Genomic DNA, 57,671 nt, shown 5'->3' with positions numbered 1-57,671 from the left:
ATCCACCTCAACTATCAAATTATGGGTAAGGCATACAAAATCTGCAATGAACTTACCAATGATATGTTGCCTGCGAAATTTGACATCAAGCCCTTCTTTTCTTAAATACTGCCACAACATATCTTCTGCTTCGGTAGGGTTGTTCTTTAGCTCTTTCTTGAACTGTTTCAGATCGTTATAAACCTTATGATCTGCGGTCTGCCACCCCTCTTTTTCACGAAGGAGAACATCTCCCTCCCCCTCGGGGAGGGCCGGGGTGGGGCTTTCTATAAACTCTGTTTCAGCCCCTCCCGACCTCCCCAAAGGGGAGGAGGTGAACTGCGAATGCTCATGATCTTGCAGCCCACCACCCTCTCCTTTGGAGAGGGACGGGGAGAGGTCGAACCTCACCTCTGCCCCACTGCTCTTTCCTATCCAGTTGCGCTGCATCTCCTTCATGGCCTCGGTCCAGTCCAGGTCGTCCAGCCCGGTCAGCAGGCGGTCGGCATACTCGGTTATCCGCAGGAACCACTGGCGCATGTTCTTTCGCTCTACAGGATGCCCGCCACGCTCCGATACCCCGTTCACCACCTCGTCATTGGCCAGTACAGTACCTAAAGCTTCGCACCACCAGACCTGTGCATATCCCTGATAAGCAATACGATAGTTCATCAGTGCATCACGCCGTTCTTTCTCACCGAAAGCGGTCCATTCTGCAGCGTTAAATACAAGTTTACCATCGCCGGGGCAGGGTTGGTTCACATTTCCCTCCTGCTCAAAGATGGCTGTGAGCGCCTCTATAGGCTGTGCCTTTTGCTCCTTCCTGTTATACCAGCTATGGAAGAGCTGCAGGAATATCCATTGCGTCCATTTATAATATTGAGGGTCGCTGGTGCGTACCTCGCGGCTCCAGTCGTAGCAGAAACCTATATTATCCAGTTGCTCGCGGTAGCGGTCTATGTTCTTCTTAGTGGTATCGGCAGGGTGCTGGCCTGTTTCTATTGCATACTGCTCGGCAGGCAGGCCAAAGGCATCGTACCCCATAGGGTGCAGCACATTGTAACCCCTCAGCCGCTTGTATCGCGCATATATATCAGATGCTATATAGCCCAGCGGGTGGCCCACATGCAGCCCGGCTCCGCTTGGGTACGGGAACATATCCAGCACATAGCACTTCGGCTTATCGCTATCGTTCGATACCTTGTATATCTGTTCATCGTTCCAGTACTGTTTCCAGTGTCTTTCTATCTTGGAGAAATCGTATTCCATATTATTTGAAGGCAAAATACAGCAGGCGATCGGCCCCTGCATGAGTGTACCGGCAAAAATACAAAACTAAAGCAGGTGTAGTATGCCATATCCTTAGGGGTGTATCCAATGCATGTTCCCTACCCTGCCGGTGCGGCTGATAATGGTCATACTATCGTTTTTTTAACAAATACCCGGTGCCCCGTACCGGATCTTTGCTTAATTTTAGCATTGTACCAGCCATAATTAATGCATTGCCCAGTACATATCGGCACGATATGTGCAGTGCAGCATTACATAGTTCAAGCATTATGAAAAAGAAACTTTTATTTATCGCCGCTGCGTTATTGATCACAGCTACCTCTTTCGGGCAGGCCAAGTTCAACGACTGGCCCGAGATGAGAACATTCAACTCTATACTGGCAGAGACCTTTCACCCTGCCGAGGAGGGCGATCTGAAACCGATAAAGAGCCGTTCGCACGAGCTGTTCCAGAACGCCAAGCTGATAAACATATCGCCCATGCCCGAGAAATACGACAACGAGGCGGTACGCAAAATGGTGAAAAAGCTAGTAAAAGAGACCGACAAGCTGAACGCCCTGATAGTGCGCGATGAGCAAAGCACCGCAGTAATGAAACAACTGAACGTGGTACACGATACCTACCACGAGATAGCAGGCATGTGCAAGAAAGAAGAAAAATAAACAGACGAACAAAAGACACATAGCATGAAAAGAACAGACATTACACTGGCCATAGCTACCGCCATAGCGCTGATAGTAGTGGCCCTATGGAAAGATGTGGCCGCTAACGGCACCACAGCCCCCATCTGGAAAATGCTGCCTGCCGTGGCCATACTGATGGTGGCCGGCCTGTCGGCGAGGCTGTATACGCTGGCCGAAAAATTCAAACAAGGACAAAAGAACTAAGCCATACAGAGATGAAAGGAGCTATACGCACAATGATACTGGCGGCCATGGCCAGCCTGGCACTTGCCTCTTGCGAGAAGAAAGACCCGCCACAGCCCGACCCCGACCCTACCGGCACCGGGAAGGTAGTGATGGAATTCTTCAACAAGGTGGGTACCGCCGACCTGGTGCTGAACGACAAAGCATATGTGAACGAGCATGGCGATACTTTCAAGGTGAGCCTGTTCAAATACTACATCAGCAATGTGAAGCTCAATGGCGCTAAAGGCACCTATACCGAGACCGAAAGCTATCACCTGCTGGACCAGGCCGATAAGCCAAATATGAACTTTACGATGTCCAACGTACCATACGACACCTATACCAGCGTAACGCTGACGATAGGTGTGGACAGCACCCGCAATGTATCGGGCGCGCAGACAGGTGCGCTGGACCCCGTGAAGGACATGTTCTGGACATGGAGCACAGGCTACATAATGCTGAAGCTGGAAGGCAGCTCGCCAAAGTCGCCGGCCACCGGGGGCACCATATCGTTCCATGCGGGGGGCTATGCCGGGCAATATGCCACACAGCGCACGATGACCCTCTCCCTGCCCACCGCTATAACGGTAAATGACAATGGCGAGAACCATGTGCATGTAGATGCCGATGTGCTAAGGCTGTTCAAGGCCCCAACGGTGTTCGACTTCTCTGCCCTGTATGCCATCAACTCTGCCGGGCAAAAGGCCAAGGACCTTGCGGACAATTATGCGAATATGCTATCTGTATCTTACGCAGGACTATAAGTATATCTGTTGATAGCCTAACTTTGTATACATAAGTTACAGCATGAGAAAAGCGATAGCCATATGCATATGTGCCCTGGTAATGGCCAGTGTGTGGATAGCAGGATGCAAAAAAGAGACCATAGACCCCGGCACATGGCAACTGGTATCATTCACCGTTCCCAAGGGGTGGCCACAGCCTGCATATACCTTTGATGGCAACAAGCTCACCTACGACGGCTTTGTGCTGGGCCGCAAGCTATTCTACGATGTGCGGCTGTCGCGCGATAGCAGTATCTCCTGCGGGAGTTGCCACCAGCAGTTCGCCTCTTTCGCCAACCTGGGGCACGATGTGAGCCATGGCGTAGCCAATAAGGTAGGCATCCGCAACTCGCCCGGCCTGGCCAATATGGCGTGGCATACCTCCTTCTTCTGGGACGGCGGCGTGAACCACCTGGAGAACCAGCCGATAAACCCCATACAGAACCCCGTAGAGATGGATCTGCCTATGGCCGATGTGGTGACGAGGGTAAAGATGGCCGCAGACTATAAAGAAATGTTCATAAGGGCATTTGGCGATGAGCTGGTGAACTCGCAGCGCATATTCAAGGCCATGGCACAGTTCATGGGCACTATGGTATCGGACGATTCGAAGTATGACAAATATTCGCGCGGGGAAGCAGGCGGTACCTTTACCGAACAAGAACTGCGCGGACTGGAACTGGTACGCCGCAATTGCGCTACCTGCCACAAAGAGCCCCTTTTCTCCGACTTCTCCTTCCGCAACAATGGCCTGAGCCCCGTGATAGGCGTGAACGATAGCGGCCGTGCACACATAACCCACGATGCTGCCGACCTGTACAAATTCAAAGTACCATCGCTGCGCGATGTGGCCGTTACCGCGCCCTATATGCACGATGGCCGCATAAAGACACTGGAAGATGTAGTGGAGCACTACCGCACAGGCGTAGCGGCATCGCCCACCACCGATGCCGCCGTGGCAGGTGGTATAAATATGACCGACCAGGACAAAAAAGATATTGTGAGCTTCCTGAAGACACTCACAGACAGTACATTCATCAGCAGCAAACTTTTTGCCGAACCCGCCAAATAAGGACCATCTATGAAACCACGCCATCTGCTATCTATAGCCATACCTGTACTGCTGGCCGCTACCGGCTGCCAGCACGAACCCTTTCGCCCTATAGGCGGCAAGGGGGGCAATGCCACCCTGATGATATACCCTCAGCATCATGGCAATGCGGTGAACCTGGACAGCATGATGGTATTCATAAAATATGATGCCCTTGATGCACCTGCCAATGGTAGATATGACGACTCTGCCACCTGTACCCGTACCGGATCTATAGTTTCCTGTTCCTTTAGCGGCCTGTGGAACGGCAACTACTACCTATATGCCCGCGGGTACGACCATAATGTGAGCCAGGCAGTGCAGGGAGGTATAAAATATACGGTCGTTGTTCAGCAGACCATAAACCTGATGCTGCCCGTAAGCGAGCGCCACTAGTACATCTTTTTAGTTCTATTCCTATAGCAACGGCCTAAAGGGCCGCTACGCTCCTTTTATGCTGCAACTTTCCGTTTTATCGCTATCTTTCGGAGAAATGATGACAGCATGAGCGAAATGCAGCAAAAAGCGCCCGGCAAGGCCAGTTCGGGTGCGTTGTCGGTACTGGTAACGGTGTTCTTCTTCTGGGGTTTCATAGCGGCAGGCAATGGGGTGTTCATACCCTTTTGCAAGCACTATTTCCACCTCGATCAGTTCCAGTCGCAGTTGATAGACTTCGCATTCTATCTCGCATACTACTTCGGTGCGCTGGCGCTTTATTTCATAGCATCGGTACTGGGTAAAGACCTCATAGCCCGCTGGGGATATAAGAACAGCATAGTGTTCGGCCTGCTGTTCTCGGCCATCGGCGCCCTCATCATGATACTGGCCGTGAATGCCAATACCTTTTCGGGCATGCTGGCAGGCCTGTTCGCCGTGGCGCTGGGCTTTTCCCTGCAGCAAACAGCGGCCAATCCCTTTGCGGCCCTGCTGGGCCCACCCGAGACAGGCGCACACCGCATCACCCTCGGTGGCGGCATCAACTCCTTCGGTACGGCCATAGGGCCCATCATAGTGGCGCTGGCCCTCTTTGGCACCACCATAGCCAAAGATGACCAGATAAACTCGCTGGGGCTGGACAAAGTGACCATACTCTATGCATGCGTAGGCGCCCTCTTCGTTATAGCTGCCGGGCTGTTCTTCTTCTCCAAAAAACTGCCATCGGGCCAGTACCAGACCGATAACGAACGGTCGCCAATGGCAGTAAGAGCCTTGCTGATAATGACCATACTGCTGGTGGCCGTGTTCGTACCGGTGTTCAGCAGCTACCGCATAGAGACCACCGATACTACTGTGCTGGCCTCTTTGCAGACAGAACGCTTTATGTGGCTGCTGGCCGGGCTGGGCGTTATCATAGCTACCCTGCTGCTGTCGCTGGGCATGGCCCGCAGCAAGCCCACCGGCTGGGGCGCCATGCAGTACCCCCAGCTGGTGCTGGGCATGCTGGCCATATTCACCTATGTGGGCGTAGAGGTGACCATACAAAGCAACCTGGGCGAGCTGCTGAAACAGCCCTCATTTGGCGGGTACGAGTCCTCTCAGGTGGCCCCCTTCATATCGGTATACTGGGGCAGCCTTATGATAGGCCGCTGGACGGGGTCTATAAAGATATTCGAGCCATCGGGCATGATGCGCACGGTGCTGCTGGTGTTCGTACCGCTGGCGGCGTTTGGCGTGGTACTGGCCGTGAATGCCGTAGCCAACAATGACATCACTCCGTTCTATGCCTACCTGTCGTGCGTGGCCATACAGGTGGTGGCCTTCTACCTTACGCAAGACAAGCCCGCCACCACCCTCATGGTATTCTCGTTGCTGGGCATGGCGTTCATGCTGGCAGGCATATTCGCCACGGGGCGCATAGCCACCTATGCGTTCCTCAGCGGTGGTCTGTTCTGCTCCATCATGTGGCCCTGCATCTTCGTGCTGGCCATAGCGGGCCTGGGCAAATACACATCGCAGGGCTCGGCCTTCCTCATCATGATGATACTGGGCGGCGCCATCATTCCCCCCATACAGGGCAAGCTGGCCGATATACCCTCTATAGGCATACACCGCTCTTACTGGGTACCGGCCATAGGGTTCGGCTACCTGGCGTGGTTCGGCTATGCGGTGCGCCGCATACTGCAAAAGCAGGGCATAGACTATGATGCTACCATAGGCGGGGGACATTAAAAAGCTATCATCAACAACACTACGATCACCATTTCCATTTCCTCTACTGAAAAGAGGGACCCGAACAAAACAACTCTTATGACACGACCACTGGCACTAGGCATAGATATAGGAGGTACCAATACCAAATACGGTATCGTGAACAGGCGGGGCGAGATAGTGACCAAAGGCAGCATGCCTACCACAGGTCATGCCACCGCGCACGAGTATGTGAACGCCCTGCGCGATCAGTTGCAACCCCTGATAGACGAGGCCGGGCATGGCAATATAACAGGCGTAGGTATAGGCGCTCCCAACGGCAATTTCTTTACCGGTGAAATAGCATTTGCCCCCAACCTGCCATGGCGCGGCGTGATACCGCTGGCCAAAATGCTGAACGAGGCCCTGCACCTGCCCTGCACCCTTACCAACGATGCCAATGCCGCCACCATAGGCGAAATGATGTATGGCGCGGCCAAAGGGATGAACGACTTTGTACTGGTGACACTGGGCACAGGTCTGGGCAGCGGCTTTGTGGCCAATGGCAAACTCATATATGGCCATGATGGCTTTGCGGGCGAGCTGGGTCACCTCATAGCCGTGCGCGATGGCCGTATGTGCGGCTGTGGCCGCAGGGGCTGCCTGGAGACCTACTGCTCTGCCACGGGTATAGTGCTCACAGCCAAGGAATGGCTGGCACAACGCAACGATGCCACCGTACTGCGCGAGCATGCAGGTCACCTCACATCGCATATGATACACGAGGCTGCCGAGCAGGGCGATGCCTTTGCGCTAGAGCTGTTCGAGTTCACGGGCAAGATACTGGGGCAGACACTGGCCGATGTGATGGTCATCACCTCGCCGGAGGCCTTTATCTTCTTTGGCGGGCTGGCACGAGCCGGCGAGCTGCTGCTGGCCCCTACCCGAAGGCATATGGAGAACAATATGCTGAACGTTTTTAAGAACAAAGTAGCCTTTATACTCTCTGCCCTGCCCGATGCCGATGCCGCCATACTGGGGGCCAGTGCGCTGGTATGGTAAACCTCTCCCCGTCCCTCTCCAAAGGAGAGGGAGGTACATAGCAAATGGAACACAATAAGAACATATACTGCATAAGCGGACTGGGAGCCGACCAGCGCCTTTTTGCCAACCTGGAGATAGAGGGGCATACCCTCGTACCCCTGCCGTGGGTACCCTATGACGAGGACGATACCATGGCCGGCTATGCTACAAAGATGTTCCATACCATACCCGAGGCCGACCCTATCGTTATGGGGCTTTCCTTTGGCGGCATGCTGACGGTGGAGATGTGCAAGGCGCATAAGGTACGGCATGGCATACTGGTATCGAGCGCGAAGACGCGAAAGGAACTGGGTTATAATATATCGGTACTACTGGCGCAGAGCGCCATGGACATATTGCCCGACAGCGCCTTCAATACCCCTTTCTGGTTCGAGCTCTTCAGCCTCGGATCGCATACCGACGAGGAAAGAAAACTACTGCGGCAGATCATATCGGACTACGACCCGAAGTTCGTGCAATGGTGCATAAAAGCACTGTTATCGTGGGAAAACACCGAGGCACCTGCCAACATATGGCACATACATGGTACCGCAGACCGGGTCATAACGCCCTCCTCTGTAAAGCCCGACCATTGGGTAAAAGGTGGTAGCCACATAATGGTCTACAACCGTGCGGCCGAAGTAAGCGCATGGATAGCCGAACAGCTTAAAGGCCTATAGACACCTCTTAGAAAGGACTCTTGAGATCGGCCAGTGTACCGAAAGAAAGGTCGCGGGCAGATATGATGGGCTCCTTTACCCCCCAGTCGAAACCGATACTGTCGTACCGTATACCTGTATCATGATCTCGGCTATACTCTGTAGATACCAGGTAATAAGTCATAGCGCCATCGGTAAGGGCTTTGAAGCCATGCGCAAAACCCTCGGGTATGAAGTAGGCCATATGGTTGTCCTCGCTCAACTCGTGCGCATAGTACTGCCCATAAGTGGCAGAGCCGGCCCGCAGGTCCACTATCACATCCAGTATGGCGCCCCTGGGGCAGAACACCACCTTACTGTGGTGGTGCGGTGGCAACTGAAAGTGCATGCCGCGTATCACATCCTTGTGCGAGAAGGAAAAATAGCTTTCGCGCAGGGTGAAGGATATACCTGCTGCCGCCAGTGAGGTATCATGAAAGGTCTTCACAAAAGTGCCTCTCACATCCTGCGAGGACGGAAGTGTGATGAGGTATGCGCCCTCTAGTGGCAGTGGTAGCAGTTGCATTTGCAAGGAATGGTTATGAGAAATAGGCTTTTATCTGCTGCATACATTTTTCATATGCGGATGTCTGTTTGTCGGCATACCACTCGGCCGTCCAGCGTATGGCGGTACGGGCATCCATCAGCGACCGCCAGCCCAGGTCGTTCAGCGCCTTCTCACTGTTCAGCAGCAGCAGCTTTGCCTCGTGCGGTGCATTGGCATCGGGAGTAGCTTCGTATGCGCCCTGTCCGTAGTGGGCTATGAATTCTTTCGTTAGTTCCTCTACCGTCAGCATATCATCGGGGTCGGGGCCAAAGTTGTAGGCCGTACTGTAGCGTACAGGGTCTGCGGCCATATGTGCGCCCAGCGCCAGGTAGGCCACCACGGGCTCCAGCACATGCTGCCACGGCCGCACCGATGCAGGATTGCGCAGGGTCACCGTATCGCCAAATGATATGGCGCGTACTATATCGGCCACTATACGGTCGTCAGAATAGTCGCCGCCGCCTATCACATTGCCTGCCCTTGCCGATGCTATGGACTTTTTATGCGTATCGTATTTGGCGGGGTTGAAGAACGACCGCCTGTAAGAATCTATCACTATCTCTGCCGATGCTTTGCTGGCCGAATACGGGTCGTAACCGCCCAGCTTATCGTCCTCGGCAAAGGGTATGCCCCGCTCGGGATTATCATACACCTTGTCGGTGGTTATCATCACCCCTACAGCGGGTGCGGTAAGGCAGCGCATGGCATCCAGCACATGGGCCGTGCCCTGTGCATTCACCATAAAGGTATAGGATGGCATATCGTACCCACGGCGCACCAGTGGCTGCGCTGCCAGGTGAAAAACAAAGTCGGGCTCGAAGCGGGCCATCTCTGTCTGCAGCTTCTGCTTGTCGCATACGTCGGCTATCACCGAGCTGTAGCATAGCTTATCGCCCTGCACCTGGTGGTACAGGTCATTGGGCTTTTCGGGCGCCAGCGAATAGCCCTTCACATTGGCGCCCAGCCAGTGCAGTATCTGCAGCATCCACGAGCCCTTGAAGCCCGTATGCCCCGTCAGGAACACGCGTTTGCCGCTATATGCCTTGCGCAGGTATGCTTCCGTTACCACTTTTTCCATAAAGGCTCGTTTTGCCACATTTGTTCCAGTTCTTCCTTGTCGCGCAGGGTGTCCATGCATTTCCAGAAGGCATGGTGCTTGTAGGCCGCTATCTGCTTATCGCGGGCCAGGTCGTTCATGGGCTGGCGTTCCCACATTATATCATCGGCATCATCGTGCAGGTATTCTGCTATGCGCGGGTCTATCACAAAGAAGCCGCCATTTATCCATGTGCCGGAGTCCTCGGGTTTCTCTTCAAAGCTGTCTATGGTGCCGTCATCCTCCATTTTTATGATCCCGAAGCGGCTGGTAGCCTGTATGGCCGTCATGGTACATATCTTGCCGCTCTCGCGGTGAAAACGCAGCAGCTCATCTATGTTCACATCGCTCACGCCATCGCCATAGGTAAGCATGAAAGGCTCATTTCCCACATAGGGCAGCACCCTCTTGAGCCTGCCTGCCGTCATGGTGTCCAGCCCGGTATCTATGAGCGATATCCTGAACGGCTCTGCCGAGTTGCGGTGTACCTCGTAAGTGTTCTTGGACAGGTCTACAGTTATATCGGCATTGTGCAGGAAGTAGTTCACGAAGTATTCCTTTATCATATGCCCCTTATAACCCAGGCACACTATGAAATCGGTATGGCCATAAGCGGCATATATCTTCATTATATGCCATAATATGGGCTTGCCGCCTATCTCTATCATGGGCTTGGGGCGCAGCGCCGACTCTTCGGAGATGCGGGTACCGCGGCCGCCAGCGAAAATGACCACTTTCATGGGTATGTATGTCTGATCTTTTCTACCACCGGGCAGGATGCCCGGCGAACAGGATCATGGCAACAAATATAACAGATATTGTGTAAAGGCATTATGGCAAAACAGCGATGGCATCACATGATGGAAATGCCTGTAAATGCCTGCGATCCAATATGGACGAATGTTCCGTATATGCTAAATTTATTTGGATACTTCATCTGTTTAATTAAATTTGTGACATATTCATCACTCAAAAACAGAATTTGTGTCGTACGAAAACAAAAACTTTGACGAAAACAGGGGCGATAGCCGTAATGAGAGCCTATACAGCAAACGTATAAAAGCCGGAAAAAGAAGGACCTACTTTTTTGACGTACGCGCCACACGCGGCAATGACTACTTCATAACCATCACCGAGAGCAAGAAGCGCTTTGATGACAATGGATATGACCGCCACAAGATGTTCCTGTACAAAGAAGACTTCAACAAATTCCTTGCGGGCCTCACAGATACCATCAACTATGTGAAGACCGACCTGATGCCCGATTTCGACTTCGACGCGTTCAACCACGACCAGGAGAATGAGGAAGGCGGCATAGTGACAGCATCTGCCGACACTCCCCATGTATCTGCCATAGCCGCTACCGACGACAGCAGCAGCGTGGACGACTGGAAAATGTAACAGGCACCATACACTACAAAGATATATACGGCCTCTGCCCCTGTGGCAGAGGTTTTTTTGTGCGATAACATATTGCCCACATCCCATAATATCGCTGCATATAATTTTGACTTAAAACATACTAGCTATCGTTTAGCAGGGTAATTTTATACTAACGAAAAACGGTCTTATGATAACAGGCACACACAACGGACATACCTGGCATTTCTCTACCATAGGGGGTGTGAAAAGGGTGAACATAGATACCGCGAACGACCTGGTACACCTTAAGGATCTGGACCCAAAGCTATGGACGGCCCTGAGCTGCCCCATAAACGGCCTGGAGATAGACCCCAAGACACTGGCCCTGATAGACACCGACAATGACGGGCAGATAAAAGTACCCGAGGTGATAGATGCCGTGAACTGGATGGTAAGTGTACTGAAAGACCCCGGCGACCTGCTGTTGCAGAACGAGCACTTCCCCATATCGGCCATAAATGATGCGACAGAAGAAGGCAGGACACTGCTGGAATCGGCAAAGGTGATACTAAGGACCCTGGGCAAGACACACGAGCAGACCCTGACCGTAGAAGAGACCGGCGATACGAAAAAGATATTCGCCACTACCCTCTTCAACGGCGATGGCATCATTTCAGAGGATGCAACCACCGATGCCACGCTGGTGCAACTGATGAAGGAGATAATGCAACATGCAGGATCTGTAACGGACAGGGGTGGCAAAGAGGGCATATCTACAGACATACTGAACGCTTTCTTCGAGCAGTGCCAGCAATATGTGGCATGGCAGGCCAAAAGAGAGAATGCCCCCGATACCATAACCCCGCTGGGCGCGCATACCGATGCGGCATACAACAACTACCTGGCCATAAAGGCCAAGGTCGATGACCTGTTCATACGGTGCAGGCTGGCGGCATTCGACCCGGCATCGGCCGCGGTGCTGAACCTGCAGACCGAACGCGTGGCGCAGATAACCACCCGCGACCTTTCGGCAGCTATGGACGAGATAGCCACCTACCCGCTGGCACGCATAGAGGCCGGCCGCTCGCTGCCCCTCACCACGGGCATCAACCCCGCCTGGGAGGCACAGATGCATACCTTCCGCCAGTTGACGGCCAGTAAGCTATTCCCCGGAAAGGACAGCATTACCGAGCAGGAATGGAACGGCCTGGCGGCCGTCTTTGCCCCCTATGCCGTATGGCTGGCCGAGAAGGGCGGCAACAAGGCCGAGCCACTGGGGCTGGACCGCGTGCGCGAGATACTGGCCGGCGACGGCAAGGAACGCCTGGCCGCACTGATAGCCGAGGACAATGCCACAGCGCAGGAGGCCAACAATATAATAATGGTGAACAAGCTGGTACGCTACTACCGCGACCTCTACAAGCTCATCAGGAATTTCGTTACCTTCTTCGATTTCTATACACCCGGCTCCAAAGCTATCTTCCAGGCTGGTACGCTGTATATAGACCAGCGTAGCTGCGACCTGTGCATAAAGGTGAGCGACATAGCCCGCCACAATGCACTGGCCGCCTTCAGCGGTATGTACCTGCTGTACTGCGACTGCACATCGAAAGCCACCAACGAGAAAATGACCATAGTGGCCGCCCTTACCAATGGCGATGTGGACAACCTGGTAGTGGGCCGTAATGCCCTCTTCTTCGACCGGCAGGGCAACGACTGGGACGCCACCATCATGAAGATAGTAGAGAACCCCATCAGCATCAGGCAGGCCTTTTTCTCGCCCTACCGCAAGGCGGTGAACTTCATAGAAACGAACGTCAATAAAATGGCCGCCTCGCAGGATGAGAAGGTAGTGGCCAATATGAACACCAACATAGAAAGCCTGCCTGCCAAGGCCGAAGAGAGCAAGGAAAAGAAAGCCCCTGCACCACCGTTCGATGTGGGTAAGTTCGTGGGCATATTCGCGGCCATAGGGCTGGCACTGGGCGCCATAGGCACTGCGCTGGCCTCGGTAGTGGGCGGCTTCATGAAGCTGACCTGGTGGAAGATGCCGCTGGCCATAGCAGGGCTGCTGCTGGTCATATCGGGCCCGGCCATGGTGATAGCCTACCTGAAGCTGCGTAAGCGCAACCTGGCCCCCATACTGGATGCCAACGGCTGGGCCATAAATGCCAATGTGGTCATCAATATCTACTTTGGCAAGACCCTCACCCAACTGGCAGAGCTACCCGATGGCTCAAGAGTGAACATCAACGACCCCTTTACCAAGAAAAAGCAGCCTATATGGCCTGCGGTGTTCCTGTTCTCGGTAATGGCGGGCGTGGCCCTCTACCTGCTCATAAAGCATAAGATACTGAACATACATTTCTAGCCATTCGCCCATACTACATGATGCGCCCCTGCCCATAGGCAGGGGCGCATCATTATAACAGAACATTATACTCTACGCTCACCGGGCTTGTATACATTTGCTGTACACACTATTACATTACCGCAATGATGGTCTTCGAGCAATTCAGGAAAAGCTACGGAAAGACAGAGATATTGGGCATACCCCACCTGCAGTTGCAGCCTGGCGTGTACTGGCTGCGCGGCGACAATGGCGCCGGAAAATCGACCCTGATGCGCAGCATAGCAGGCATGATACCCTATGAGGGCAACATAACGGTGAATGAGATGAACATTCGCCGCAACAGGCTGGCCTATACATCGGTCGTGAACTATGCCGAGGCCGAGCCCCTGTACCCCGGCTTCCTTACCGGCAGCGACCTGGTGCAGTTCTATGCCGCCAGCAAGCGCGCACCTGCAGGGCAGGCACAGTCCCTGTGCGAGCAAATGGGGGTGCATACGTTCATGGGCAACCGCGTGGCCACCTACTCCAGCGGCATGACGAAGAAGCTATCGCTGGTACTGGGTCTGATAGGGAACCCGCAACTGGTACTGCTGGATGAGCCCCTTATAACACTGGACACCACATCTACCGGCATACTGCAGCAGATAGTGAACGAATATGCCGACCGCGGTGTGTCCTTCATTATATCCTCTCACCAGGATATGGTGCCCGGAACACGCCCCATGACACAACTGTACATAAAGAACAAAACCATAGAGACCGCGTGAACAAGCTGCTCTCGAAAGCCATAGTAGCACAGTACTACAAAATCAATACCGGGTTCTTCCTTGTATTGTTCCTGCTGCTTTTCGGGTTGCTGAACGGCAAGGCCACTATAGACATGCACCACTACCTGATGCAGAACATCACTTCCGATGTCCGCTTCCTGGTAGGCGCAATGGTGATATGGCTGATGTACGATGTAAAGTGCATACTCTATTGCCACAAAGAACTCCGCAACCCTGCCGGCAGCTACCTGTATACCATGCAGGCCCTTAGCAATGGCAGGCAATTCCGGCTGTGGTTCTTTTGCCATGTGCAAATGATGCTGCCCGTGCTGGTGTATGGCGGCATCACGGTGACGGTAGGTATGGCGCACGGGCAACCGCTGTATGCCTCCATCTTCCTGGTATACCAAATGCTGCTGTGCGTGGTATCGGCCATGCTGCACCGCGACACCGTGAACAGCACATGGAAGCAGCTTTTACCGCCACTGCCCATATTCATGCAGGGCATGCGCAAGCGGCCCGTCACCTTCCTGCTGCACTACTCGCTCAATATGCGCAAGGGCACATTCGTGGGCCTGAAAGTACTATCGATACTGCTGCTGCAGGGCATGATAGCCGCCAACCAGGTAGAGATAAACAAAGAGTCGGTAGCGGTATTGATGATGTTCCTTATATCGGCGCATTCGCTGCTGCCTATGTATTACCTCAGGTTCGCAGAGACACGGCTGGCATTCCTGCGCAATATGCCGGTGAGCACAGTGAGCATATTCCTTACCATCGTATTTACCTATGCTATTATCTTCCTGCCAGAGATAGCTTTCTTGCTGCTCAACAGCCGTCATGCGCTGTCGTGGCAGGTGATGCTGCAGTTGTATGCTGTGGCCATGTCGCAAATGCTGCTCTATACATCGCTACAATATGTACCGGGTGTGTCCAGCGACCGCTACATGCTCATCGTTGTGGTATTGTTCTTTGCTACCCTGCTCTTTCTTGCCTCCTTCGATCTGGGGCCGCTCATAGCTGTAGAGCTGGCGCTATCCGTTATCCTGTTCGCACTCTTCTACCGCAACTACGAACCACAGGATGGTCCTATGTGACTATAATTGCTGGAACTCCCACTGCGGGCTGCCCTTTGCGCCTGTAGCGCTGTAAAAGCCTGTGAAATGGAGCTTGTAATAGATGCCATCGGCATCGCGTATCACATAGCTGTTCTTTGCCCTTACCACATAGTTGCCAGAGCTGGTATATACCTTCCAGTCATAGCCTATGGTATTGATATCATTGGTCAGTTCGCCTGTTTTGATGTTGCCATAGGATATATCGGCAAATGATGTAGCAGTGTCCAGGTAGGCCACCGTATTGTAGCGGTTCAGCAGGCAACCCGTTACAAGGTATGGAACAGGTGGCGTCTGATCGTAAAAGATGAAGGTATACTGGGTAAATGTGAGGTCCCAGGTATGTTTTGGAGGTTCTACCAGGAATTGTTCGTTGGTAGTAAAAGATACGAATGCAAGGTTGTATGCACTGTCCTTGCGCACAGTGATGGTGGTCGCCTCTCCTGTATTGTCCAGCGATGCAAAGCGCACCTGGTAAGAAGAGTCGGTAACGGAAAGCACCTGCAACTTTGCCCACCCTACCTGTTGGCCCATTTCGTTCACCCCGCGGTCTATGATGTATACAGGCTTCGTGGTACGCCAGTCGCCTATGGCCGTACTGTCCGGGCTTCCCGTGTGAGAGTCGCACTTTTTACCAGCGGCATAGCCAGCGGTATCGGCAAAGGAAACTGCAGACAGATCGGTCTTGGCAGTAGCAAAGGCGAACATCGCCTTCGATCCGTTCAGCACCACATGGTAGCCATCGGCTGTGGTCTCAAGGCCTATATCCCATACCGACTTTATATTGCGGCCTACTACCGTATTGGTGCGCAGGTCGTAATATACCTGGTACTTATAGGTAGGATCCAGGTCCACACCGGCCTTGGTCACATTGCCCGAGGCATGGGGCTCTATTGGTAGCTCGCCGCGCGTACACGATGCCATAAAGAACAGGCTGACAATGACAGAGCGATATAACAGTTCTTTCCACACCATTATTTAGAGAAATTGTATTGGGTGCCTACAAAATAATACCGGCCCATGCTTATGGCCGCAGATGACGTAGTAGCAGCATGCACGCCACCGCCGCCACCCTGCGTGGCCGCTACATTGGCCACATCGAAGAGGTTCTTGCAACCGGCCGATATGTTCAAACGTTTTTTGAAGAACTGCTTCGACATCGTAAGGTCGGCAATGGTATAGTCGTTCATTCTTGCCTGCACGGCCATATCCGCATCATCATTCCATACATAGCGTATGGCCCGGCCTGTATACTTGTAAAATGCCGATACAGAGAAGCCATATTGCTTATTGGTATAGGTGATACTACTCCTTGCCTCGGGCGAATAGCTGAACTCGGGCAGGTCTTCTGTTTCCGAGAGTTGATTGTAAGTGCCCAGGTAAGAGCCACCCACAGAAATTGCGAATGCACCTACCGATACATCGGCAGTGGCCTGCAGGCCTTTGGTAACGAAGAACGATATGTTCTGGTACCAGTACTCCGTAGGGCCACCACCCACCTTCTGCACCAGTGTTATCAGGTCGTTCACACGGTTGTAGTAGGCCGATATGCTGGTCCTGTAAGCTACATCGTTGGTCCTGCCGTTATAGCTGACCGATGCCAGGTAGTTATCCGAATATTCTGCCTTCAGGTCGGGATTGCCATGAATATCGTGGTTTATGTCCACCAGTTCGAAGTAGAGGTCCTTCAGGTCGGGCTGGCGAAAGCCTTTGGCATACGATGCACGGAAGGCAAGCCTGCTATCAGGCTTGTACATCAGGTTCACCGACGGTATGAGCGGCGCATCGTAGCGGGTATTGTAGCCATATCTCAGGCCCGGCCTTACCGTAAGCTGAGAGAACGGCCTGTACTCTGCGCTTCCATAGAGCGCATAGTTGCCCATCTGCTGCCTGCGGTCCACTATCTGCGTGCTATTTGCGAATTGGATGTTCACATCATAGCCCACCTCATAGTCCAGCTTCTTGTTGCTGTTGCCCGATGTCAGTACGCCCCTGCTGTTGAACTCGTTGTAATAAGAAATATCCTGCAAGGCCGGATCCCTGTTCTCGGTAAGGGTGGTAAGGTCGTTCACACCCTCGGTCTTCACACGTTTATAGGCGTTGTAGGCGGCAAATACATTTATATGTTTCCCCCCGGCCACATCTGTGTTCAGGAACACGGCATTGTCTCTGCGGTAAGTATGGTAGCGCCTGTCTATGGCCATTTCGTAATAGGGCTGCATGGGCATACCCCTATCAGTAATCACCTCGTAAAAATAGCTGCCCTTGTAGTTCACCGAGGTTTTGCCGTGAGTGTATATATATTGCAATGCGCCCTGGTACTGCTCGCGCGGTTTCCACAGCATGGCCCGCGATGTATCGGCCGGGCGGTCGCTGAAGTCGAAGAAGCTGGCACCATTGCCGGGCTTCCACCCGCCAAAGAAATTCCTGAAACCATCTACACGCAGCGAATGCGCTTTCCGGTGAAACCCTCCTCCCACATTCACATTGTAGGTGCCGGGGGTTTCGTAATAGGTACCTGCCTGCGCCTCTACCTTGTTCTTTACGGTCTTTTTGGTAATGAGGTTCACTGTACCTGCTATGGCATCGGTACCGTATGATACCGACATGGGGCCTTTTATGATCTCTATACGCTCTATGTTGGCCAGGTTCACCTGCGACAGGTCTATAGCGCCATCCTGCTTGCCTACTACAGGCACACCATCTATCAATATCTTGGCATCGGCGCCATAGCGGCGGCTGCCCTGCATATTCATAGACGAGCCGAATATGGCGTCATACTCCAGCCGAACCTCCAGTTGGTTGGTAAGCACATCGCGCAGGTTCTGCGCTGCCATGGCATCTATCTTTTTACGGTCTATCACCTCTACCCGCTGCACTGCATTATCGGCACTGGTGGCCTGGTACTGGCCCGTTATCACTACGGGGCTCATGGTCTTGGCATCCAGCCATATCACCTTGTCATACGGCCCGCCAATGGTATCATGCACATTCTCATAGCTCATATCGTGTACGGCTATGCGGTAGGGATATCCCGCTGCGGGCAGCTTTGCCTTACCATCGGCATCGGTCACTATCACTATATCAGCAGCGCCTTTGGCAGATGGTGTGAGGATCACCTTTACCGAAGACGGGTGCTGGTCGCCGCTGGTCATAAGCCGCACATATTGCGCGTTCGCACTGGCTGCGGCCAGCAGCAGGCCACACAACAGGAGACCTCTCCCAGACCCTCTACCCAGTAGAGGGAGGCAGGCTGCCAGTACTTTAGGAAAATATCTAGTTCTCATTGAAAACGAAAAGGTCGTTGTATTCCAGTTTTTTTCTTCCTTCTTTCAGCATATCCAGCAGTATGTGCAATTCGCTCACGGTATATATCATGGCCACACCCTTTGCCGCAGTAGGCAGGTGTATGGCCTTCTGGTCCCATGGCATGATCTTGTGATGCTCATCGTACTGTTCCTGCACCTGTGCCAGGTATTCATAGTACTGTGCCCGCGTGAGCGACAGTATAGTAGTGCCAAAGGCCACCTGTATATGGTCGCAGTTCCTGCACTGCACCACATAGCCGTGCCTGCAGTTCTTAAGCGTATTGTAATTGCACATATCCTCCTCAGTTATGAAAGCTCGTGAATGATATAGAATATGATGGGTGGCAGCAGCCCTGCGGCCATCCACCACTTGCCCCTGCCACCCAGGCCGTGCTTGCCCTTCAGTATGAACAGCCCGGTGATATTGAGCAATATGAGCGCTACCGCAAAAACATCGGCGAACCATCGCCACCCCTTCACACTGTTGCGGTGAAAAAGATTGGACTGGTAGAACAGCGGCCTGCGGGCCACCTTCTCATATACTCCCGTATGCGTATCGAAGTTCACATGAAAGGAGGCATTGTCGTAATAGATCTTCACCTGTCCTTTCGTAGGCACATCGTATACCTTGTACTTTTCCTCGCCCACCATACGGCCCAGGCTGTCTATAAGTGGCTTATCTACAGCGCCGGGCAGCATGGCCTCGCTTATCTTTATGTCTTTTTTGGTGATGATGAAATCGGGGTTCCAGTCATCTACATGGTTCAGCGCCAGGCCCGACAGGCAGTACACCACTATGAGCGTAGAGAAAAAATAACCCAGGTCGCGGTGCGTGGCTATGTTCAGCCGCCTCAGCTTTGTGAATTTCTTTACGGGCATCCTACTGTTTTGCAACTCCTTCATTCATTACTTTGTCGGCATACTTGCCGGTTATATCCACTACCCAGTTCTGCACGTTCTCATCGGGCAGTATGGCATCGGCCACATAGGTCACTTTGTTCTTGGCATCGGGTATCTTGGCTATACCATCGCCTATTATCTTCACCTGGAACATCTCGTCGTGCGCCACCAGCACAGGTATCACTATGGCTTTCTTAGCGTCCTTCAGGCCGCGCTTTATGGCCACGGTGGTAGAGTCGGGGCTGTAGCTGGCCACATGCCCGCACCAGCCGTAAGCAAAACCATGTATGCCGGTATTCTGCTGCACATAAGCGCCTACCTTGTTCAGCAGGGCGGTCCATTCTGTGTTATAGGTATGATCGCCATAGGCTATCAGCACCAGGGCCTCATCGGCCGGCGTCTTAGACAGGGCCGCAGCACGGCGCTGCAGGTTCTTCTGCAGTACATCGGTAAAGTCCAGCAGGGGCGCTATGTGTACTTTGGCCTTGGCTGTATAGCGCTCTATCTTCTCTATCTTCAGCGATTCCATAGACTGCGGATCTTCCTTCAGGCCCACAATGGTAGGTATGTCATCGAAGGAGTGTGTGCTCACGGTAAGGAACACAGGCACTATCACCACATCGGTATACCCCTCTGCGTCGAACTCCTTCAGGCGGGTAGCTATAGACGGCTCGGTATATTCCATAAATGCCGTTTTGATGCCTTTTATCTTACCGCCGCCCAGTATGGTGTCGGTCACGCGTTTTTCCAGGTCCAGCAGGGCATTGCGCCATGTCTCCGAGCGCGATCCGTGGTTCACCATCAGCAGCCCTATCTTTTTCTCCCCGGCAGCTTTTTCGTGGTTCTCGCCGCTGTCGCTGTCATTGCCTTTACTGCCGCAACTTGCCAGCATTCCCATACCGGCTATCGCCAGCAGGCATGTTGTTATTATTCTTCTTGCTTTGTTCATTGTCGTTCGGTGGTTATTTATAGGCCCGCTGCGCAGTTAGCGCAGCGGGCTATTGCTTTATAGTGTTATGTCCTGTCTGTTGGTTTAGTTCATTATAAGTTTCTGCTGTGTGCTATACCGGCCTGCCGATATATTTATTATATACAGCCCGGGCAGCAGGTTGGCAGTAGGTATCACATACTGGTGCATACCTGTAGCACCATCCAGCACATCGGCAAGTACGGTCCTGCCGGTGATGTCGGTGATGATGATATTGGCTGCTGTCACGGCCATAGGGAAGCTGTATATCACATTGGCCTGACTGGTCGTGGCGCTTGTAGGGTTAGGATATACAGCCACGCTTGCCACAGTTGATGCTGCACCATTCACAGATGTAGGCGGTGTGAACAGCTTCTCTTTAGAGAACATCATGGCGCCGTTAGAGCTGGCAAAACCTGTGAAGATCATTTTCCATATCTCGCCATTGCTGGTCTCTGCAAAGTATACTACCGAGTCCTTTATATCGTAGGCCATGGTGCTGCTGTTGTAGCTCTTCCAGTTGTAGCCTATAGTATTGATGGCCGTCTTGAAGGTGCCGGTAGAATAGGCTGTGAAAGTGGTCTTGTCTACAAGGGCGGTGAATTTGGCCACCTGTACACCCCTGTTGGCAAGTACACCTGTAACACCATATGCTACGGGTATGAAGGTGGTATACTGGCCAAAGAAAAGGTCCCAGTTGGCCGTTGCAGGCTCGCGGTCCAGGGCGGCATTGGTCTGCAGCGAGTAGTAACCGAAGTTCTTACCTGTGTAGGCCGACTTTGCAAGTGTAGCGGTCTGTGGGCTGGTGCCATCGAGGTTGGCGTATTTGAAACTATAGGTGCCGCTTATCAGGCTCTCTATCACCAGTTTCTTGTAGCTGCCATCCCCCAGTTTTACGATATATATAGAATCGCCTGTTATGGCATGTGTGGTCATGTTATAGTGGCCCCAGTCCAGGTCGGTAGGGTCTCCGGCATTGGCATAGCGGCCCATGGCGCCCAGTTCCCACGATGTGTCTGAATTATAACGCGCAGGCCATGTATACAGGCCGGTAGTATCTACCGAGGCCCAGCCGGCGGCCGCGCTATTGGGGTAGTTCCACAGCATGGCACCTGCTATGGTATTGATGTGTATGGTAGACCCAAAACCCGATGCATCGAATGCGAGGTCCCAGTTGTTCTTGGGTGCAGTGCCCTGGTTATCGTTGGCCAGGCTGTACCATATGTTATTGGCGTAGCCTGCACCTGTATATACGGTATCTACCACCACTTGTGCGCCCACGTTCATTGCTGCCAGGGCCATTGCTCCTATTAGTATCTGTTTTTTCATTTCTGTTGGTTTATGTTCTTTTTTATACTTTTCATTTGGTGGTGGCCAACCCCGCTCGCCCATTACATGCATGCGACCTTCTTGCTCCCGGTAACAGCAGCAACAGGCAGAGCGGGGCGGCACACCATTTTCTACGGCATACTACCGCAGCATCTTCTTAAATATTGTCTATGCGGGAGCAACGCATAATGACAGCTATCGTCATTAAAAACTCGCCGTTATCAGCGGCAGGTGGGAGCAAGTGTTATTGATGGCGCAAAAGTAGATGAGCCTGCGATGCCTGCTTTCAAAAAACGGGAAAACGATCTATAGCTTCGGGAAAACATGAGTATGCCTGCCCACATTTATTTTGGCAGGAAAAGCTGCCCTTGGTAACTTTAATACACGAAAGAAGACACCCAAAGATGAGCATAGCAACTATAGCAGGATTACTGGTAATAGGCCTGGCGGCCGGCATGCTTAGCGGCATGGTAGGCATAGGCGGCGGCATGGTCATAGTGCCGTCACTGGTATTTTTTATGGCCTTCAGCCAGAAGATGGCACAGGGCACCTCCCTCACCCTGCTGATGATGCCCGTAGGCATACTGGGCGTCATCAACTACTACAAGGCAGGCTTCGTAGATGTAAGAACGGCCGCCATGCTGGGCGTGGCCTTTATAGCGGGCAGTTTCCTGGGCAGCAAGGTAGCCCTGGGCATGCCCGAGGCCACACTGAAAAAAGTGTTCGGCGGCTTCCTGTTGCTCGTATCTATAAAATATCTGTTCGGGAAATAAGGCTAGAGATACTCGGGAAAATGTTTTTCCATTATATCTGTGAGCATCTCTAAAGACAATGGCTTGGTATTATAGCCGGTAACATCCTGTATCTGCTGCGCCCGCCTGATGTCGGCAGGATTGATGGATGTGGTTAGCATCAGTATGGTGATGCGCGCTTTCTGCTGGGGGTCCAGGTGCTTGTACTCTTCCAGGAACTCCCACCCGTTCATTTTAGGCATGTTTATATCCAGGAATATCAATTCAGGCGTAGGCTTGTCTCCGTCTTTCAGGTACTCCAGCGCCTCCAGCCCGTTTATGGCTACCTGTACGCAATTGGCAATGTTCATCCTGTCGATCACGATCTTATGAAAGAAGCTATCTTCAAGATCATCATCGATCAGCAAGATACATTCCAGTTTCTTCGTCATATTATATGTTTTTTTGGCAATGTAAAATAGAACGAGCTACCCTCTCCTATGGTAGACTCTACCCATATCTTTCCTCCTCTCAGGTCCACTATCTTCTTGCAATGGGCCAGCCCTATACCCGTTCCCTGATACTCCGACCGCGAATGCAGTTTCTGGAATATCATGAATATCTTATCGAAATATTGTTTTTCTATACCTATGCCATTGTCCCGTACCTCGAAGAGCACATCCTTGCCGGCCCCGGCCGATGTGATGCTGATAACGGGCGCCACATCGGGCTTCCTGAATTTGATGGCATTACTGATCAGGTTCTGGAACAATGACCTGTAGCTGGAATAATAGCCCGTAAGCGTAGGCATATGCGAAACATTGATGGTAGCGCCGGTATCTGCTATGGTGGCCTGCATATCACTTATCACTTCCTGCAGCAGCACATTCAGGTCTATGGCAGCAGGCTCGCTGTCGCTCTCTATCCTTGTATACTCCAGCAGGTCAGTTATCAGGGCTTTCATCCTGTTCGATGCATTGGCAATGAACTGCAGGTATATTTCTGCGTTCTTATCCAGTTTTCCTTTATAGTCCTGCTGAAATAGCCCAATGTAATTGGTAATGGTACGCAGCGGTTCCTGCAGATCGTGCGATGCTATGTAGGCGAACTGTTCTGTCTCTTTGTTGCGCTGTTCCAGAGCCTCTGTATAAGCCACCAGCTTTTCCTGGGCCAGTTTTTTGTCCGTTATGTCGCGCAGTATGTTCGATGCGCCCACTATCGTACCCGCAGCATTCTTTATGGGCGATATGGTGGCCGCTACATCTATTACCGTGCCATCTTTCCGCATTCGTTCGGTCTCATAGTCTATCACCCCCTTGCCCATGCTTATCTGGTGCAGTATATCCTTTTCTTCCTCCAGCTTATCGGGCGGTATCACCATCGATACATGCTTGTCCAGCACCTCGCTCTCACTGAAGCCAAAGAGCGCTTCGGCCTGTTTGTTCCAGCTTTTTATATAGCCGTCCACCGTTTTGCTGATGATGGCATCGCGCGATGATTCCACTATAGCGGCCAGTCTGGCCATTTTTTCCTCTGTCCTTCGCTGGTCGGTCACATCCTGTGCCGTACCTGTCATTCTGGTTATATTGCCCTGCTCATCCAGGTATACCTCGCCCCTGCAGGCCACTATCTTGTCTGTACCGTCGCTGCCGAGTACGCGGTGCGAGAAGCTGTATGCCTCTTTTTTCGCGAATGCCTCCGTTATGGTCGTATGTACATATGCCCTGTCATCAGGGTGTACACAGCCCAGGAAGTTCTGGTAGCTGGTCTCAAAGTCGTCCCTGCACCGCTCGTATATGCGGTACAGCTCGTCGGTCCAGGTCACGGTATCGGTCGCCATGTCCCACTCCCAGCTACCTATGCCGGCCAGGTGCTGCGCCTCGGTCAGTTGCAGCAGTATAGTGTTCAGCCTGGCCTGGCTTTCCCTCAGCTTCAGCGTATGCGATTCCAGCTCCTCTCCCAGCAGGTTCAGCCCCACTATGATGGAATCAAGATCGTCCCTCTTCTCCGATATCACACCCGGGGTATGGAAATCGGCATTCGCCAGTCTTATTATCTGATCGAAGATCTGTTGCAATCGTTTGTCCTCTACCACCATCACAGATATTGTTTTAGCCATTCCCTCGCATCATGCTCGTTCTCGAAGAACCTTACGGGATACGGTTGTTTTTTCAATGAAAAGAACAGGTTGGCGGCCATTCGGCCTACCGATGACCTTGAAATGATGGCAATAGCTTTTGCTACCTGGGGTATCACCTCTGCCGCATAATCTCTCATCTCCTTGTTCACAGGCGGCGACTCTGTGCTGTCCGATAACATGCAGAATTTCTTCCCGCCGGTTATCTCCAGGAAATGGGCCATGGTCTTTTTAGCCTCTTCCAGTGTCTGTGGAGGTGCTTTCTTTGCTATGGAGTGCAGGATACCGTCCTCATCGAACCAGAAAGTGGAAGACGGCAGTTCGTAGACCTTTACGTTCTCAGGTATCTTCATAGTTTGTTTTCAGGGCACTAAGGGGTATTGGGCGATATAAATCTCGGTAAAAAAATGCATAAAACATAGTGTTTCAAGCCCCTCTTCGCGCGATCTTATGTGGCAAAAAATAAACAAAGCAAAAACAACATATATCATGCTATAATAACCAGCATGGTTATAGCAGAAGACCTGTAGAAGATATTTTTCAGGGGTAGTAAAAATATTTTTCCCGCTGCTAAATAAATTACTTCATGAACGCCCCGATGTTTAATTTCGCAGTTCCTAAAACAGCCGCCCCGGCGGATGAAACACACAACGATGCGCACTAAAATAAAAGAGATACTAAACAGGCAGGACACCGACTATAAAGTGAACGTGAAAGGATGGGTACGCTCCTTCCGCAACAACCAGTTCATAGCCCTCAACGATGGCTCGTGCATGGCCAATATACAGGTAGTCATAGAATTGGGTACCGACGAGAACATAGTAAAAAAGATAACTAATGGCGCATCTGTAAGTGTAGATGGCACCGTCATAGCATCGCAGGGCAAAGGCCAGCGGGTAGAGATAAAGGCCGACACCCTGACCATACTGGGCGAGTGCGACCCCGAAAAATTCCCGCTGCAGCTAAAGAACAGGCCCAGCCTGGAGTACCTGCGCGAAATAGCGCACCTGCGTTTCCGTACCAATACCTTTGGCGCGGTGTTCCGCGTGCGCCATACATTGGCATATGCCATACATAAGTTCTACAACGACCGTGGCTTTGTGTACATGCACACGCCCATAGTTACGGCATCTGATGCCGAGGGCGCGGGCGAGATGTTCCGCGTCACTACCCTGCCGTTCGATAACCCGCCACGCAACGAGGATGGCGGTATAGACTTCAAAGAAGATTTCTTCGGCCGCAGCACCAACCTTACCGTGAGCGGCCAGCTGGAGGCCGAGCTGGGGGCCACGGCATTTGGCGAGGTATACACCTTTGGCCCCACCTTCCGTGCCGAGAACTCAAACACTGCACGCCACCTGGCCGAGTTCTGGATGATAGAGCCCGAAGTAGCCTTCAATGACATAAACGACAATATGGACCTCGCCGAGGATTTCATACGCTACATCATAGGCTATGCCATGGAGCACAACCGCGAGGACCTGGAATTCCTAGCCCAGCGCCTGGCCGACGAGGAGAAGCAAAAGCCACAGAACGAGCGCAGCGAGATGGGCCTGATAGAGAAACTGGAGTTCGTAATGAACAACAGGTTCGAGCGCATCACCTATACCGATGCCATAAACATCCTGCTCGATTCACCGGCATATAAGAAGAAGAAGTTCCAGTATGATGTGAAATGGGGCATAGACCTGCAGAGCGAGCATGAACGCTACCTGGTAGAGAAACACTTCAAAAAACCTGTGATAGTGACGGGCTACCCCAAGGACATAAAGGCCTTCTACATGCGCATGAACGACGACGGCAAGACCGTGGCCGCCATGGACATACTGGCGCCCGGTATAGGCGAGATAGTGGGCGGATCGCAGCGTGAGGAACGCCTGGATATGCTGGAAAAACGCATGGCCGAGATGCACATACCTACCGAAGAGCTGTACTGGTATCTCGATACCCGTCGCTTCGGTACGGTGCCGCACGCCGGCTTCGGGCTGGGCTTCGAGCGCATGGTGCTCTTCGTTACCGGCATGACCAACATCCGCGATGTGATACCCTTCCCCCGCACGCCCAAGAACGCAGAGTTCTAAAGCCCCTCCTAGAGCTGCGCTCGTTCACTTGCGTTCACCCCCGAGGGGAGGAGGTGGGCTTTATCGATGTTCATAAACAAGGACCGCCCTCTCATGCTGGAGGGCGGTCCTGTTCATAATTATTATCATCCTATACACTATAAAATATCTCCTCCCCTCGGGGGAGGCCGGGAGGGGCTAATGGTGCTTTCTTATTTTAACGAGATAGTCCACCTCTTCGGTAATGATGGACATCACCTTGCCACGCTCGTACTTTTCCAGCACCAGTGCGCGTGCGTTCTCCGATATCTTCCGGGCGGCATCTTTGTTCTCCATGCACCACTTTATCCATTTGGCAAAGTGCTCCGGCGAGTTAGCTCTCAGGTAATGCTCCTCCGACCGGGCCTCTATACCTTTTATACCCTTCGATGTGCTTATCACTATCTTGCCCTGTGCCATGGCCTCCAGTATCTTCACCCTTATGCCCCCGCCCGATAGCAGCGGCACTATCAGTATCTTCTTATCGGCTATGAAGGCATCGGCATCCTCTACTTCTCCTTCGCACTTTACGCCGTTCAGCTTCGTCTCCAGGAACTCGGTACCCATATGCCTGCCCGCAAAGTAGAACCTGAAACCCGGTGCGGCCTTGTGTACCTTGGGCCATACCTTGTGCAGGAACCATCGCATACCATCCTTATTAGGCATCCAGTCCATAGCGCCTATGTGGTAGCCCGCCCATTGCTCTTCCTGCACCGGCGGCCGCACCTTATCGGCCTCTATGGTGAAGGGCGCCATTATCACACGCGCCACATCTTCCAGCCTGTGTATCAGTTGCGCATCCTTTTCGGTAATGGCCAGCAGCAGGTCGTAGTCCTTCCAGGCCTTGCGCTCATAGTTGCGCACGCGCTCTGCAAGACTATTGAAGTAATATTTTTTCAGTACGTTCTTTGTTTTGCCTGCCATGCCCTGCCATATCTGGTACTCCACATTGTGTACACGCAGCACGGTAACAGCAGACGAGTGCTTGTGTATGGCGGGCAGATATGTGGTAAGGTACACACTCTCTATCTGCACGGCATCGGGCCTGAAGTCTTTCAGTACCTCTACCAGTTTCGTCTCGAACTCTTCTGTATGGAAACGCTGCACATGTTCCGGCTCGGTACTGAAGAAAAAATTCTTCAGCACGCCGCCCATGGTCACTTCGTTATCCATATCCACCCAAGAGAACCCTTGCAAATGCGCGAACACCTTGTTCAGCAGTTCGCTCCTCACCCTGTGCCTTGTGGTATTCATAGATAGCAGATGCACCTGCCAGCCGGCCTTGTGGTAGCCATCTATCATTGCATGCATCGCCAGATTACCACCATCCTTCATAGGATACGGAATACGATTCGTGACTATCAGTATTTTACGTTCACTCATTTGTGCCGCTAAAATAGAATAAGTTTTTTTAAGACCTATTTTTGCAGCATATGCCTAGCAAGAGAATTATTTTCATGGGCTCCAAGCCCATCGGCTATGAATGCCTCGCCTACCTCATTTCCCAACGCGCAGAACTGGACCTGGAGATAGCAGGTATACTCACCAACCGGCGCAGCGAATTCGGCAATGCGCACGACCTGACCGCCCTGGCCGCAGCACACGGTATACCTGTACTGGCCAGGCTGAACGACCTGCCCGCATGCGACATCATATACTCGGTGCAATACCACGAGATACTGAAAGCAGAACATATAGACAAGGCCACACAGATAGCGGTGAACCTGCATATGGCCCCCCTGCCGGAGTACCGGGGCAGCAACCAGTTCTCCTTTGCCATACTGGAGAACAAGACCGAGTTCGGCACTACCATACACCGCATAGATACCCGTATAGACCATGGCGACATCCTGTTCCAGAAACGTTTTCCCATACCGCAGAACTGCTGGGTGAACGACCTGTACCAGCTTACCTACAATGCATCGCTGCACCTCTTCCGGCAAACGCTGGCACATATAGTACACGGCCAGTACCAGCCGGTGGCGCAGCAGCTACTGGTGGCCAAATACGGCACCAGCCTGCATATGCGCAAAGAGATGAACGCCCTGAAACAGATAGACCTGGACTGGGATGATGAACGGATAGACCGCCAGGTAAGGGCCACATCCATGCTCGGCTTCGAGCCGCCCTACTGCATCATAGGCGGGCAAAAGGTATACTTCTGCAAGGAATGGGTAAAACCATCGTAGTGGCTCATTATTGCGCCTTTTCCTGTGCCTCATCAGAGACCACTACCCTGCGGCTGTCGCCAAAGCTCACATACAGGTACAGGTATATCATGCGCGAAAGGCGCATAAGGTATGGCTGCATCAGCAGCACTATCACCGAGCTTACCACCAGGTAGTAATAAACACTATCGTCCTCGTAAGACAGGCCGAAGATGGGCCAGTACCAGCACAGGTTCAGGAAGAACATGATCATGGTAAGGGCATAGTTGATGCCACCGCCATTGTTGCGCTCCGATTTCATCTTCTGCCCGCATACCTCGCATTCGTCTTTCAGCAATACCAGCTCGCCCAGCGGGAACATACTTTTATTTACAAAAACATGTGTTTTCCTGCAACTGGGGCATTTCATGGTAAGCATGGCCCCAAGCATAGACGGTCTGCCGGAAGAAGAAGAGCTCATGCTGCAAAAATAATTCTTTTTTCAGGATGCGCAGGTGATAACGATCAGGTCTATGCTTCCAGCATGCGGCCCACCATTTCCTTTAGCAGTTCGCGGTCGTCGGCAGCGCTGTCTATACCTACGGCCCGGGTGCTGTAGAGCGATAGCAGCAGCAGGCAGCGCTCTACCCGCTGCAGTGGCCAGCGGGGTAGCTGGGCCATCACATCTTTTACAAAGAAGGGGGCCATACCCAGTGCAGCGGCAGCTTCCTTATCGGTCTTGCCTTTCATAAAATTCGCTGTATATAGCCTGTTGAAGTGCGTGTAGAAAGAACCTATGAGCAGCGGCATAGGCGCAGCCTTGCTATTGGCCAGGAAGTACGATAACATCCGGTACAGCTTATCGCGGTCGTTACCCGTCACCATGGCCGGGAAGTCGAAGATGTTGTATTCCTTGCTTATGCCTATGTACTTCTGTATAAGCTGTGCGCTAAGCTGTTTTTCCTCCGGCACATTTATGCGTATCTTCTCTATCTCGTTGGCTATCTTCTGCAGATCGGCACCCAGGTACGATGCCAGCATTTCGGCTTCCTGTCGCGGTATGGCAAAACCTATTTCCTTGCCATGGTGCTCTATCCAGTCGGGCAGGCGCTCGTCCTTCACTTTGTCCGATGTGAAGTGTACGCCCTTTTCCTTTACCCGCTTCACGAACCGGGTACGCACATCGGCCTTCTTGAACGGATGCTCTATGAAGAATATGGTAGATGGCGACGGATGCTCTATATACCCCAGCAGAGCGTTCAGGCCCTTATCATCGCCCTCGCCGCCGCGTAGTTGTGCGGCATCTTTCAGTATCACCACCTGTTTCTCGGCGAACATCGGAAAACGCCTGCATGCGCTCACCACATCCTGCCACTGCGCATCCTTGCCATACAGTACCGTCAGGTTGAAGTCGCGCTCATGCGGCTGTAGTACCTTGTTCTCAAATATATCTGTCAGCTTGTCCAGGTAATACGGCTCCTCGCCATCGGCCAGGTATACCGGCGCATACTGGCCCATCTGTACATTCTGTATTATCTTATTGTATTCGGCATTCATCTGCGAGGGTGAAATTACTTCATTTATCCATGCCGCGAGGCAGCATCACAGGTATCTTATTTTCATGCCGATGTTCACTTTCTGGTCCTTCGGCAGCGTAAACACGAACTGTCCGAACCTGGGCTTCTTCATACCCGTAAGGTAGAAATTGGAAAAACCGAAGCCTTCTTTGGGCATTCTCAGAAAGCTATATTCCATTACTCCGTTGTTGTTCTCATCGTCCAGCAGGGCAAAGCCATAGGAACCCGGTTCCAGTATCGCTTTTTCCCGCATCTCGCCATTCGCTATCGCCCGCTTGGGGAATTTCATCACCCGCACAGGCTTGTCATCATCAAAGCCCTTCTCATCTACATACACCTTCACTATTATCTGCCCCTTTACCGATCGTATACCCGAGAAAAGAATATCCACGTTCTGCGTATATGCCTTGGTAAAAGAGAAGAACAGAAAAAGGAAGAGGGATATGGTTCGTTGTTTGTTCGGTAGTAGTGTCATAATATCTGTCTGTTATCAGTAAGTGCCCGGAGGCACTTTGCGGTCTCTGCCGTATACTATCAATTGTCCGTTCTACCCATCACAAAAAAACGAAAATAGATACAATTAATTGTTCTGAACAGAAAATGTAGTGCGGTATGACATTTACACTATTATGCCGAGGAAGATAGAAAAGCGTAAGGGGGAAAAACAACGGAGAGCCTATGCTCTCCGTTATGATAAGTGCGGCAGAGGAGATTCGAACTCCCACGCCCGTTACAGGCGCTACCACCTCAAAGTAGTGCGTCTACCAATTTCGCCACCGCCGCATTTGAGGGAGTGCAAAAGTACAAAAGATATGACATGATACAAGAGGACATGAAAAAAAGTTACCTCGCACCGCAAAAGCCTAAAGCCCATGTACCGCACTGTATTTACCTTCCCAGTGCATTATAACTTTTCCTCTTTAAGCAGCTTGCTGTGTTTGGCACCATAGAGGAAATAGACGACAAGCCCTATGACCAGCCAAATAAGAAAACGCTCCCAGTTGGACACGCCGGACTCGCAGAGAAGGTAGGTGCAGCAAAGGAAGCCCAGCACGGGTATAAGGGAATAGTTGCGCAGGAAAGATAGTACTGCCGTAATGGTGAAAACTATACCGAACAGCCAGAAGGGAATGCGGGTGCGTATATGCTCCCAATCACCATCCATACCCAGGGCGGCCTTGTAGCCACCGGGATAGTACAGGCCCAGCAATACAGCAGAAAGGATAAGGAGAGCAGGAGTGATCCATTTGGAATTGACATAGGGGGTCTTGAACTTGCTCTGCAGGCGCTGCGGGTGGTTCTGCAGGCGCAGTATACCGCCACAAACCAGCACAAAGGCAAATAGTGTGCCCACGCTGGTGAGGTCTACCACCACCGAAAGGTTCATAAAGAGGGCGGGTATACCTACTATGAGGCCGGTGAGTATGGTAGAGAAAGAGGGCGTTTTATACTTAGGGTGTATGCGGGCGAACACGGGCGGCAGCAGGCCATCGCGGCTCATGCTCATCCATATGCGGGGCTGGCCCAGCTGGAAGACCAGCAGCACACTGGCAGTGGCTATTACCGCGCTGATGGATATGACCCCGGCTATCCAGTTGGCCCACTTGCTGTTCATGGTGCTGAATACATAGGCCAATGGGTCGCCTACATCCAGGTTCTTATAGCTGGTCATACCGGTAAGTACCAGCGCAACCAGTATGTATACCACCGTGCATATAATAAGCGACAGGAACATGGCACGAGGCAGATCGCGCTGAGGGTTGCGGCACTCCTCGGCCGTGGTAGATATGGCATCGAACCCGATGTAGGAAAAGAACACGGCCGATGTACCTGCCAGCACACCGCCTATACCATTGGGTAGGAAGGGTGTCCAATTGGCGGTATCGACATAGAAGCAGCCGGCCACCATTACCAGCAGGATAATGGCTATCTTCAGTATCACCATCACATTGGTACTGCGGCGCGACTCTTTGATGCCTATATATATGATCCAGGTGATGATGGCAGTGATGATGAAGGCCGGAATGTTGCAGATAAAACGGATGCCGCCTATCACAGGCGCATTGGCCCAAGCCAGCCTGGCGGCATCAGAGAGGCCATATTTGGCCGTCCAGTAATCGGTGGCCAGGTATTCGGGTATGTGTAGCTGCACCCCGCCTATCTTTATACTATTGATAAGGGAGGTGAAATAGCTGCTCCACGATATGGCTACAGCAATATTGCCAATAGCATACTCCATAAGCAGGTCCCAACCTATTATCCACGCTATTACCTCGCCAAAGGCAACATAGGAATAGGTATAGGCGCTGCCCGATACCGGCACCATGCTGGCGAACTCGGCATAGCAGATAGCCGAGAAACCACAGGCCACCGATACGAACAGGAACAGCAGAATGATACCCGGACCACCATCGAAGCTGGCCTTGCCTATGGTAGAAAAGATACCCGCCCCTACTATGGCGGCTATGCCCATGAAGGTGAGGTCGCGCACGGTGAGCACCTTCTGCATGCTGGTGGCGTGGCCATCGGATTGACCTTCGGCTACTTCTTTCTCTATGTGCCTCAGCGTTTTCTTCCGGAATATGCCTTCGTTCATGGGCTGTGTAAGGTGGTTTACCTCTATTTTTTAGGTGGTTGTTGGGCGGCCTGCTGCTGTTGCAGCATGGCCTGCTGTGCGGCCATCAACTGCTGCGTAGCCGTATTGATGCTCTGCTGGGCCACTATATACTTGGGCTCCATCTGCATTACCTGCTGCCATATACCTATGGCCTCCTGCAGGCGGCCCGAGAGGTAGTAGCATACCCCGAGGTTATAATATACCTCGTAGAGCTTGGGGTAATTGGGATAGAGCTTGCGGGCCATATCATAATTGAACTTGGCGCTGTCTGGTATACCCAGTTTCAGGTAGGCCACACCGCGGTTCATGTAGCCCGATACGAATGTGGGGTGTATCTGCAGCACCTTGTTATAGTACTTTACACCTGTACGCAGGGCCTCGAACTTCTTCACGGTATCTTTTTCGGCTTCGGCCATGTTGATGTAGGAAGATGCCACATTGGAGTTGACAAGGACGCTATTAGGCGTGGTCTTGATGTCTTCGGCAAAGAGGGTCTCATCGTTGAACCAGTACTGGTTCCTATCTATGGTCTTGAAACCATAGAGGGCGGTGATGAGCACTACACAGCCTGCTATAGCCAGCCTGCCGGTAGCGGCGGGCTTTATCATTTCCATGGCCTTGTAGAGGAAGTAGGCCACTATGATGCAGAAACCTACCGAAGAGTGGAATATAAGACGCTCGCCCATGGTGCCGCCTATGTTGAAGATAAGGTTGCAGACAATGAGGAGATTGAGCAGGTAGAAAGCCAGCGCGAAACTGAGCACATGACGTTTGGTAAAGAATTTGAACATCCAACGGAAAAGTGCGCCATGCACTATGAGCGAGGCCCATACCTGGGGATGTGAGAAATTCTTGTACGGTATGGTATTGTAAGAGTAATCGGAAGAAAGGGGATGTGGGAAAATAAGGAGCTTGACGTAATTGAGGCTGGTAGATATCTTGGTGGCCAGTTGCTCGGTCTTGTCGGCATTGGCATAGGGGTTGTTCAGCAGGTCGTTGTCAGAACTTTCGTTCATGGGTGCCACTATGCTGAAGCGCCACGCCAGGTAGGCGCCTACCACACCCAGGTATGGCAGCACTGCCATAAAACACTGGCCGATGGTGAAACCATTGAACACATAGAAGGCCAGCGGCAGCAACAGTATCATGGAGATGGCATACTCCTTGGCCAGGAAGGCCATAAAGAGGCATACCATCGCCGAGATAAGGGTAATTATCTTCTTGTTCTCATAATATTTGAACGCATAGATAAAGGTGCCGCACAACAGCAGGAGCGACATTATCTCATCGCGGCTCTTTACATTGGCCACCACCTCGGTATGTATGGGGTGTGCCGTAAAGAGCACAGCGGCTATGAGGGCCATGATATGGTTATCGCGGAAGACGATGTAGCGGAAGAAATAGAGCAATACCACTACACAGGCCATATACCATAGCACATTGAAGACATGGCGTATATGCATATTGCGCAGGAACTGCTGCTCTTCCTTCGACTTCATTTCGTAAGACAGGCCACGGGCCAGCACACTATCTACCTTATCTACAGGTACAGCGCCGAAGAACTGCTGCTCTATAGCAAAGGTGACTATGGATAGCGGCCTGTAACGACCACCCGAAAGCTGGTTGGAAGAGTTGAACTGCTTGTAGTAGCTATCGAAGGCATCTTTGGTAAATATATCGTCGATACCGGCAAAGCCCTCATGCACATATTCGTTCTTTACTATGACAATGGTATCGTCAAGCGCATATTCATGTTTAAAGGTATTGGCATATAGCGCAAATGCCAGCAGGGCCACTATAATGGCCTGTACCCTGAAGTCGTACAGCCATGCGGGTATCATGGGGTCTTTTACCTGTTCTTTCCTTTCCGGCGCCTTAGCAGCCGCTGCGGGTTTGGGCTGTGGTACAGGCGCAGGTCTTTTATTAGGGATATTCGTCTTTTTTGCCATCAGAGAATAGTGATAGCCAAATGTAATTATTTATCCATTTTCGGCATAGCTGCGCACACAAAAAAGCGCACATACAGGGTGTAAAAATGAATATGTGGCCGTTTGTGAATAAAGTGTGAAACGTTGAAAAAATTTAGGAGTTCTATTGTATGTAAGGCTATGTTTTGTACTAACTTTAAAGCATGAACACCAGAACAAGGGGTATTTTATATTTTGGCGTGGGCCTGGTGATAGGCGCCGGGGTGATAATGGGTATCGCATCGCGCAAGATAGACCCGGGCACTACCCCTGTAGATATGTCGGCAGAGGGGCGGCCACAGTATAAGTGGCATGTGCCGCATATACCGAAGAGTATGGAGTTCTGCGGGGAGAACGTGCCGCTGGACAAATGGGAAGTACGCGAAAAACTGGACAGGGAAGTACTGGTGAACACCTATCTGCATGGTACACAATTATATATACTGAAACTGTCGGGCAGGTACTTTCCAATAATAGAGGCACGCCTAAGGGCCAATAATATGCCCGAGGACCTGAAATATGTGTGCGTGGCAGAGAGCGCCCTGCAGCAAAATGCGTGGTCTGCAGTGGGTGCGGCCAGTTTCTGGCAATTTATGAAGGACACCGGCCCGCGCTACGGACTGGAGATAAATGATGAGGTGGATGAGCGCTTCAATGTAGTGAAAGCGACAGATGCCGCCTGCCAGTACTTCAAGGAGGCGCGCGACAAGTTCGGATCGTGGACGGCAGCGGCGGCATCATACAACTGTGGCATGGCAGGATATGCCAAACAGGCCGACTTCCAGCAGGCCACCAATTATTATGACCTTATCTTTCCCGAGGAGACCAATAGATATGTGTTCCGCATACTGGCTTTCAAACATATAATGTCGGACCCGCGGAGATATGGACTGACAGTAGAGGAATCGGAAGAATACAGACCACTGAAATACCGTACCGTCAATGTGGACCATACGATAGCCGACCTCACGGAATTTGCAAAGGAGAACGGTACCAGCTACAAGATGCTGAAAATATATAACCCATGGCTGCGGGCCCACAAACTGACAGTAAAGCCCGGGAAAACCTACGAGATACAACTGCCCGTGAACTAGGCAAGTGGGGTCATAGAAAATACAACAGAACCCTTATCAAAAATTCTTTAACTATCAACGGATCATAATACCTGCCTAAAGTGCAGGAGCATATTTACAGAGCCTGTTCTTGGTCATATGGCATATTATAGGAGAAGCTCAGGAAGGGATGTAAGTTTCAGGCAGCGGCTGCGGTCGCGGTCGTGGGGTATATTCCTTATCATTGTCACCATAGCATGGGTATGGCTGCTGAATACTGCTATCGGGCCCCTGCCACCACTGGGCAAGATACTGGACCCCGTGAGCGGCGCCCTGGCCGCTGCCGAGCCTGAGAACAAGAACTATACCGATGAAGAACGGTTTCCCCGCCTAAAAGGCAATGCCAGCATATGGTGGGACGACAGGATGGTGCCGCATATACATGCAGCATCTGAGCATGATGTATACTTCCTGCAGGGTTATGTACATGCGTACTTCCGACTGTGGCAGATGGATATGCAGACAAGAGCGGCCGCAGGACGCATCAGCGAGGTAGTGGGCATGAAAGCATTCGACTTCGATCGCAAACAGCGCAGGAAGGGTATGCTGTATGCCGCTGAGAACTCGCTGCGGGCAGCCGAAAGCGACAGCCGCACAAGGGCTATGCTGGATGCGTATACCGAGGGTATAAACACTTACATATCGTCTTTGAGCTATCGCCGCTACCCGCTGGAGTATAAGCTGATAGGCTTTGAACCTGAGCCATGGACGAACCTGAAATGCATGCTGCTGTTGAAGTATATGGCCGATGACCTGACAGGCAAGACGGACGATATACCTCATTCTTACCTGCGCAGCATACTATCGCCGGGCGACCTGGCACTGCTCTACCCCGACAAGATAGAGGGCAGCACACCGGTGATACCATCGGGCACGGCCTTCGACCCGCCATCGCTGGGGCGGCCCACTGCCCCACCCGACAGTGTGGCATTCCCGGTATACCGTTCTACCGACTTCGGCTACAGGCGCGAAGAAGGCAAGGGCAGCAACAACTGGGCCGTGAGTGGAAGCAGAACAGCATCGGGCGCGGCCATACTGTGTAATGACCCGCACCTGGGGCTGAACCTGCCTTCGCTATGGTTCGAGACACAACTGCAATGCCTTGGCATGAACGTATATGGGGCATCGCTGCCGGGAGCGCCGGGAGTGATAATAGGATTTACCGACAGCGTGGCCTGGGGCCTTACCAACAACTACCGCGATGTAAAGGACTATTACGAGATACGCCCTGTAAAAGGCGACGAGAGCAAATACTGGTTCGCAGGGAAGCAGGTAGCCTATACCACGCGTACCGAACGTATAGGGATAAAAGGCAAGGACGACTTCATAGATACCGTACGATATACCATACACGGACCACTGATATATGACGAGCATTACAACGAAAAAGGCAGCCTGAAACGCCCGCTGGCCATGTGCTGGATGGGCCACCGTGCCAGCAACGAGATAATGGCCATATATAAGCTGAACAGGGCAAAGGGGTATGAGGACTTTGTGAACGGTATACTGCACTTCGAGTGCCCGGCGCAGAACATGATATATGCCGACCGCGCAGGCAATATAGCGCTATGGGGACAGGGCCAATTTGTGAACAAATGGAAGGAGCAGGGCGAATATGTGATGAGCGGATGGGACAGCGCCACCCTGTGGCGGGAACTGATACCCATGCGCGAGAACCCACATGCGCTGAACCCTGCGCAAGGTTTTTTAAGCTCTGCCAACCAATGCGTTACAGACAGTACCTACCCCTACTGGTACAATGGCGACTATGGCGAGCTGCGCGCATGGCGAATAAACCAGGCGCTGGCAGAGATGCCCAAGGTGACGGTAGAGGATATGTTCGCATTGCAGAACGACGACTACTCGGTACTCGCCGGTACGGTACTGCCGGTGATGCTGGCCCACAGCCGCGATGTACAGGGCAACCGCTACCTGGATACCATGCGCCGCTGGGACAGCAGGCTGCAGGCCGCCAGCATGGCAGGCTCTATCTTCCAGCTATGGTGGCGCAACCTGTACCTGGGCATATGGGGCGATGACCTGGGGCGTGTGCCGGACAACCTGATGCCATCGACAGAGCGGACCATGCAACTGCTGGTGACCCAGCCCGACCTGAAATACTATGACGACCGTCGAACCAAGCGCAAAGAGACCCTGCGCGACATAGTGCTGCACAGCCTGAAGCAGACCACCGACAGCCTGGACCGCCGGGCCAAAACGCAAGGGCTGGAATGGTATATAGGCAAGAACACATCGGTAACGCACCTGGCAAAGCTACCGGCCTTCAGCTACAACAAGCTGCGCACGGGCGGCTGGGGCAATACGGTGAACGCCATGAAGGGCGACCATGGGCCATCGTGGCGAATGGTGGTGCAGATGGGGCACGAGATAGAAGCATATGGCGTATACCCCGGCGGGCAGAGCGGAAACCCCGGCAGCCCTTACTATGCCGACTACCTGCAGCACTGGGTAGATGGCAAGTATTACAAACTGCTGTTCCTGCCCAATATGAGCAGCCAGCACAACGACCGCATAAAATATACATGGAGCATAAAGCCCGAATGACAGGAACCATATGAGAGCATTCAATACTACAGTGATCATACTTGTGACCTGCGCGCTGGCAGAGTGGCTGCTGCCATGGTGGAGCATAGCGCTGGTGGCCTTTACCGTATCGGTAATGGCGGCGCTACGGCCGGGCAAGGCCTTCCTTACAGGCATGTGTGGCGTAGGGCTGTGGTGGCTCATAGCGGCCCTGTACCGCGACATACCCAATCATCACATTCTTTCTACACGCATGGCAGAGCTGTTCCACCTGCCGGGCTATGGCTTTTATATAGCCCTCACCGTACTCATAGGCGCCCTCACAGGCGGTATGGCCGCAGCCGCAGGCGCGCTGGTGAACAGGAAGCGATAGATATTTTATTTCTCCTTAGGCAAAGAGGCTCAAATGATTACACGTCATATAGGTGTAAAACATGCGCCGGGAGCGGCATCCATAACCATTATTTAACATTATATAGACGTTATTTCGTAAATTGCGTATTCGTTTTTTATGAGGACAGTTCTATTTGAAGACCTAGGCGAGATAGCATATGATGCGGCATTGAGCTACCAGGAGACCCTGCTAAAGGCGAACCTGGACATAAAGTCGGAATGGTATAACACTCCCGAGGCCGCAAGACCTGCTGATGTAGCTACGCAGCACCACCTGTTGTTCTGCTCGCACCCGCATGTGTACACACTGGGCAAGAGCGGGCATATGGAGAACCTGCTGGTGAACGACAGTCGACTGAAAGAACTGAATGTTTCCTTCTTCAAAACGAACAGGGGTGGCGATATAACCTACCACGGGCCGGGACAGATAGTGGGCTACCCCATACTGGACCTGGAACACTTTGTGACCGACCTGGGCAAGTATATGCGCAACCTGGAAGAGGTGATGATAGGCATGCTGGCAAAGTATGGCATAGAGGCAGGCCGCCTGCCGGGCGCTACAGGCGTATGGCTGGATGCCGATGTAAAGGGCCGCGCCCGCAAAATATGCGCCATGGGTGTGCGGTGCAGCCGCTGGGTAACGATGCACGGCTTTGCGCTGAATGTGAATACCGACCTGAGCTACTTTGGGCACATAGTGCCCTGCGGCATAACGGACAAGAGTGTGACATCGATGCAGCAGGAGCTGGGCCGCGAGGTAGATGTACAGGAAGTAAAGGATATATTGATAGAACAGTTCGAAGAGGTGTTTGGAGCAGAAGTGGTGATGGAACTGCCTGTAACAAATAAGGAATGACGACCGACATAACCGAACAAGCTTGAGAACAAGTGACAAAGCGTAATATCACATATCACTGGGGCGACCGCACACTGCTCATTACGCTGGGCAATAAGGTGAGCAGGCGCATTCGTGCACTGTATATAGCAGAGCTGATAGCTACGCTGGGTATGGCCACCATATTCCTGCTGCAATCGCTACCGTTCAGTCATAGCATCATCAACTGGGTGGCGGCACTGGGAGCATCGGCACTGTATATAATAGCCGCATACAGGTTCCTGGCGCGCATATTCTTCAAAGAGCAATTGCTGCTGGATGCCGGCCACATCACCATTCTTCGCAATACCCTGCTGTCGCGGCATGCCAGCCGTTTCGAATGGAGGCATATAGGCCCGCTGCACTACCAGGGCAAACCCGGCAAGACCGACCATCCACTGAAGGGCAAATGTTTCGATTACTTCGGCTTCGAGACACAGGAGCACCTGATACAGAGCCTGCACCATGAGGGCAACCTCTACTTCGATACGCCCAATGGCAGGGTATATTTTGCCCCCGGCGTATACTCGTGGGATGCAGAGAAGATGGTGCAGATGATGCGCCTGTACAGCGGCACTGCCCTGCAACTAGGCCCCGAGTGGGACGATATGCTACAGGAAGAGCAGGAATTCGACGATGCGGCATCGGGGAATTAAGGGACCTCTCCCTACTTGCGGCAGGTAAGCCCCAGCCTGTCGATGCTATCATTACTCACAAGTTCTTATTCGATGGTATGTTCGCCCCGGCGGGGCTAAAGGTCTGTAGCACAATATGAATATATAACACATATTGCCCCGTAGGGGTTACCCGATAAAATATAGGTAGCTCCTGACGGAGCAAAGACGGGATAAAAAGATATTTCTACAAACCTATTGCTCCTACCGAGCATTTCTGGCGGATATTATGATCTACAAAAGATGTGGTCACACGACCCTCTCCCGGGAAGAGGGAAATGAAATGAGTGCAGGGTAAGAGAGCGGAGAGCGTACCATCACAGATCCACAATCACATAACCGGTCTCGAAGATGACACCATCGCGGCGCAGTATGAAGCGGTACTGGCCTTTTCTCTGGAAATTCCTTTTATCGAGGATTGATACCCGGGCCTTTATGGCAGGTATATCGAACACCATTTGTTTTTTGGCATTGAAGAAGGCCACAGAATAGACGTGCGCCCCATGATCATCGGGCAGGCGCATATCGATATGGCCGGTGGTGGGATTGGGACGTATATGTATGGGTATGATGAAAGAGGCATCATCCATATCGGGCATGGGCGAAGATATATAGACCTGTGGGCGATCGCTGCCCCACGAAGCACCGGGTGCAGCAGCCACTGGGGCAAGTGTGGGCATGGCCACATCGTCGGTAGTGATGCCGCAGTGGTTGCTGCCCCATTTGAGGCCGGATACGAAAACTATCGTGAGCTTGTAGTATGCCCTGCCATGCAGCGGACGCTCGTCGGTAAAGGTCTGTATGCCTTTGGTGGTATTGCGCACATTGCCTATATCAGTATAATTGCGCAGGCTATCGGAGGAGCGGCGCACGATGATGGTCTTCACGCCATCGTACTGGCACTGCCAGGATAGCTGCACCACCCTATCGACCACGGTAGCGGCCATATCGGGCAATTGCGGCTGGGCGTACGCCGGGCATACTGCCGAACATAACAACAGGAATGCCGCGACAAAGGGTGCCCTCATACCACAAACCTAATAAAATAGCCTGTGAGTGGTAGCGAATATTCGGAAATAGTTAGCATTAGCGCTATGCGATATATTGGCCCCCGGTGCTTAATTTTGCGGACCTGTTGCCATACAGCAGGCATGCACTAATATCTGTCTATTGAAGAAAGCCCCGTTCACAAGGCCCGTAAAAGCCATATTACTGATGCTGCCGCTGCTATGTGCGCTTACGGCATGGGGGCAACCATCTACCCTGCCCATGACACCGCAGCGCGATACCAGCAATGACAAGACCAATAATGGCGGCTGGAAGAACCAGGAAGCGGTGATACACTACCACTACCGCAACAGCGCTACCGAGCATAATATAGATACGGGCATACACACCTTTCACCGCAGGCTGTTCATACAGCCATGGCAGCGGGATATGGGCAACCCCGGCAGCCCTGTGCTGAACCTGCTATTCACCCCCGAGTACCGGGTGGGGCCAACACTGGGCTACCATGTATATGATGTGTACCGCTACAATGTGGACAGCCTGAAGTACTATAACACCAACAGGCCGTACTCGGTATTCAGCTACCAGATGGCAGGCAGGCAGGAGAACATTGCATCGATAATGCACACACAGAACATACGCCCAAACTGGAACGTGGCTGTGGAGTACAGGAAGATATCGTCGCCGGGCTACTACCAGGTGCAGCGCAATAATGACGACAACTTTGCGCTATCTACCAACTACAAAAGCCTGAACAAGCACTATACCCTGCATGGCGGTATGGTATACAACAAGCAGCAGCACGATGAGAACGGAGGTGTACTGTACCGCGACCTGCTGGACTCGCCGGACTATAACAACCGCCGCATACTGAACACAGCATACGAAAGCCCGACGTACAGCACCACACGATCGACCGTGGCGAATGTGCAGCGCGACATGACCATGATGCTGGAACATGCCTACACATGGGGCGTGACCGATACCCTATGGGACGAGGAAGATACGGCGGCCTATACCTATACCCTGACCCCGAGGTTCAGCATAAGCCACAATGCCACCATGAGCACCGAGCAGCACTCTTATAAAGACCTGGCACCGGACTCTATGCGGTATACATCGCTCTTTCAACGGTCGTTCCCCAACAAGGGGAATGCGTACTACTCTGCCGGGGCTGATTCGGTCTTTACCCGGCAAAAGTGGTTCTGGGTCGATAATAAAGTACTCTTCAATGGCTTCTTCGGCAAGCAGAACGGCCAATTGCAGTTCAGTGCGGGGGCGGGTGTGCGGTACGACCAGTTCATATCGGACCCGGTATCGAAGCTGATAGCCGACAGCCCCTACTACCGCATAGGCTACGACCGCCGCAGCATGGCCGGCACCTATATAGAGGGCAACATAAGGAAGGAAGCCCTGGCAGCCAATGCGTGGGAATATGGCGCGGCACTGAAACTCTATACTACGGGGACCTATGCGGGCAACTTCGCTTTTAATGCGTTGCTGGGCAAACGCCTGAAGAGCATAGGCGGCAGCTTTACCGCAGGCGCCGGCCAGCAACTGGGCAGCGCCCCCTACAGTTATACCGACTATCAGAACATATATGCCTTCAAATTCTTCGACCTGGAGCGGGAGAGCATCACATCGGCCTTTGCCATGCTGGAAAGCGCACGGCTGCGGCTGTCGGGCGGTGCAAGGGGGTACATCATCAACAACTATATATACCAGGGCAGCGAGGGTATACCTGCACAATACACGGCATCTTTTACCCTGCCGCAGGTGTGGATACGCAAGGTGTTCCGCGTAGGCAGCTTCTACTTGGACAATGAACTGGTATACCAGGCCGTGAGCGCCAGTACGCCGGTGAACGTACCACAGGTAATGGGCCGCCACCAACTGAGCTTTGAGAAGGGGCTGTTCCACAATGCTATAAAAATAGCTACGGGCGTAGAGGCAAGGTATAATACTGCCTATACCCCTGCAGGCTATGACGCACAGTTCAACCGTTTCTTTTACCAGAACTATGACACGGTGAAAAACTTCCCCGAGCTGGCGGTGTTCTTCAATTTCCGTATCAAGCGGTTCAGGGCCTTCCTCACAGGAGAGAACATGCAGCAGCTATTCGCGCGCAATGCCATACTGTTCTCCGGCACACCCGTTCGTAGCCGCACCACCGGCGATGTGACCATACCTATGTACGCCATGCCCAATACCATGCTGCGCTTTGGCTTCAGCTGGGCGATGGTGAATTAGTTCGGACCTTGATGAAAGTGATGGCCTGATGGCCATGATGTCCTTGCTTCTAGCACCCGGTGCATCGCTTCGTTCCCTTAATGTTCCTTTTTAAGGCCAATGATGGGTTTGCCTACGCAGCCGCTGGGCATTTGTATGTGCAGCAGCGAGGCCAGTGTGGGGGCTATATCCGTCATATGTACGGGCTCGTCAGAGGCTCCGCGCTTTATGTGCCAGCCATACCATAGCAGGGGTATGTGGCTATCGTAGGGGTTCCAGGTACCATGAGTGGTGCCTGTGGTATGCCCATCGCCATTGTAACAACCGGGGTTGAGCACTACCTGTATAGAGCCGCTGCGATGGTTGTGATAGCCGTTCACAGCCATGGTGCGAATGGGCTCGGGTACGGTATTGCGCCATATGTTCTCCATATCTATGGCATAGGCCACATTGGGCTGGGCATTCAGCCATGCCATGGCTGTGAGTTTTACGGTCTCGCGGTCCTTACCGGAGGCAGCTATGCGCACCTCGTCGAAGCATACCTGGTAATTGCTCATAAAAGTGACGATAGAGTCAAGACCCAACGTCTGGTGCAGGTATCCGTTCAATCCATCCATTACCCCATCGCCCTCTATACCGGCGGGTATACCGTTAGCGGCCAGGAAACCTCCATTGTGCGCCGCACCATGATCGGCAGTGAGGAAGACAAGGTAACCATTGCGGCCATAGGTCTTGTCCAGGTAAAGGAGCAGATCGGAGATATCACGGTCCAGGCGCAGATAGGTATCTTCAGCCTCTATAGAGTTTATAGCGAAGCGATGCCCTATATAGTCGGTGCTGGAAAGGCTTATAGTGATCATATCTGTGGCACTGCCCTTGCCCAGGCTTTCGCCCTGCATACAGGCCTTGGCCATCATGAGGGTGTAGGTATTGCCGGCAGGTATGCTCTTTATTACCGCCCTGCGCTTCTCCTCGTCCAGCCCATCGAACCTGTGAGGGAATACAGGTGCTTTTTCCCATTTGAAAGGCCCTTCCCAGGGGGTAGAATCAGCAGTGCTTTGCGTATATGTACTGATATCGTAGAGGGGGTACCAGCCTTCCTGCACCATGCTGTCGCCGGTCTTCCTGTTGTTGAATGCCTTTAGCCATTCGGGCTCGGGATCCTTGTAATAGCTGCTGCTGATGAAACCACCCGTATGCTCGCTATACCAGTAAGCGGCATTGGCCAGGTGACCTGCGGGCAGGATGCTGCCCCTGTCCTTTAGGGCCACGCCATATACCCGGGACGCGAAGTTGGTAGCAAGGCGCAGCTCGTCGGTGATGGTGGTGGTGAGTAGGTTGGCGGGGCTCATAGGCTGGCCCTTGGTATCGCCGCCGGTGAGCGTGACGGAGGTATCCTGTACGCAGTACCATTTGGCGCCCGTGCGCCTGTCTACCCAGTCGTTGCCGGCTATGCCGTGTATGGCAGGTACCGAACCCGTATAGATACAGGCGTGCCCCGGCGCAGTATAGGAGGGCAGGTAGCTGATACTGGTATTGTTGCAGCTATAGCCATTGCGCAGCAGCCGCCGGAAACCACTGTGCCCGTAACGCTCGTAATAGCGGTAGAGGTAGTCCCAGCGCATCTGGTCTATGACTATACCTACTACTATTTTGGGCCTGTTCACCTGGTCGCGGTCGTGGCGGCAGGCGCAAAAAAATATAATTATTAACAGTATAAGCAGTTTAGATGTCCTGATGATCATAGCATTAGCACTAGAGATGTTAAAAAACGAACATTAGAATGTAAAAATGCGAAATAGCCATTTAAATGGCGGTAATATTTTTATTAATTTTGCCCCCGTTCGGCATGAGATACGCATATGTATACATACTGATCGCATTACGCATTAAACAACTATAACACATGGATATATTTGCCAAATTCGAGAACAGGCTCGGTCCTATAGGTGACTATGCCGAAAAATCGCCAAACTACTTCGCGTTCCCCAAACTGGAGGGTGAGATAGGCAACCGTATGAAGTTTCGTGGAAAAGAGAAGATAGTGTGGAGCCTGAACAACTACCTGGGCCTGGCCAACCACCCCGAGGTGCGCAAGGCCGATGCCGATGCTGCCGCAAAATACGGACTGGCGTCGCCAATGGGCGCGCGTATGATGAGCGGTAACTCGGACTATCACCTGCAACTGGAAAGGGAACTGGCCGATTTCGTAGGCAAGGAAGACGCTATGCTATTCAACTTCGGTTACCAGGGCATGGTATCTACCATAGATACACTGTGCGGCCGCCACGATGTGGTGGTGTATGATGCAGAGTCGCACGCATGTATAATAGATGGTCTGCGCCTGATACCGAGCCACCGCTATGTATACAAGCACAACGATATAGCCGACTGCGACAAGCAGCTGGCACGCGCTACCGAAATGGTGAAAAAGACCGGCGGTGGTATACTGGTCATCACCGAGGGCGTGTTCGGGATGAGCGGCAACCAGGGCAAGATAAAAGAACTGGCAGTACTGAAAGAGAAATACCAGTTCCGCCTGTTCGTAGATGATGCGCATGGCTTTGGTACCATGGGCCCCACGGGTGCAGGTATAGGCGAAGAGCAGAACTGCATGGAAGATATAGATATCTACTTCTCTACCTTTGCCAAGTCTATGGCCAGCATAGGTGGCTTCCTGGCGGCAGATAAGAAGATCCTGACCTTCCTGCGCTACAATATGCGCTCGCAGATATATGCGAAATCGCTGCCGATGGCCTTCGTGGTGGGCAACCTGAAGCGCCTGGAACTGCTGCGCAACAAACCCGAGCTTCGCGAGAAGCTGTGGTACAATGTGCGCAAACTGCAGGACGGTTTCAGGGAGCGCGGTTTCGACCTGGGCACTACCAATACGCCCGTTACACCCGTGTTCATGAAAGGTGGCCTGTACGATGCCGTGCAGCTGACATATGACCTGCGTGAGAATTTCGACATATTCTGCTCGGTAGTAGTGTACCCTGTGATACCAAAAGGCCAGATAGAGCTGCGTATAATACCTACAGCAGCCCATACCGACAAGGACATAGACGAGACACTGGCTGCTTTCTCCGCCATTCGCGAAAAGCTGGAGAAGAAGCTGTACCCGCAGGAGATGCCGCAGGTAGCGCATGTTTAGTCGTTAGTAGAAAGTATAAAGTAGAAAGCCGGGGAGTAGTGCTCTCCGGCTTTTTGTTTTATTGTCTTTCCTGTAGTATAGCAAATAGACGACCCATATCCTGACATCATCATAACCACAGTTGTCGTAACTTTACTTTCAAATGGGAAAACTGCTGATCCTCTCGCGCTATATCTTTCTTATCTATGGCGCTGACATCAATGAATTACGCAGGCACATCCATTGTACTTATGCTCATAAAGGCTATAAACGTTCCTGTAAATTTTGGCTGGAACCCGAAATAGAACTGGATGACAATAAGACAGGTGGCTTCTCCGAAAGAGAATTGAATGAAATAAAACAACTAATAGTAGAACATAGAGATGTTCTGATGGGGCAATTGGAACATTTTTACAATAATGAACCCGTTAAAGCTATCAGGTTATGATCATAACAGCAAAGACTCCGGAGATACGAAATATCGAATTCCTGAATAGTTCTATCATGTTCGTTCATCTTTCGAATGACAGGACCTTTATTGTTCCACTAGATCAATTCGAGGACATCAAGAGACTGACCCCTGAACAAAAGAAGGAATTCGAAATAATAGATGGCACCAATCTTTCCTTCCTAGCCATTGACGAAGTATATAGTTTATCTGATCTGACCGGGATCGCCTGACACTTATATAGCTTGACTACTTGCCATACTTCTCTATAATAGCATCGCACGCTCTGTTTATGAGGTCGTAGACAGGCAGGTAGCCGGTCTCATCGCCATACCAGGGATCGGGGACGGAGGCATTGCTGCCGGGTGTGAGCTCGTTGAGGAAATACTCTACCCTGCTGAGGTCGGAATGGCGGCCGGCTATGCGACCGAGGTCGCGCAGCACGTCTTCGGCAAAGACATATATCTTATCGTACCGCTGCAGATCGGCGGGGGTGAATGTGCGGGCGCGCTGGCAGGAAATATCTATACCATTGGCAAGGCATACCTTCTGCGAGAAACGATGTGGCGCCTCGCCTGTGTGGTATGAATTGGTACCGGCCGAATCGACCGTCCAGTTCAATCCCTTTTGTTCTATCTTATGCCTCAGCACACCCTCGGCTATAGGAGAGCGGCAGATATTGCCCAGGCATACCATGAGTATACGCATGGTACAAAACTAATGCGATCGTGGCACTACAGCCACTTTTCGTACAGTATGCGTGTAGGTGTATAGCCATCGCCGGTGAGGAAATGCCGCATATTGTCGTTGCCCACCAGTGCAAAGCGGTATATGCGTTTTACACCAGCGGCCATAAAATATATTTCCAGTTGCTTGTTCAGCTTGCTGTAGATGCCCCTGCGCCTGTGGGCAGCGTCTACAAAACCATCGGACACATATAGCACCCTGCCGGTATACTCCTCGAAACGGCTATCGTCCTCTTCCTCTACATAGCCGAATATGAAGCCCACGGGCACATCATCGTTGTAGGCCACAAGGCATAGGCCTTCGCACTCTGCCTGCATCTGCACTATATGGCGCATATAGGAGGTCTCTATATCGTCCCACAGGGCGGTGCGATGGTTGAGTATGCGCTCGTTGTCATGCAGCCCCCGCATCATGGCCGATATGGCCACATAATGCTCCTTTACGTCTACCGGTATTATCTCTATATTACTCATAACACAATTTTGAACGGGATAAACAAAACCTCATCATTCACATCTGTCATCTATGATATTCGGCCACCAGGCCGGCATAGAAATTGATGCCGGGAGCAGCATTGTAGTAGCGGCCACCGGCAGCATTTATATCGTTGCCCAGGCTATAGCGCTGGTCCAGCAGGTTGTTGGCACCTATGAACACACGGCCCGATACACGGCCTATATCCTCCTGGTAGCTGAGCCTGGTATCGAGGATATGATAGGCATCGGCATAGGTAGTGTTCATATCGTTGAGCGGCAGCCTGTCGCTAAAGAAATAGGTAAGCGCCAGTACGAAGCCCTGCCTGGAGGCGAGATCGATACCGGCGGCAACGGTATGGGGTGCTACACCCGGCAGGCGGTTTCCCGAGAGATCGGTGGCTACCTGTACCAGGTCTTTGTAGCGCATATCGTAACCTGTATAACTGAGCCATGAATCGTTCAGCCATATCATGTGCGCCCCATCATTGCGCGAACGGTAATTGATCATAGCCTCTACCCCAATCTGCTTAGTGGCGCCTGCATTGATGTATTCATCACCACCGGCCAGGGTCTTGCGCAGCACAATGGCATTCATGAGCCCGAAGTAGAATACACCTACATCGTAAGAGAACCGCGGAGAAATATTACCCTTGGAGCCCAGCTCATAGTTCCAGCCTTCCTCGGGCCGCAGGGCCATGTTCATACTACTGCCCGTGGGCAACAACTCAGCACTGGTGGGCGGCGAAAAGCCTTTGGCCGCACTGGCATAGGCGTAGTACTGCCGTGTGACATTGTAAGACACTGCCATGCGGGGCGATACATTTATATCATGATCGCGGGCGCCGGAAAATGCGGGCGCAGAAAAACGCTCTATGGTGGTGCCATACCTGGTGACACTGATACCCACCTCGGGCATCCACCGGCGAAAGCCCCATGTAGCCTGCACGAAGCCGGAATACTGGTAGTTGCCCGTCTCGTCATCGCTCTGCAGTATACCGGCATTGCCGTCTACATTGGTATATGTACGCGCGAACACATTGCCATACTGCACCTCGCTACCCGCCAGCACCTGCAGCCTGCCCTCCTTTACCGCCGGTGTATAGCTGAACGTGGTACGCCCGCCAGAATGAGGTTCAATAGTGCGGCTGTAATTGCGTATGGTAGGGTTCTTCAGCGTGGTATAACTGGTGTAAAGAGTAGTAGTGTTCCTGAGGGCGGGACCAAGCTGGTACATGGTGGTGAAACCTGCCAGCAGATTGCGTTGCAATACCTGGGCACGGCTTTCTATAGCGCCCGGTACTCCATTGGCAGCAGGGCGTGCCATGCGCGGGTCGGCCTGGTATTCGGCAAGGGTGAGCGCACCGGGAGTACCATAGTTCAGCTCATTGTAGAGAAATGTGGTACGGATCTCGGTCTTGCCCCGCTGTGTGATGATGCCATCCCATGAAAGGCCTGTGCGCGTCATCTCCGATCTATCGCGATAGCCCGAGCTATTGACCCGCTGCATGCGTATGACCTGCCTGCTGCCACCGGGGCCACACAGCCGGGCCTCGCTGGCGGTGGTGACCAACCCATAACTGCCCATTTCGTAAAACGCACGACCACCGGTGACGGTATCGGCATTGAGGCTATTGATGTGCATGACACCACCAGTGCCGGCACCATACAGGCTGCTGCCGGGGCCTTTGATAAGCTGCAGCGAGGCAATGTTGAAGAAACCTATCTGACTGAAATAGCTGAAGCCACTGGGATCGGTAAGGGGTATATCGTTGTAGTAGATCTTCGTATTGCGCACACCAAAGGGCGACCGCAGGGCAGTACCCCTTACATTGAGCCTGTAGCTGCCCGGCGAACGCTCTTCCATGCGCACACCGGGCATGGCATTGATGGCCTGCAGGGGTGTGGTATTGCTGTACCTCCCCAATTGGGCGGCATCTATAGCAATAACAGAGGCCGGGGTCTGCCGCAGGGTGCGGGAGTAGCCATAGGCGCTTACCACCACAGGCGGTATCTCGCGGGTAATGCGTGCCGCGCTATCGGTATGCATGGCGGTATCTACCTGCGCGGCCGCTAACTGCGGAACGCATGACAGCAACAAAAAGTGATATCGTTTCATGGGTCGGTGAGCTGTAGTTGTGGAGGTCCTTTATTTTGCCGCTACCCGCCATATGGTATTACCGGCATCGTCGGCCACCAGCATGGCGTTGCGTGTAAAGGTAACGCCTACGGGCCTGCCATATACCTTGCTCTGCGCACTATCGGCTATAAAGCCGGTAAGGAAGGGCTCCATCTTCCCTGCGGGCTCGCCACCCTTGAAAGGCACGAACACTACGGCATAGCCCGAAAGCACCGAGCGGTTCCACGAGCCATGCTGGCCCACATATGCCCCGCCCTTGTACCTGCCGGGGAAAACATTATCGTTATCGAATGCGAGGCCAAGCGCAGCGGTATGTGGCCCCATGGACACATCGGGCACTATGGCCTTGCTTACGAGGTCGGGGCGCTGCTTGTCCTTCATACGGGGGTCCTCGTTCTGGCCCCAGTAGCAATATGGCCAGCCATAGAAGCCACCATCCTGCACGCTGGTGATATAGTCTGGTACAAGGTCGTCGCCCAGCTCATCGCGCTCGTTCACGGCCGTCCACAGCATGCCACCGGGCGCCCATGCCATACCTACGGGATTGCGCAGCCCGGTAGCGAACTTCCTTTTGCCCGTACCATCGGTATTCATTACCCATATCATGGCGCGGCCCTCTTCTTTTTCCATACCATTCTCTGCCACATTGCTGCCAGAGCCCACGGCTATGTATATCTTACCCCCGTCTGAAGATGCAATGATATTACGGGTCCAGTGCCCGGCGCCGGCGGGTATATCTGTTACCTTGGTGCCTTTCGCAGTGATGGAGGTCTGCCCAGCCTGGTAAGGGTATGCGACCACGGCATCGTTATTGGCCACATAGAACTTGCCATTGACTATGAGCATGCCCAATGGATGGTTAAGCCCTTTAAGGAACTCGTGGCGTTCCTCGGGTATGCCATCGTTATTGGCATCTCGGAACATAGTGATGCGATCGGCGCTACCCTTCATCCTGTTCTCATTGGCCGACTTTGCAGCACCCGATGCGATGGCCTTGACAGCCTTGGCCACATTGACCTTGCCCTTCGATTCGCAAACGAATATGTCGCCATTGGGGCCTACATATATCCACCGGGGGTTGTCGAGATCTCCTGCGAACCGGGTAACGGTAAAGCCCTGCGGCGCATGCGGTGTCGCACCTTCGGGCCAGCCTACTACATCGCTGTAGTTCTTTACAGACCTCGTGGCAAAGGGTGCAGGCAGGTATGGAGGTTCGGGCCGTGTGGCCACCTGTTCGCCCGTAGGTGAGTCCACGGCCGGATAAGAGGTGGTCTCTGAACCATTATCGCTATTGCCCGAGCCACAGGAACTGAACATGAGCGCGAATAATGCGAAGGTCGTGATAGTGATAGTAGTCTTCATAGCTAGTGTGTGTTTATGTTGGGTAAATGATATTTTGTTCTTTCCATCAGCCTGTTACCATATCGCCGCCATTGACGTGCAGCGTTTGCCCGGTAACGTATGTGCTGTCATCGCACGCGAGGTAGACATATGCGGGCGCTACCTCGTAAGGGTATCCTGCCCGGCCCATAGGCGTGTCCTTGCCGAACTGTTTGAGATGTGCAGCATCGAATGCCTCTATGACCAGGGGTGTCCATATGGGGCCCGGGGCTACCTCGTTCACCCTTATCTTTTTAGCCGCAAGGTTCTTTGCCAGCGAGCGAGTGAACGATACTACAGCGCCCTTGGTAGCAGAATAATCCATAAGATGCTCGCTGCCACGATAGGCCACTACCGATGCCGTATTGATGATGCAGCCCCCACGCGGCATATGCGGCATAGCAAAACGGCAGAGGTAGAAGAACGGAAAAAGATTGACCTCGAAAGTGCGTACCAGTTGTTTGCGGCTTATGCCCTCTACCTTCTTGTCCTCCTGGTGCATGCCTGCATTGTTCACCAGTATGTCTATACGGCCAAAATGCTTTGCGGTGCGCTCTACTACCTTGCGGCAAAAAGCCTCACCGGCAAGGTCGCCCTTCAGTAGCAGGCACTGCCGTCCCTCGGCTGTTATGAGTTCTTCTGTCTCCTTTGCATCGCCATCACTCTGCAGGTACACTATGGCTATATCTGCACCCTCGCGTGCAAAGTGCATAGCCACAGAGCGGCCAATACCGCTATCGCCACCTGTGATGATGGCGATCCTGTCCTTTAACTTATCGGTACCCTTGTACCCCGGTCTTATGACGGGTACATCCAGTTCTTTCCAGAAGGTTTTTTTCTTGTTGGCGCTCATAGGCAATAGGGTTCTACTGTTCCAGCATTCGTGTACATTCATCGGCACACTCCATACATATCTCGGCACATTCGCGGCAGTGATCGTTGTGGTGCATTCTGCACTCATCGGCACATTCGCGGCATATGGTGGCACAAAGGCTGCACAACTGGCGGGCGTACTGGCTGCCGAGGCTCATCAGTTGCGCGGTCGCATAGCAGATGGCCGCACACTCCAGGTCCAGTTGTATGCAACGTGTCATATGCCCAACGTTCTGCTCTTTGAGGCAGGACGATGCGCAATGGTTGCATACATCTACGCATTCCAGGCATGCGTCTATGCAATTCCTGTATTCACGATAGCTCATGGCCTACATTTTTATAGCCGGGCAATAGTACCTGCTACATAAAATTAGGAACAGGGCGTGGCAATGGCATTACATGTTCGTTGTGGAGATCTATATAAATCCTAGCATGAGAATGGGCATATAAGCAGCAGGCCGGTATCGTTCGATACCGGCCTGTGGTAATTAAGAAAACATGGATACTACTTGATACTGACCATACCGGCCTTTATGGCATACATGGCCAGGCCGGTGCGGGTGGTGATGTTCAGTTTGCGGAAGAGGGTCTCGCGGTAGCCGTCTATGGTGCGGGCGCTGAGGTTCATCTCGTTCGCTATCTCTTTGTATGTGAGCTCGGTGCAGCAATACTTCAGCAATTGCAGCTCTTTATCTGTAAGGTCTACATTCGTTTTGCCATCGGGGTCATGTAGAATATTGAGCATACGGCCGGTAACGATGTCGGAATAGTAGAACCCATGCTTGTGTATGGACACTATGGCCTGCAACAACTCTTCGGGATCGGCATCCTTCAGCAGGTAGCCATGTGCACCACTTCGCAGCATCTTTATGATATTCAGCTCGGTATCGTACATAGAGAGCGCCAGTATGCCTACCTTAGGCCATCGCTTCTTTAGTTCTGTGGCCGTTTCGTAGCCATTCATCTCGGGCATATTTATATCTACTATGCAGACTTCGGGCATGGGGTCGGCATTGCTCATCTTGGCAATAAGCTCTTTTCCGGTACCGGCTTCAAGTATCACCTTTATGTCGCTGAACTTGGAGAGCATCTCTGCAACCCCTTTGCGAATGAGCGCATGGTCGTCGGCAAGCGCAATATGTATCATATACAGGTCTTTAAAAAGGTTAGCGAACACTATAAAAGTAATGGTCTTTCAGCATTCTATCATGCGGCAGCGCTTTCGCGATCTATCTGTAAGCTGATAGTGGTACCTCCACCTTTCGCCGAAGCGACATCGAGGCGCCCCTTCAGCAGGGCTGCACGCATTTGCATGTTGCTGAGGCCTATGCCACTTTTTGTGATGCTGCCGGCCTCGAAACCCATGCCGTTGTCCACTACCCGCACCACCAGCATATGTGGCTTATGATCGAGGTAGACATCTATGGCAGAGGGCGAAGCATGCTTCACCGCATTGGCGATGGCCTCTTGTATGATGCGGAACACCAGCAGCTCGCGCTCCTCGCCTATGCTGTAATCCTCTCCGGTATTGTGCAGGGTACACTTTACGTCCTTGGCAGAGCGTATGTATTCCAGGTCTTTCTCTACGGCCTCGGGCAGGCCTACATTGGTAACGAATACGCTGTTGAGCGTATGGCTGATGTTGCGCAGGTCGGAGATGGCCTTACCCAGCAGCTCGGTACAATCTTTGGCACGGGCCACTATCTCGGTCTCGTTGCTACTTCGGCGTATGTTGTGCAACTGCATCTTCACGATACTGAGGAGCTGGCCTATGTTGTCGTGTATCTCTTCCGAAAAATAGCGGAAAGACTGCTCCTGCACTTCCATTCGCGACAACAGTAGCTGATTGTGATAATTGTTTTCCATAGTTTGTTTCTCCAGTAAATGCTCGTATCTTTTTTTCTTGTGTATGACAAGAAATACAATAAGGGCGAAAGCCAGCGCTATGAACAGCACCGAGCCCATAATGAATATTATTACCGACCTGTCAAGCTCCATTCCTTGCCATTTTAGGGTATCTCAAATAGGTAAGCAGCACACCGGTATACACCGCCAGGTTGACAATGATATGACCGTAGATAGATATGGTATAGAACAGCTTGTCGTGCCGGTAGAAGTATATTATGAACTGCCAGAAAAAGAAACTGGAACTGAAATACACAAGAAAGAAGGTCCAGAACCAGAAGTGAACATAATTTTGGATCTTGCTGATATTGTCATTTATCAATATCCGGTATAGCGAATACAATGCCATAGGTATGACCATGAAACACTCGAAAGTGATCACATTCGTATTCACTGCGGAAAGCGGCTGAAAATATATGGTATTGAATATCTCCACTCCTAAATATATAAGGCATAGCACTATGAGCAACAACCGCTTTCTGACCCCGACCGTATACATAAAGTACATGGTAATGATGATCAGCTCTACCAGGTTATATACATGATAGCAGGGGTTCTTCAGCTGTGGCCAGTAATATCGCAGTACCGCGCTTAGTTCGCAACCCAGCGATGCCATGTACATATAGAACAACAACCTGGCCCCTTTATCCAGCATCTTGTACCTCCATGCAGCTACCCCACATGCACACGCCAACACCACCACACAGATATAAAAGAGCAGATCTACCATCACAGCATCAGTATGTACATATTGGAGGGTCGAAGGTAGTCCCCCCGCTTACAGTGTTGCATTGTGGGCAGGGTGTAGTGTTCTCCATTACGCAAGATTGTCCTCTGTATCCCATATACATATGGTTCGTTCCGTCGTTAGAGCCTACTATCACCAGGTGAATAATGTTGTTGCCATCCATGGCCAGTATGAACTGTGTATACTCCATACCACCGGCATTGATGCCTGCATGCAGATAGCCCGCCAGGTCGTTGGCATTATACAGCCATCCGTTGTTCTTGTTCCTTATAGCTGAGCTCTGCTGGTAATAGTCTATCATGCTCTGTGCATCGGTAACGTTCATAGCCTCTATAAAAAAGGTATCTATAACATTGGACGATTGCTGCTCCAGTGTAGTGGGGATATTCACAAAATTGGTGCCTGCCAGCAGGAAGCAGGTATCGTTACGGCTCAGGTATTCGTTCTTGCCACTATCATCTACCGATGCCAGGAAAAGGAACAGGCTATCTTCATTAGCGTTCTGCCCTACCACGAAATTTACTATAGAGTTGCCCCTGGCCTGCAGGTAATCCAGCAGTTCCTGTGTTTTGAAAACGAAGCTGTACTGAGGCACCTTCGTTGCCGAATTCTTATAGTTCTCAATATATGTAAGTGCCTCTGTTACCCTGAAGAGGTGGTCTACTTCGCCCGGATCGGGGGCCAAAGTATCATGGGCGGTCATGGCTGCCATTTCAGCCATCGGTGGCACGGGCCCCATATTAGCATCGCCGTTCTCTGGATGGTCGCTACTACTACCACAGGAAAAAAGAAGGCAAGACATAAAAAGGGGTAATGCGAATGCTAATATTTTTCTCATACGATAAATGTGTGTTTGGTACAGTCTAAAAATAAGCAAGATGTAGCATTATTCATAACCGGCCGCACAGGCAGCAAAAGTATGAGCCGGTCATTTATACCGATACCGTATTTTTCCCGTATTTTTTTAGACCGGCAGTAATATATTGGCATAAAAAAAGAGCACACCGTAATGGTGTGCTCTGCATATCGGGTCTGCTTACTATATCGCTTTTAGCCAAGGTATACTTTCAGTGCGTTGCTGTAGCGTGCCTTTTGCAGGCGCTTTATAGCGCGCTCCTTTATCTGGCGTATGCGCTCTTTCGTAAGGTCGTACTTCTCGCCTATCTCTTCTATGCTGGGGCCATTATCGCCCTCCAGGCCAAAGTAGGCGGCCAGTATCTCGGCCTCGCGCTGGCTCAGCGACTTCAGTATGCGGCGTATCTCGTTGCGCAGCGAGTCTTTCATCACATCGGTATCGGTATCGCTGCTGCCTTCCAGTAGGTCGCCCATGGCCACATCCTCGGCCTCGTGCACGGGGGCATCGAGCGATGTGTGGCGGGTATTGCTGGTGAATATGTTCGTTACCTCGGTCTCGCTCATATCCAGTATATCGGCCAGCTCTTCGGTAGATGGTTCGCGCTCGTTCTCCTGCTCAAAGGCTATGAAGGCTTTATTGGCCTTGTTGTAAGTGCCTATCTTGTTCTGCGGCAGGCGCACAAGGCGGCCCTGCTCTGCCAGCGCCTGTAGTATGGACTGGCGGATCCACCATACGGCATAGGAGATGAATTTGAAGCCTTTGGTCTCATCGAAACGCTGTGCTGCCTTTATAAGCCCCAGGTTGCCCTCATTGATAAGGTCGGAAAGTGAAAGGCCCTGGTGTTGGTATTGTTTTGCCACAGATACCACGAAACGGAGGTTCGATTTCACCAGTTTTTCCAGCGCGCGCTGGTCGCCCATGTGTATCTTCTGGGCAAGGGTGGTCTCTTCCTCGGGTGTTATCATAGATATCTTGCTTATCTCCTGCAAGTACTTCTCTACAGCCTGTGAATCTCGGTTAGTGATCTGGGTGGCTATCTTTAACTGCCTCATAATAAATTTGTTACTTAAGGGATATTACAAAAATTACATTCCATTGTCAAAACCCACTGTCCGTTCTGCCTTACTAAAGGCGTGGTATTCATGCATTTCGTTT

Annotated in this window: 56 protein-coding genes and 1 tRNA gene (1 of these 57 only partly in view); 24 read left to right on the top strand and 33 right to left on the bottom strand. The window is 52.2% G+C overall.

Features of this window, described 5'->3' with window-relative positions:
• Positions 1–1,248, bottom strand: partial view of a leucine--tRNA ligase gene (leuS, locus tag ABD843_RS02000; RefSeq protein WP_345077722.1) — the beginning only. 2,172 nt of this gene lie to the left of the window's left edge; the window shows 1,248 of its 3,420 coding nt (coding positions 1–1,248); it begins with the start codon at positions 1,246–1,248; its stop codon lies beyond the left edge, outside the window.
• A gap of 290 nt (positions 1,249–1,538) precedes the next feature.
• Between leuS and ABD843_RS01995 the strand changes: the two genes are divergently transcribed.
• From ABD843_RS01995 to ABD843_RS01960, 8 genes are all read left to right on the top strand, one after another.
• Positions 1,539–1,931 carry a hypothetical protein gene (locus ABD843_RS01995; RefSeq protein WP_345077719.1) on the top strand — a complete coding sequence of 131 codons (393 nt, stop codon included), beginning with the start codon at positions 1,539–1,541 and terminating at the stop codon, positions 1,929–1,931.
• 24 nt (positions 1,932–1,955) lie between these two features.
• A complete protein-coding gene (locus ABD843_RS01990; protein ID WP_345077717.1) occupies positions 1,956–2,156 on the top strand; it encodes a hypothetical protein in 201 nt (66 codons plus the stop codon).
• Between the two features lie 11 nt (positions 2,157–2,167).
• Positions 2,168–2,941 (top strand): MbnP family protein, encoded by a 774-nt coding sequence (locus tag ABD843_RS01985; protein WP_345077714.1) that lies wholly within the window; start codon positions 2,168–2,170, stop codon positions 2,939–2,941.
• A gap of 43 nt (positions 2,942–2,984) precedes the next feature.
• A complete protein-coding gene (locus tag ABD843_RS01980; RefSeq protein WP_345077711.1) occupies positions 2,985–4,034 on the top strand; it encodes a cytochrome-c peroxidase in 1,050 nt (349 codons plus the stop codon).
• A 9-nt stretch (positions 4,035–4,043) separates the two neighbouring features.
• Entirely contained in the window at positions 4,044–4,448 is a 405-nt protein-coding gene (locus ABD843_RS01975; RefSeq protein WP_345077708.1) for a hypothetical protein, read from the top strand.
• Between the two features lie 108 nt (positions 4,449–4,556).
• Positions 4,557–6,221 (top strand): MFS transporter, encoded by a 1,665-nt coding sequence (locus ABD843_RS01970; protein ID WP_345077704.1) that lies wholly within the window; start codon positions 4,557–4,559, stop codon positions 6,219–6,221.
• 78 nt (positions 6,222–6,299) lie between these two features.
• Positions 6,300–7,241 (top strand): ROK family protein, encoded by a 942-nt coding sequence (locus ABD843_RS01965; protein WP_345077701.1) that lies wholly within the window; start codon positions 6,300–6,302, stop codon positions 7,239–7,241.
• 44 nt (positions 7,242–7,285) lie between these two features.
• Positions 7,286–7,942 carry an alpha/beta fold hydrolase gene (locus ABD843_RS01960; RefSeq protein ID WP_345077699.1) on the top strand — a complete coding sequence of 219 codons (657 nt, stop codon included), beginning with the start codon at positions 7,286–7,288 and terminating at the stop codon, positions 7,940–7,942.
• A 7-nt stretch (positions 7,943–7,949) separates the two neighbouring features.
• Here ABD843_RS01960 and ABD843_RS01955 read toward each other — a convergent pair whose 3' ends face one another.
• From ABD843_RS01955 to rfbF, 3 genes are read right to left on the bottom strand one after another with little or no spacing between them, the layout of a single operon-like run.
• Positions 7,950–8,486: a dTDP-4-dehydrorhamnose 3,5-epimerase family protein gene (locus ABD843_RS01955; RefSeq protein ID WP_345077696.1), complete on the bottom strand. Its 537-nt coding sequence runs from the start codon at positions 8,484–8,486 to the stop codon at positions 7,950–7,952.
• 13 nt (positions 8,487–8,499) lie between these two features.
• The gene (gene rfbG, locus ABD843_RS01950; RefSeq protein WP_345077694.1) at positions 8,500–9,585 is read right to left on the bottom strand and encodes a CDP-glucose 4,6-dehydratase; all 1,086 of its coding nucleotides are present in this window, start codon (positions 9,583–9,585) and stop codon (positions 8,500–8,502) included.
• Complete coding sequence (gene rfbF / locus ABD843_RS01945; RefSeq protein WP_345077691.1) at positions 9,570–10,343, bottom strand: glucose-1-phosphate cytidylyltransferase; 774 nt, start codon at positions 10,341–10,343, stop codon at positions 9,570–9,572. The genes rfbG and rfbF overlap by 16 nt, the downstream gene beginning before the upstream one ends.
• A 244-nt stretch (positions 10,344–10,587) precedes the next feature.
• Here rfbF and ABD843_RS01940 point away from each other — a divergent pair, with 244 nt between their 5' ends.
• The 4 genes from ABD843_RS01940 to ABD843_RS01925 all read left to right on the top strand — a co-directional run bounded on the left by ABD843_RS01940 (position 10,588) and on the right by ABD843_RS01925 (position 15,182).
• Entirely contained in the window at positions 10,588–11,004 is a 417-nt protein-coding gene (locus tag ABD843_RS01940; RefSeq protein WP_345077688.1) for a DUF3276 family protein, read from the top strand.
• 169 nt (positions 11,005–11,173) lie between these two features.
• The gene (locus ABD843_RS01935) at positions 11,174–13,336 is read left to right on the top strand and encodes a phage holin family protein (RefSeq protein WP_345077685.1); all 2,163 of its coding nucleotides are present in this window, start codon (positions 11,174–11,176) and stop codon (positions 13,334–13,336) included.
• A 125-nt stretch (positions 13,337–13,461) separates the two neighbouring features.
• Positions 13,462–14,085: an ABC transporter ATP-binding protein gene (locus ABD843_RS01930; protein WP_345077682.1), complete on the top strand. Its 624-nt coding sequence runs from the start codon at positions 13,462–13,464 to the stop codon at positions 14,083–14,085.
• Positions 14,082–15,182 (top strand): hypothetical protein, encoded by a 1,101-nt coding sequence (locus tag ABD843_RS01925; protein WP_345077679.1) that lies wholly within the window; start codon positions 14,082–14,084, stop codon positions 15,180–15,182. Before ABD843_RS01930 ends, ABD843_RS01925 begins: the two co-directional genes overlap by 4 nt.
• Here ABD843_RS01925 and ABD843_RS01920 read toward each other — a convergent pair whose 3' ends face one another.
• From ABD843_RS01920 to ABD843_RS01895, 6 genes are all read right to left on the bottom strand, one after another.
• On the bottom strand, positions 15,183–16,175 hold the full coding sequence (locus ABD843_RS01920) for an HmuY family protein (RefSeq protein ID WP_345077676.1): 993 nt from the start codon (positions 16,173–16,175) through the stop codon (positions 15,183–15,185). It abuts the gene before it with no gap.
• The gene (locus ABD843_RS01915) at positions 16,175–18,487 is read right to left on the bottom strand and encodes a TonB-dependent receptor plug domain-containing protein (RefSeq protein ID WP_345077674.1); all 2,313 of its coding nucleotides are present in this window, start codon (positions 18,485–18,487) and stop codon (positions 16,175–16,177) included. The genes ABD843_RS01920 and ABD843_RS01915 overlap by 1 nt, the downstream gene beginning before the upstream one ends.
• Positions 18,477–18,803, bottom strand: a complete 327-nt coding sequence (locus tag ABD843_RS01910; RefSeq protein WP_345077672.1) for a DUF6686 family protein — start codon at positions 18,801–18,803, stop codon at positions 18,477–18,479. The genes ABD843_RS01915 and ABD843_RS01910 overlap by 11 nt, the downstream gene beginning before the upstream one ends.
• A gap of 11 nt (positions 18,804–18,814) precedes the next feature.
• A complete protein-coding gene (locus tag ABD843_RS01905) occupies positions 18,815–19,387 on the bottom strand; it encodes a PepSY-associated TM helix domain-containing protein (RefSeq protein ID WP_345077670.1) in 573 nt (190 codons plus the stop codon).
• 1 nt (position 19,388) lies between these two features.
• Positions 19,389–20,357, bottom strand: coding sequence for a sirohydrochlorin chelatase (locus ABD843_RS01900; protein WP_345077668.1), 969 nt, complete (start codon positions 20,355–20,357; stop codon positions 19,389–19,391).
• 84 nt (positions 20,358–20,441) lie between these two features.
• On the bottom strand, positions 20,442–21,704 hold the full coding sequence (locus tag ABD843_RS01895) for a T9SS type A sorting domain-containing protein (protein WP_345077665.1): 1,263 nt from the start codon (positions 21,702–21,704) through the stop codon (positions 20,442–20,444).
• 404 nt (positions 21,705–22,108) lie between these two features.
• Here ABD843_RS01895 and ABD843_RS01890 point away from each other — a divergent pair, with 404 nt between their 5' ends.
• Complete coding sequence (locus ABD843_RS01890; RefSeq protein ID WP_345077663.1) at positions 22,109–22,477, top strand: TSUP family transporter; 369 nt, start codon at positions 22,109–22,111, stop codon at positions 22,475–22,477.
• A 2-nt stretch (positions 22,478–22,479) separates the two neighbouring features.
• On the opposite strand, the gene ABD843_RS01885 is transcribed toward ABD843_RS01890, so the two are convergent.
• Genes ABD843_RS01885 through ABD843_RS01875 form a run of 3 tightly spaced genes read right to left on the bottom strand, consistent with a single transcriptional unit; the run spans position 22,480 to position 24,925 of the window.
• Entirely contained in the window at positions 22,480–22,887 is a 408-nt protein-coding gene (locus ABD843_RS01885) for a response regulator (protein ID WP_345077660.1), read from the bottom strand.
• Complete coding sequence (locus ABD843_RS01880; protein ID WP_345077657.1) at positions 22,884–24,554, bottom strand: sensor histidine kinase; 1,671 nt, start codon at positions 24,552–24,554, stop codon at positions 22,884–22,886. Before ABD843_RS01880 ends, ABD843_RS01885 begins: the two co-directional genes overlap by 4 nt.
• Complete coding sequence (locus ABD843_RS01875; RefSeq protein ID WP_345077654.1) at positions 24,533–24,925, bottom strand: DUF7793 family protein; 393 nt, start codon at positions 24,923–24,925, stop codon at positions 24,533–24,535. The genes ABD843_RS01880 and ABD843_RS01875 overlap by 22 nt, the downstream gene beginning before the upstream one ends.
• A gap of 300 nt (positions 24,926–25,225) precedes the next feature.
• Here ABD843_RS01875 and asnS point away from each other — a divergent pair, with 300 nt between their 5' ends.
• On the top strand, positions 25,226–26,653 hold the full coding sequence (gene asnS / locus ABD843_RS01870; RefSeq protein WP_425575643.1) for an asparagine--tRNA ligase: 1,428 nt from the start codon (positions 25,226–25,228) through the stop codon (positions 26,651–26,653).
• Positions 26,654–26,830: 177 nt separating this feature from the next.
• On the opposite strand, the gene ABD843_RS01865 is transcribed toward asnS, so the two are convergent.
• On the bottom strand, positions 26,831–28,054 hold the full coding sequence (locus ABD843_RS01865; RefSeq protein ID WP_345077648.1) for a glycosyltransferase: 1,224 nt from the start codon (positions 28,052–28,054) through the stop codon (positions 26,831–26,833).
• A gap of 50 nt (positions 28,055–28,104) precedes the next feature.
• On the opposite strand from ABD843_RS01865, the gene ABD843_RS01860 reads away from it, so the two are divergent.
• Positions 28,105–28,860 carry a formyltransferase family protein gene (locus tag ABD843_RS01860; RefSeq protein ID WP_345077645.1) on the top strand — a complete coding sequence of 252 codons (756 nt, stop codon included), beginning with the start codon at positions 28,105–28,107 and terminating at the stop codon, positions 28,858–28,860.
• Between the two features lie 7 nt (positions 28,861–28,867).
• Here ABD843_RS01860 and ABD843_RS01855 read toward each other — a convergent pair whose 3' ends face one another.
• From ABD843_RS01855 to ABD843_RS01830, 6 genes are all read right to left on the bottom strand, one after another.
• On the bottom strand, positions 28,868–29,200 hold the full coding sequence (locus ABD843_RS01855) for a hypothetical protein (protein WP_345077642.1): 333 nt from the start codon (positions 29,198–29,200) through the stop codon (positions 28,868–28,870).
• Positions 29,201–29,349: 149 nt separating this feature from the next.
• Complete coding sequence (gene holA, locus ABD843_RS01850) at positions 29,350–30,375, bottom strand: DNA polymerase III subunit delta (protein WP_345077638.1); 1,026 nt, start codon at positions 30,373–30,375, stop codon at positions 29,350–29,352.
• Between the two features lie 45 nt (positions 30,376–30,420).
• On the bottom strand, positions 30,421–30,870 hold the full coding sequence (locus ABD843_RS01845; protein ID WP_345077635.1) for a DUF2141 domain-containing protein: 450 nt from the start codon (positions 30,868–30,870) through the stop codon (positions 30,421–30,423).
• 223 nt (positions 30,871–31,093) lie between these two features.
• A tRNA-Leu gene (locus tag ABD843_RS01840) sits at positions 31,094–31,178 on the bottom strand.
• Positions 31,179–31,299: 121 nt separating this feature from the next.
• Positions 31,300–32,991: an amino acid permease gene (locus tag ABD843_RS01835; protein WP_345077632.1), complete on the bottom strand. Its 1,692-nt coding sequence runs from the start codon at positions 32,989–32,991 to the stop codon at positions 31,300–31,302.
• Between the two features lie 23 nt (positions 32,992–33,014).
• Positions 33,015–34,961: a tetratricopeptide repeat protein gene (locus tag ABD843_RS01830; RefSeq protein WP_345077629.1), complete on the bottom strand. Its 1,947-nt coding sequence runs from the start codon at positions 34,959–34,961 to the stop codon at positions 33,015–33,017.
• Between the two features lie 182 nt (positions 34,962–35,143).
• Between ABD843_RS01830 and ABD843_RS01825 the strand changes: the two genes are divergently transcribed.
• The 5 genes from ABD843_RS01825 to ABD843_RS01805 all read left to right on the top strand — a co-directional run bounded on the left by ABD843_RS01825 (position 35,144) and on the right by ABD843_RS01805 (position 40,558).
• On the top strand, positions 35,144–36,073 hold the full coding sequence (locus ABD843_RS01825) for a lytic transglycosylase domain-containing protein (RefSeq protein ID WP_345077626.1): 930 nt from the start codon (positions 35,144–35,146) through the stop codon (positions 36,071–36,073).
• Between the two features lie 117 nt (positions 36,074–36,190).
• A complete protein-coding gene (locus ABD843_RS01820) occupies positions 36,191–38,656 on the top strand; it encodes a penicillin acylase family protein (protein ID WP_345077623.1) in 2,466 nt (821 codons plus the stop codon).
• 10 nt (positions 38,657–38,666) lie between these two features.
• Positions 38,667–39,008, top strand: coding sequence for a hypothetical protein (locus ABD843_RS01815; protein ID WP_345077620.1), 342 nt, complete (start codon positions 38,667–38,669; stop codon positions 39,006–39,008).
• Positions 39,009–39,146: 138 nt separating this feature from the next.
• Positions 39,147–39,884, top strand: coding sequence for a lipoyl(octanoyl) transferase LipB (gene lipB / locus ABD843_RS01810; RefSeq protein ID WP_345077617.1), 738 nt, complete (start codon positions 39,147–39,149; stop codon positions 39,882–39,884).
• Positions 39,885–39,916: 32 nt separating this feature from the next.
• On the top strand, positions 39,917–40,558 hold the full coding sequence (locus tag ABD843_RS01805; RefSeq protein WP_345077614.1) for a hypothetical protein: 642 nt from the start codon (positions 39,917–39,919) through the stop codon (positions 40,556–40,558).
• Positions 40,559–40,893: 335 nt separating this feature from the next.
• Here the strand turns inward: ABD843_RS01805 and ABD843_RS01800 are convergent, their stop codons facing one another.
• The gene (locus tag ABD843_RS01800; RefSeq protein ID WP_345077611.1) at positions 40,894–41,604 is read right to left on the bottom strand and encodes a hypothetical protein; all 711 of its coding nucleotides are present in this window, start codon (positions 41,602–41,604) and stop codon (positions 40,894–40,896) included.
• A 142-nt stretch (positions 41,605–41,746) separates the two neighbouring features.
• On the opposite strand from ABD843_RS01800, the gene ABD843_RS01795 reads away from it, so the two are divergent.
• Positions 41,747–43,834: a putative porin gene (locus ABD843_RS01795; protein ID WP_345077609.1), complete on the top strand. Its 2,088-nt coding sequence runs from the start codon at positions 41,747–41,749 to the stop codon at positions 43,832–43,834.
• A gap of 77 nt (positions 43,835–43,911) precedes the next feature.
• Here ABD843_RS01795 and pafA read toward each other — a convergent pair whose 3' ends face one another.
• Positions 43,912–45,558, bottom strand: coding sequence for an alkaline phosphatase PafA (gene pafA, locus ABD843_RS01790; protein ID WP_345077606.1), 1,647 nt, complete (start codon positions 45,556–45,558; stop codon positions 43,912–43,914).
• 161 nt (positions 45,559–45,719) lie between these two features.
• Between pafA and ABD843_RS01785 the strand changes: the two genes are divergently transcribed.
• The 3 genes from ABD843_RS01785 (at position 45,720) to ABD843_RS01775 (ending at position 47,627) form a co-directional block, all read left to right on the top strand.
• Positions 45,720–46,967, top strand: a complete 1,248-nt coding sequence (locus ABD843_RS01785) for an aminotransferase class I/II-fold pyridoxal phosphate-dependent enzyme (protein WP_345077603.1) — start codon at positions 45,720–45,722, stop codon at positions 46,965–46,967.
• Between the two features lie 142 nt (positions 46,968–47,109).
• Positions 47,110–47,394 carry a DUF4160 domain-containing protein gene (locus ABD843_RS01780; protein ID WP_345077600.1) on the top strand — a complete coding sequence of 95 codons (285 nt, stop codon included), beginning with the start codon at positions 47,110–47,112 and terminating at the stop codon, positions 47,392–47,394.
• Positions 47,391–47,627: a DUF2442 domain-containing protein gene (locus tag ABD843_RS01775; protein WP_345077597.1), complete on the top strand. Its 237-nt coding sequence runs from the start codon at positions 47,391–47,393 to the stop codon at positions 47,625–47,627. The genes ABD843_RS01780 and ABD843_RS01775 overlap by 4 nt, the downstream gene beginning before the upstream one ends.
• Before the next feature lie 16 nt (positions 47,628–47,643).
• On the opposite strand, the gene ABD843_RS01770 is transcribed toward ABD843_RS01775, so the two are convergent.
• From ABD843_RS01770 to ABD843_RS01720, 11 genes are all read right to left on the bottom strand, one after another.
• Complete coding sequence (locus ABD843_RS01770) at positions 47,644–48,102, bottom strand: low molecular weight protein-tyrosine-phosphatase (RefSeq protein ID WP_345077594.1); 459 nt, start codon at positions 48,100–48,102, stop codon at positions 47,644–47,646.
• Between the two features lie 26 nt (positions 48,103–48,128).
• The gene (locus ABD843_RS01765) at positions 48,129–48,614 is read right to left on the bottom strand and encodes a GNAT family N-acetyltransferase (protein ID WP_345077591.1); all 486 of its coding nucleotides are present in this window, start codon (positions 48,612–48,614) and stop codon (positions 48,129–48,131) included.
• Between the two features lie 46 nt (positions 48,615–48,660).
• Positions 48,661–50,733, bottom strand: coding sequence for a TonB-dependent receptor (locus ABD843_RS01760; RefSeq protein WP_345077588.1), 2,073 nt, complete (start codon positions 50,731–50,733; stop codon positions 48,661–48,663).
• A 30-nt stretch (positions 50,734–50,763) separates the two neighbouring features.
• Positions 50,764–52,116 carry a PQQ-dependent sugar dehydrogenase gene (locus tag ABD843_RS01755; RefSeq protein WP_345077585.1) on the bottom strand — a complete coding sequence of 451 codons (1,353 nt, stop codon included), beginning with the start codon at positions 52,114–52,116 and terminating at the stop codon, positions 50,764–50,766.
• A gap of 46 nt (positions 52,117–52,162) precedes the next feature.
• Positions 52,163–52,987 (bottom strand): glucose 1-dehydrogenase, encoded by an 825-nt coding sequence (locus ABD843_RS01750; RefSeq protein WP_345077582.1) that lies wholly within the window; start codon positions 52,985–52,987, stop codon positions 52,163–52,165.
• Between the two features lie 13 nt (positions 52,988–53,000).
• Positions 53,001–53,333 carry a four-helix bundle copper-binding protein gene (locus ABD843_RS01745; RefSeq protein WP_345077579.1) on the bottom strand — a complete coding sequence of 111 codons (333 nt, stop codon included), beginning with the start codon at positions 53,331–53,333 and terminating at the stop codon, positions 53,001–53,003.
• A gap of 179 nt (positions 53,334–53,512) precedes the next feature.
• Positions 53,513–54,154 carry a response regulator gene (locus tag ABD843_RS01740; protein WP_345077576.1) on the bottom strand — a complete coding sequence of 214 codons (642 nt, stop codon included), beginning with the start codon at positions 54,152–54,154 and terminating at the stop codon, positions 53,513–53,515.
• A gap of 59 nt (positions 54,155–54,213) precedes the next feature.
• Positions 54,214–55,005 (bottom strand): sensor histidine kinase, encoded by a 792-nt coding sequence (locus ABD843_RS01735; protein WP_345077573.1) that lies wholly within the window; start codon positions 55,003–55,005, stop codon positions 54,214–54,216.
• Positions 54,995–55,645, bottom strand: a complete 651-nt coding sequence (locus ABD843_RS01730; protein WP_345077570.1) for a hypothetical protein — start codon at positions 55,643–55,645, stop codon at positions 54,995–54,997. The genes ABD843_RS01735 and ABD843_RS01730 overlap by 11 nt, the downstream gene beginning before the upstream one ends.
• 4 nt (positions 55,646–55,649) lie before the next feature.
• Positions 55,650–56,498, bottom strand: a complete 849-nt coding sequence (locus tag ABD843_RS01725; RefSeq protein WP_345077568.1) for a hypothetical protein — start codon at positions 56,496–56,498, stop codon at positions 55,650–55,652.
• A gap of 212 nt (positions 56,499–56,710) precedes the next feature.
• Complete coding sequence (locus ABD843_RS01720; RefSeq protein WP_345077565.1) at positions 56,711–57,568, bottom strand: sigma-70 family RNA polymerase sigma factor; 858 nt, start codon at positions 57,566–57,568, stop codon at positions 56,711–56,713.
• Positions 57,569–57,671: the final 103 nt, after the last annotated feature.

The sequence above is a fragment of the Nemorincola caseinilytica genome, from assembly GCF_039540515.1.
GTDB lineage: Bacteria > Bacteroidota > Bacteroidia > Chitinophagales > Chitinophagaceae > Nemorincola > Nemorincola caseinilytica.
The sequence above is the reverse complement of the archived record's forward strand: the minus strand, read 5'-3'. Positions and strand labels throughout refer to the sequence as shown.

Bases quoted from the DNA above. Each gene is read 5' to 3' on its own strand.
- ABD843_RS01765 (WP_345077591.1), bottom strand. From the start codon at position 48,614: ATGAGTAATATAGAGATAATACCGGTAGACGTAAAGGAGCATTATGTG.
- ABD843_RS01740 (WP_345077576.1), bottom strand. From the start codon at position 54,154: ATGATACATATTGCGCTTGCCGACGACCATGCGCTCATTCGCAAAGGG.
- ABD843_RS01975 (WP_345077708.1), top strand. From the start codon at position 4,044: ATGAAACCACGCCATCTGCTATCTATAGCCATACCTGTACTGCTGGCC.
- ABD843_RS01770 (WP_345077594.1), bottom strand. From the start codon at position 48,102: ATGCGTATACTCATGGTATGCCTGGGCAATATCTGCCGCTCTCCTATA.
- ABD843_RS01835 (WP_345077632.1), bottom strand. From the start codon at position 32,991: ATGAACGAAGGCATATTCCGGAAGAAAACGCTGAGGCACATAGAGAAA.
- ABD843_RS01970 (WP_345077704.1), top strand. From the start codon at position 4,557: ATGAGCGAAATGCAGCAAAAAGCGCCCGGCAAGGCCAGTTCGGGTGCG.
- ABD843_RS01915 (WP_345077674.1), bottom strand. From the start codon at position 18,487: ATGAGAACTAGATATTTTCCTAAAGTACTGGCAGCCTGCCTCCCTCTA.
- ABD843_RS01735 (WP_345077573.1), bottom strand. From the start codon at position 55,005: ATGGAGCTTGACAGGTCGGTAATAATATTCATTATGGGCTCGGTGCTG.
- ABD843_RS01755 (WP_345077585.1), bottom strand. From the start codon at position 52,116: ATGAAGACTACTATCACTATCACGACCTTCGCATTATTCGCGCTCATG.
- ABD843_RS01980 (WP_345077711.1), top strand. From the start codon at position 2,985: ATGAGAAAAGCGATAGCCATATGCATATGTGCCCTGGTAATGGCCAGT.
- ABD843_RS01995 (WP_345077719.1), top strand. From the start codon at position 1,539: ATGAAAAAGAAACTTTTATTTATCGCCGCTGCGTTATTGATCACAGCT.
- ABD843_RS01935 (WP_345077685.1), top strand. From the start codon at position 11,174: ATGATAACAGGCACACACAACGGACATACCTGGCATTTCTCTACCATA.
- ABD843_RS01895 (WP_345077665.1), bottom strand. From the start codon at position 21,704: ATGAAAAAACAGATACTAATAGGAGCAATGGCCCTGGCAGCAATGAAC.
- rfbF (WP_345077691.1), bottom strand. From the start codon at position 10,343: ATGAAAGTGGTCATTTTCGCTGGCGGCCGCGGTACCCGCATCTCCGAA.
- lipB (WP_345077617.1), top strand. From the start codon at position 39,147: ATGAGGACAGTTCTATTTGAAGACCTAGGCGAGATAGCATATGATGCG.
- ABD843_RS01820 (WP_345077623.1), top strand. From the start codon at position 36,191: ATGGCATATTATAGGAGAAGCTCAGGAAGGGATGTAAGTTTCAGGCAG.
- ABD843_RS01920 (WP_345077676.1), bottom strand. From the start codon at position 16,175: ATGGTGTGGAAAGAACTGTTATATCGCTCTGTCATTGTCAGCCTGTTC.
- ABD843_RS01885 (WP_345077660.1), bottom strand. From the start codon at position 22,887: ATGACGAAGAAACTGGAATGTATCTTGCTGATCGATGATGATCTTGAA.
- asnS (WP_425575643.1), top strand. From the start codon at position 25,226: ATGCGCACTAAAATAAAAGAGATACTAAACAGGCAGGACACCGACTAT.
- ABD843_RS01745 (WP_345077579.1), bottom strand. From the start codon at position 53,333: ATGAGCTATCGTGAATACAGGAATTGCATAGACGCATGCCTGGAATGC.
- ABD843_RS01890 (WP_345077663.1), top strand. From the start codon at position 22,109: ATGAGCATAGCAACTATAGCAGGATTACTGGTAATAGGCCTGGCGGCC.
- ABD843_RS01955 (WP_345077696.1), bottom strand. From the start codon at position 8,486: ATGCAACTGCTACCACTGCCACTAGAGGGCGCATACCTCATCACACTT.
- ABD843_RS01845 (WP_345077635.1), bottom strand. From the start codon at position 30,870: ATGACACTACTACCGAACAAACAACGAACCATATCCCTCTTCCTTTTT.
- ABD843_RS01930 (WP_345077682.1), top strand. From the start codon at position 13,462: ATGATGGTCTTCGAGCAATTCAGGAAAAGCTACGGAAAGACAGAGATA.
- ABD843_RS01960 (WP_345077699.1), top strand. From the start codon at position 7,286: ATGGAACACAATAAGAACATATACTGCATAAGCGGACTGGGAGCCGAC.
- ABD843_RS01800 (WP_345077611.1), bottom strand. From the start codon at position 41,604: ATGAGGGCACCCTTTGTCGCGGCATTCCTGTTGTTATGTTCGGCAGTA.
- ABD843_RS01780 (WP_345077600.1), top strand. From the start codon at position 47,110: ATGGGAAAACTGCTGATCCTCTCGCGCTATATCTTTCTTATCTATGGC.
- ABD843_RS01880 (WP_345077657.1), bottom strand. From the start codon at position 24,554: ATGGCTAAAACAATATCTGTGATGGTGGTAGAGGACAAACGATTGCAA.
- pafA (WP_345077606.1), bottom strand. From the start codon at position 45,558: ATGATCATCAGGACATCTAAACTGCTTATACTGTTAATAATTATATTT.
- holA (WP_345077638.1), bottom strand. From the start codon at position 30,375: ATGAATGCCGAATACAATAAGATAATACAGAATGTACAGATGGGCCAG.
- ABD843_RS01855 (WP_345077642.1), bottom strand. From the start codon at position 29,200: ATGTTCCCGCTGGGCGAGCTGGTATTGCTGAAAGACGAATGCGAGGTA.
- rfbG (WP_345077694.1), bottom strand. From the start codon at position 9,585: ATGGAAAAAGTGGTAACGGAAGCATACCTGCGCAAGGCATATAGCGGC.
- ABD843_RS01725 (WP_345077568.1), bottom strand. From the start codon at position 56,498: ATGAGAAAAATATTAGCATTCGCATTACCCCTTTTTATGTCTTGCCTT.
- ABD843_RS01785 (WP_345077603.1), top strand. From the start codon at position 45,720: ATGGATATATTTGCCAAATTCGAGAACAGGCTCGGTCCTATAGGTGAC.
- ABD843_RS01830 (WP_345077629.1), bottom strand. From the start codon at position 34,961: ATGGCAAAAAAGACGAATATCCCTAATAAAAGACCTGCGCCTGTACCA.
- ABD843_RS01910 (WP_345077672.1), bottom strand. From the start codon at position 18,803: ATGTGCAATTACAATACGCTTAAGAACTGCAGGCACGGCTATGTGGTG.
- ABD843_RS01965 (WP_345077701.1), top strand. From the start codon at position 6,300: ATGACACGACCACTGGCACTAGGCATAGATATAGGAGGTACCAATACC.
- ABD843_RS01860 (WP_345077645.1), top strand. From the start codon at position 28,105: ATGCCTAGCAAGAGAATTATTTTCATGGGCTCCAAGCCCATCGGCTAT.
- ABD843_RS01815 (WP_345077620.1), top strand. From the start codon at position 38,667: ATGAGAGCATTCAATACTACAGTGATCATACTTGTGACCTGCGCGCTG.
- ABD843_RS01760 (WP_345077588.1), bottom strand. From the start codon at position 50,733: ATGAAACGATATCACTTTTTGTTGCTGTCATGCGTTCCGCAGTTAGCG.
- ABD843_RS01900 (WP_345077668.1), bottom strand. From the start codon at position 20,357: ATGAACAAAGCAAGAAGAATAATAACAACATGCCTGCTGGCGATAGCC.
- ABD843_RS01990 (WP_345077717.1), top strand. From the start codon at position 1,956: ATGAAAAGAACAGACATTACACTGGCCATAGCTACCGCCATAGCGCTG.
- ABD843_RS01750 (WP_345077582.1), bottom strand. From the start codon at position 52,987: ATGAGCGCCAACAAGAAAAAAACCTTCTGGAAAGAACTGGATGTACCC.
- ABD843_RS01865 (WP_345077648.1), bottom strand. From the start codon at position 28,054: ATGAGTGAACGTAAAATACTGATAGTCACGAATCGTATTCCGTATCCT.
- ABD843_RS01875 (WP_345077654.1), bottom strand. From the start codon at position 24,925: ATGAAGATACCTGAGAACGTAAAGGTCTACGAACTGCCGTCTTCCACT.
- ABD843_RS01825 (WP_345077626.1), top strand. From the start codon at position 35,144: ATGAACACCAGAACAAGGGGTATTTTATATTTTGGCGTGGGCCTGGTG.
- ABD843_RS01720 (WP_345077565.1), bottom strand. From the start codon at position 57,568: ATGAGGCAGTTAAAGATAGCCACCCAGATCACTAACCGAGATTCACAG.
- ABD843_RS01985 (WP_345077714.1), top strand. From the start codon at position 2,168: ATGAAAGGAGCTATACGCACAATGATACTGGCGGCCATGGCCAGCCTG.
- ABD843_RS01905 (WP_345077670.1), bottom strand. From the start codon at position 19,387: ATGCCCGTAAAGAAATTCACAAAGCTGAGGCGGCTGAACATAGCCACG.
- ABD843_RS01775 (WP_345077597.1), top strand. From the start codon at position 47,391: ATGATCATAACAGCAAAGACTCCGGAGATACGAAATATCGAATTCCTG.